The sequence below is a fragment of the Rhodococcus sp. HM1 genome, from assembly GCF_023218075.1.
In the GTDB taxonomy this organism is placed as follows: Bacteria; Actinomycetota; Actinomycetes; order Mycobacteriales; family Mycobacteriaceae; genus Rhodococcus.
The window spans coordinates 1-56,977 of sequence record NZ_JALPTB010000043.1 but is presented as its reverse complement, the minus strand read 5'-3'; the positions used below and the strand labels follow the sequence as shown (position 1 = coordinate 56,977).

General features: G+C 69.2%; 50 protein-coding genes and 2 pseudogenes. 30 read left to right on the top strand and 22 right to left on the bottom strand.

Translation table 11 applies throughout. The features are described from left to right. A partial coding sequence (locus tag M1M07_RS21045) for an Hsp70 family protein (protein WP_248675431.1) occupies nt 1-1,355 on the bottom strand: 1,355 nt, incomplete at its 3' end. A gap of 307 nt (nt 1,356-1,662) precedes the next feature. On the opposite strand from M1M07_RS21045, the gene groES reads away from it, so the two are divergent. Together groES and groL are read left to right on the top strand one after the other, a co-directional pair. After that, nucleotides 1,663-1,965, top strand: a complete 303-nt coding sequence (gene groES, locus M1M07_RS21040) for a co-chaperone GroES (RefSeq protein ID WP_068154369.1) — start codon at nt 1,663-1,665, stop codon at nt 1,963-1,965. A gap of 85 nt (nt 1,966-2,050) precedes the next feature. Next, on the top strand, nt 2,051-3,667 hold the full coding sequence (groL, locus tag M1M07_RS21035) for a chaperonin GroEL (protein WP_248675430.1): 1,617 nt from the start codon (nt 2,051-2,053) through the stop codon (nt 3,665-3,667). Between the two features lie 81 nt (nt 3,668-3,748). Here groL and M1M07_RS21030 read toward each other — a convergent pair whose 3' ends face one another. After that, on the bottom strand, nt 3,749-4,042 hold the full coding sequence (locus tag M1M07_RS21030) for a WhiB family transcriptional regulator (RefSeq protein ID WP_197250868.1): 294 nt from the start codon (nt 4,040-4,042) through the stop codon (nt 3,749-3,751). Nucleotides 4,043-4,627: 585 nt separating this feature from the next. Here M1M07_RS21030 and M1M07_RS21025 point away from each other — a divergent pair. The 3 genes from M1M07_RS21025 (at nt 4,628) to M1M07_RS21015 (ending at nt 7,234) form a co-directional block, all read left to right on the top strand. Next, nucleotides 4,628-5,446: a hypothetical protein gene (locus tag M1M07_RS21025; protein ID WP_197250873.1), complete on the top strand. Its 819-nt coding sequence runs from the start codon at nt 4,628-4,630 to the stop codon at nt 5,444-5,446. A 119-nt stretch (nt 5,447-5,565) separates the two neighbouring features. Beyond that, the gene (locus tag M1M07_RS21020) at nt 5,566-6,144 is read left to right on the top strand and encodes a sigma-70 family RNA polymerase sigma factor (RefSeq protein ID WP_197250872.1); all 579 of its coding nucleotides are present in this window, start codon (nt 5,566-5,568) and stop codon (nt 6,142-6,144) included. Continuing rightward, nucleotides 6,137-7,234 carry an anti-sigma-D factor RsdA gene (locus tag M1M07_RS21015; protein ID WP_197250867.1) on the top strand — a complete coding sequence of 366 codons (1,098 nt, stop codon included), beginning with the start codon at nt 6,137-6,139 and terminating at the stop codon, nt 7,232-7,234. Before M1M07_RS21020 ends, M1M07_RS21015 begins: the two co-directional genes overlap by 8 nt. A gap of 81 nt (nt 7,235-7,315) precedes the next feature. On the opposite strand, the gene M1M07_RS21010 is transcribed toward M1M07_RS21015, so the two are convergent. After that, nucleotides 7,316-7,726 carry a DUF5319 domain-containing protein gene (locus M1M07_RS21010; protein ID WP_197250866.1) on the bottom strand — a complete coding sequence of 137 codons (411 nt, stop codon included), beginning with the start codon at nt 7,724-7,726 and terminating at the stop codon, nt 7,316-7,318. A gap of 361 nt (nt 7,727-8,087) precedes the next feature. Between M1M07_RS21010 and guaB the strand changes: the two genes are divergently transcribed. The 4 genes from guaB (at nt 8,088) to guaA (ending at nt 14,415) form a co-directional block, all read left to right on the top strand. Then, nucleotides 8,088-9,611 (top strand): IMP dehydrogenase, encoded by a 1,524-nt coding sequence (gene guaB, locus M1M07_RS21005; protein ID WP_248675429.1) that lies wholly within the window; start codon nt 8,088-8,090, stop codon nt 9,609-9,611. Nucleotides 9,612-9,692: 81 nt separating this feature from the next. Beyond that, complete coding sequence (locus tag M1M07_RS21000) at nt 9,693-10,835, top strand: GuaB3 family IMP dehydrogenase-related protein (protein WP_197250864.1); 1,143 nt, start codon at nt 9,693-9,695, stop codon at nt 10,833-10,835. Nucleotides 10,836-11,068: 233 nt separating this feature from the next. Further along, the gene (locus tag M1M07_RS20995) at nt 11,069-12,802 is read left to right on the top strand and encodes an FAD-dependent oxidoreductase (RefSeq protein ID WP_248675428.1); all 1,734 of its coding nucleotides are present in this window, start codon (nt 11,069-11,071) and stop codon (nt 12,800-12,802) included. Between the two features lie 41 nt (nt 12,803-12,843). Then, nucleotides 12,844-14,415, top strand: coding sequence for a glutamine-hydrolyzing GMP synthase (gene guaA, locus M1M07_RS20990; RefSeq protein ID WP_197250863.1), 1,572 nt, complete (start codon nt 12,844-12,846; stop codon nt 14,413-14,415). Nucleotides 14,416-14,505: 90 nt separating this feature from the next. Here the strand turns inward: guaA and M1M07_RS20985 are convergent, their stop codons facing one another. Beyond that, the gene (locus M1M07_RS20985; RefSeq protein ID WP_248675427.1) at nt 14,506-14,766 is read right to left on the bottom strand and encodes a hypothetical protein; all 261 of its coding nucleotides are present in this window, start codon (nt 14,764-14,766) and stop codon (nt 14,506-14,508) included. Next, nucleotides 14,759-16,135 carry a PspC domain-containing protein gene (locus M1M07_RS20980; RefSeq protein WP_197250861.1) on the bottom strand — a complete coding sequence of 459 codons (1,377 nt, stop codon included), beginning with the start codon at nt 16,133-16,135 and terminating at the stop codon, nt 14,759-14,761. The genes M1M07_RS20985 and M1M07_RS20980 overlap by 8 nt, the downstream gene beginning before the upstream one ends. A 95-nt stretch (nt 16,136-16,230) precedes the next feature. On the opposite strand from M1M07_RS20980, the gene M1M07_RS20975 reads away from it, so the two are divergent. Together M1M07_RS20975 and M1M07_RS20970 are read left to right on the top strand one after the other, a co-directional pair. Next, nucleotides 16,231-17,538, top strand: a complete 1,308-nt coding sequence (locus tag M1M07_RS20975; RefSeq protein ID WP_248675426.1) for an ATP-binding protein — start codon at nt 16,231-16,233, stop codon at nt 17,536-17,538. Beyond that, the gene (locus M1M07_RS20970) at nt 17,535-18,203 is read left to right on the top strand and encodes a response regulator transcription factor (protein WP_197250859.1); all 669 of its coding nucleotides are present in this window, start codon (nt 17,535-17,537) and stop codon (nt 18,201-18,203) included. Before M1M07_RS20975 ends, M1M07_RS20970 begins: the two co-directional genes overlap by 4 nt. 7 nt (nt 18,204-18,210) lie before the next feature. On the opposite strand, the gene M1M07_RS20965 is transcribed toward M1M07_RS20970, so the two are convergent. Continuing rightward, the gene (locus M1M07_RS20965) at nt 18,211-19,401 is read right to left on the bottom strand and encodes a serine/threonine-protein kinase (protein WP_248675425.1); all 1,191 of its coding nucleotides are present in this window, start codon (nt 19,399-19,401) and stop codon (nt 18,211-18,213) included. A gap of 171 nt (nt 19,402-19,572) precedes the next feature. On the opposite strand from M1M07_RS20965, the gene M1M07_RS20960 reads away from it, so the two are divergent. From M1M07_RS20960 to M1M07_RS20920, 9 genes are all read left to right on the top strand, one after another. Further along, entirely contained in the window at nt 19,573-20,319 is a 747-nt protein-coding gene (locus M1M07_RS20960; protein ID WP_248675424.1) for a hypothetical protein, read from the top strand. Further along, complete coding sequence (locus M1M07_RS20955; protein ID WP_248675423.1) at nt 20,316-21,884, top strand: DNA polymerase Y family protein; 1,569 nt, start codon at nt 20,316-20,318, stop codon at nt 21,882-21,884. Before M1M07_RS20960 ends, M1M07_RS20955 begins: the two co-directional genes overlap by 4 nt. 9 nt (nt 21,885-21,893) lie before the next feature. Further along, the gene (locus M1M07_RS20950; protein ID WP_248675422.1) at nt 21,894-22,658 is read left to right on the top strand and encodes an alpha/beta fold hydrolase; all 765 of its coding nucleotides are present in this window, start codon (nt 21,894-21,896) and stop codon (nt 22,656-22,658) included. Nucleotides 22,659-22,660: 2 nt separating this feature from the next. Further along, nucleotides 22,661-23,575 (top strand): exodeoxyribonuclease III, encoded by a 915-nt coding sequence (locus M1M07_RS20945; protein ID WP_197252672.1) that lies wholly within the window; start codon nt 22,661-22,663, stop codon nt 23,573-23,575. Nucleotides 23,576-23,659: 84 nt separating this feature from the next. After that, a complete protein-coding gene (locus M1M07_RS20940) occupies nt 23,660-24,379 on the top strand; it encodes an alpha/beta fold hydrolase (protein ID WP_197252678.1) in 720 nt (239 codons plus the stop codon). A 405-nt stretch (nt 24,380-24,784) separates the two neighbouring features. After that, nucleotides 24,785-25,621, top strand: a complete 837-nt coding sequence (locus M1M07_RS20935; RefSeq protein WP_197252671.1) for an alpha/beta fold hydrolase — start codon at nt 24,785-24,787, stop codon at nt 25,619-25,621. A gap of 54 nt (nt 25,622-25,675) precedes the next feature. Beyond that, nucleotides 25,676-26,206, top strand: a complete 531-nt coding sequence (locus M1M07_RS20930; protein WP_197252670.1) for a hypothetical protein — start codon at nt 25,676-25,678, stop codon at nt 26,204-26,206. A 68-nt stretch (nt 26,207-26,274) separates the two neighbouring features. After that, nucleotides 26,275-27,165 (top strand): sucrase ferredoxin, encoded by an 891-nt coding sequence (locus M1M07_RS20925; RefSeq protein ID WP_248675421.1) that lies wholly within the window; start codon nt 26,275-26,277, stop codon nt 27,163-27,165. A 122-nt stretch (nt 27,166-27,287) separates the two neighbouring features. Next, nucleotides 27,288-28,796, top strand: coding sequence for an FUSC family protein (locus M1M07_RS20920; RefSeq protein ID WP_248675432.1), 1,509 nt, complete (start codon nt 27,288-27,290; stop codon nt 28,794-28,796). A 10-nt stretch (nt 28,797-28,806) separates the two neighbouring features. Here the strand turns inward: M1M07_RS20920 and M1M07_RS20915 are convergent, their stop codons facing one another. Together M1M07_RS20915 and M1M07_RS20910 are read right to left on the bottom strand one after the other, a co-directional pair. Next, on the bottom strand, nt 28,807-30,054 hold the full coding sequence (locus M1M07_RS20915; RefSeq protein WP_248675420.1) for a low temperature requirement protein A: 1,248 nt from the start codon (nt 30,052-30,054) through the stop codon (nt 28,807-28,809). A gap of 67 nt (nt 30,055-30,121) precedes the next feature. Continuing rightward, the gene (locus M1M07_RS20910) at nt 30,122-32,245 is read right to left on the bottom strand and encodes an MMPL family transporter (protein ID WP_248675419.1); all 2,124 of its coding nucleotides are present in this window, start codon (nt 32,243-32,245) and stop codon (nt 30,122-30,124) included. Nucleotides 32,246-32,537: 292 nt separating this feature from the next. Here M1M07_RS20910 and M1M07_RS20905 point away from each other — a divergent pair, with 292 nt between their 5' ends. Then, on the top strand, nt 32,538-33,458 hold the full coding sequence (locus tag M1M07_RS20905; RefSeq protein WP_248675418.1) for a D-isomer specific 2-hydroxyacid dehydrogenase family protein: 921 nt from the start codon (nt 32,538-32,540) through the stop codon (nt 33,456-33,458). A gap of 10 nt (nt 33,459-33,468) precedes the next feature. On the opposite strand, the gene M1M07_RS20900 is transcribed toward M1M07_RS20905, so the two are convergent. From M1M07_RS20900 to M1M07_RS20890, 3 genes are all read right to left on the bottom strand, one after another. Further along, nucleotides 33,469-34,980, bottom strand: a complete 1,512-nt coding sequence (locus tag M1M07_RS20900; RefSeq protein ID WP_248675417.1) for an HNH endonuclease signature motif containing protein — start codon at nt 34,978-34,980, stop codon at nt 33,469-33,471. Between the two features lie 36 nt (nt 34,981-35,016). Then, on the bottom strand, nt 35,017-35,316 hold the full coding sequence (locus M1M07_RS20895) for a DUF6191 domain-containing protein (protein ID WP_197252664.1): 300 nt from the start codon (nt 35,314-35,316) through the stop codon (nt 35,017-35,019). Between the two features lie 61 nt (nt 35,317-35,377). Next, nucleotides 35,378-37,444 carry a DNA/RNA helicase domain-containing protein gene (locus M1M07_RS20890; RefSeq protein WP_248675416.1) on the bottom strand — a complete coding sequence of 689 codons (2,067 nt, stop codon included), beginning with the start codon at nt 37,442-37,444 and terminating at the stop codon, nt 35,378-35,380. Between the two features lie 184 nt (nt 37,445-37,628). Here M1M07_RS20890 and M1M07_RS20885 point away from each other — a divergent pair. Then, a pseudogene (locus M1M07_RS20885) lies at nt 37,629-38,128 on the top strand (SAM-dependent methyltransferase). Between the two features lie 13 nt (nt 38,129-38,141). Here M1M07_RS20885 and M1M07_RS20880 read toward each other — a convergent pair. The 5 genes and pseudogenes from M1M07_RS20880 to M1M07_RS20860 form a co-directional block, all read right to left on the bottom strand. After that, a pseudogene (locus M1M07_RS20880) lies at nt 38,142-39,108 on the bottom strand (TIGR00341 family protein). Then, entirely contained in the window at nt 39,109-40,020 is a 912-nt protein-coding gene (locus tag M1M07_RS20875; protein ID WP_197252662.1) for a hypothetical protein, read from the bottom strand. It lies immediately after the preceding pseudogene. Between the two features lie 95 nt (nt 40,021-40,115). Then, nucleotides 40,116-41,690 (bottom strand): flotillin family protein, encoded by a 1,575-nt coding sequence (locus M1M07_RS20870; protein WP_197252661.1) that lies wholly within the window; start codon nt 41,688-41,690, stop codon nt 40,116-40,118. Nucleotides 41,691-41,700: 10 nt separating this feature from the next. Next, complete coding sequence (locus M1M07_RS20865; RefSeq protein ID WP_197252676.1) at nt 41,701-42,216, bottom strand: NfeD family protein; 516 nt, start codon at nt 42,214-42,216, stop codon at nt 41,701-41,703. A gap of 141 nt (nt 42,217-42,357) precedes the next feature. Beyond that, entirely contained in the window at nt 42,358-42,846 is a 489-nt protein-coding gene (locus M1M07_RS20860) for a GNAT family N-acetyltransferase (protein WP_197252660.1), read from the bottom strand. A gap of 121 nt (nt 42,847-42,967) precedes the next feature. On the opposite strand from M1M07_RS20860, the gene M1M07_RS20855 reads away from it, so the two are divergent. Beyond that, complete coding sequence (locus M1M07_RS20855) at nt 42,968-43,762, top strand: thioesterase family protein (RefSeq protein ID WP_197252659.1); 795 nt, start codon at nt 42,968-42,970, stop codon at nt 43,760-43,762. 6 nt (nt 43,763-43,768) lie between these two features. Here the strand turns inward: M1M07_RS20855 and M1M07_RS20850 are convergent, their stop codons facing one another. Genes M1M07_RS20850 through M1M07_RS20835 form a run of 4 tightly spaced genes read right to left on the bottom strand, consistent with a single transcriptional unit; the run spans nt 43,769 to nt 45,940 of the window. Continuing rightward, nucleotides 43,769-44,182, bottom strand: coding sequence for a DUF302 domain-containing protein (locus M1M07_RS20850; RefSeq protein ID WP_197252658.1), 414 nt, complete (start codon nt 44,180-44,182; stop codon nt 43,769-43,771). A 58-nt stretch (nt 44,183-44,240) separates the two neighbouring features. Beyond that, entirely contained in the window at nt 44,241-44,510 is a 270-nt protein-coding gene (locus M1M07_RS20845; RefSeq protein WP_197252657.1) for a metal-sensitive transcriptional regulator, read from the bottom strand. A 58-nt stretch (nt 44,511-44,568) separates the two neighbouring features. Continuing rightward, nucleotides 44,569-45,342, bottom strand: coding sequence for a sulfite exporter TauE/SafE family protein (locus M1M07_RS20840; RefSeq protein WP_197252656.1), 774 nt, complete (start codon nt 45,340-45,342; stop codon nt 44,569-44,571). A gap of 1 nt (nt 45,343) precedes the next feature. Then, nucleotides 45,344-45,940, bottom strand: coding sequence for a rhodanese-like domain-containing protein (locus M1M07_RS20835; RefSeq protein ID WP_248675414.1), 597 nt, complete (start codon nt 45,938-45,940; stop codon nt 45,344-45,346). A 133-nt stretch (nt 45,941-46,073) separates the two neighbouring features. Here M1M07_RS20835 and M1M07_RS20830 point away from each other — a divergent pair, with 133 nt between their 5' ends. The 5 genes from M1M07_RS20830 (at nt 46,074) to M1M07_RS20810 (ending at nt 54,184) form a co-directional block, all read left to right on the top strand. After that, nucleotides 46,074-47,453 carry a rhodanese-like domain-containing protein gene (locus M1M07_RS20830; protein ID WP_197252655.1) on the top strand — a complete coding sequence of 460 codons (1,380 nt, stop codon included), beginning with the start codon at nt 46,074-46,076 and terminating at the stop codon, nt 47,451-47,453. 255 nt (nt 47,454-47,708) lie between these two features. Continuing rightward, nucleotides 47,709-49,136, top strand: coding sequence for a proline--tRNA ligase (gene proS, locus M1M07_RS20825; RefSeq protein ID WP_248675413.1), 1,428 nt, complete (start codon nt 47,709-47,711; stop codon nt 49,134-49,136). Nucleotides 49,137-49,211: 75 nt separating this feature from the next. Then, nucleotides 49,212-52,457 carry an error-prone DNA polymerase gene (locus M1M07_RS20820; RefSeq protein WP_248675412.1) on the top strand — a complete coding sequence of 1,082 codons (3,246 nt, stop codon included), beginning with the start codon at nt 49,212-49,214 and terminating at the stop codon, nt 52,455-52,457. Between the two features lie 10 nt (nt 52,458-52,467). Then, nucleotides 52,468-53,352 carry a DUF4349 domain-containing protein gene (locus M1M07_RS20815; protein WP_248675411.1) on the top strand — a complete coding sequence of 295 codons (885 nt, stop codon included), beginning with the start codon at nt 52,468-52,470 and terminating at the stop codon, nt 53,350-53,352. Then, the gene (locus tag M1M07_RS20810; protein ID WP_231611504.1) at nt 53,345-54,184 is read left to right on the top strand and encodes an RsiV family protein; all 840 of its coding nucleotides are present in this window, start codon (nt 53,345-53,347) and stop codon (nt 54,182-54,184) included. Before M1M07_RS20815 ends, M1M07_RS20810 begins: the two co-directional genes overlap by 8 nt. 69 nt (nt 54,185-54,253) lie before the next feature. Here the strand turns inward: M1M07_RS20810 and M1M07_RS20805 are convergent, their stop codons facing one another. Further along, complete coding sequence (locus M1M07_RS20805) at nt 54,254-54,718, bottom strand: tRNA (cytidine(34)-2'-O)-methyltransferase (RefSeq protein ID WP_197256275.1); 465 nt, start codon at nt 54,716-54,718, stop codon at nt 54,254-54,256. A gap of 279 nt (nt 54,719-54,997) precedes the next feature. Between M1M07_RS20805 and M1M07_RS20800 the strand changes: the two genes are divergently transcribed. Next, on the top strand, nt 54,998-55,633 hold the full coding sequence (locus M1M07_RS20800) for an excalibur calcium-binding domain-containing protein (protein WP_248675410.1): 636 nt from the start codon (nt 54,998-55,000) through the stop codon (nt 55,631-55,633). A 199-nt stretch (nt 55,634-55,832) separates the two neighbouring features. Here M1M07_RS20800 and M1M07_RS20795 read toward each other — a convergent pair whose 3' ends face one another. Then, nucleotides 55,833-56,474: an MSMEG_1061 family FMN-dependent PPOX-type flavoprotein gene (locus M1M07_RS20795; RefSeq protein WP_197256279.1), complete on the bottom strand. Its 642-nt coding sequence runs from the start codon at nt 56,472-56,474 to the stop codon at nt 55,833-55,835. Between the two features lie 49 nt (nt 56,475-56,523). Between M1M07_RS20795 and M1M07_RS20790 the strand changes: the two genes are divergently transcribed. After that, nucleotides 56,524-56,977, top strand: a 454-nt coding sequence (locus M1M07_RS20790; protein WP_248675409.1) for a crosslink repair DNA glycosylase YcaQ family protein, incomplete at its 3' end; no start/stop codon positions are given.

Here is a 56,977-nt window from a genome sequence, read left to right as displayed (position 1 = left end):
GTCGTGGTCACCGGCGGGGTGGAGGTCGGCGGGGTCGGCTGCGGGGGCGTGGTTCCCGACGTGGTCGAGCCCGGACGCTCGTCGTCGTCATCGGGGCTCTGCGTGGTCGGCGATATCGGCGGGAGCAGCGACGTCGTGGTTTCCGGCACCGTCGTGGTCGGCATCGTCGTCCGGTCCTCGTCGTTGTCGGTGGTGACCCCGCCCGAGGGGAGCCGGGTGGGAACCGGATCGTAGGACGGGATGCGTGTCTCGGTCGGGGCGGTCGCGTCGGGCTCGACCGTGTCGGAGGTGATCGGCGGGACCGAGTCGCTGGATCCGGCGGGGGAGACGGGCCGGTCGGTGGTCGCCGGCTCGGCGATCTGATCGGTCGCGTAACCGGCGACGAGTGCCCCGGCGACCAGCGCGCCGACGAGCACCCCGGCGGTGCGGCCCGAGGAGCGGGACGCACCGGACTCGGTGCTCCCGGCGAGCGGGTAGCGGTCGAGGTGGGGGTGATCGTCCAGGTACGCGGCGCCGTGTGCGGGAACGGTCGCGGGTTCGTCGACGGTGACCGCGGGACCGTCGAACGCGGCGGTGACCGCTGCGGCCAGCGCCGGAAGGGACGATGCGCCGCCGACGAGTACGAGCGCCTGCGGGGTGGCCGGGGCCGCGGCGCAGGTCCGGGCGGTGAACTCCGCGGCCTCACCGACCAGATCCGCGACCAGCTCGTCGAGTTCGGTGCGGGTGACCGTGACGGACACGCCCGGTCCGGCCTCGCCGATCTCGATGTGGGCGGTATCGCCGGCGGTGAGGGCTTCGAGGGCACCCAAGCAGCGCGCGGAAAGCAGTTCGTTGTCGACCGGCATGCGGGTGCGGACACCGTCCGTGGATCGGTGGACGTGGTCGAGGAGCCGTCCGGTGATCGTCTCGCCGCCGACTGCGTCGATGCGGTCGGTGTGCAGGATCCTGCCGTCGACCCGGTCGACGACCGACACACTCATCCCGGACGCGCCGACGTCGGCGATCGCGATCGCGCCGTCGGAGTCGGCGAGTCCGGTGGTGTGCAGGTAGGTGACGACCGCGGTCGTCTCCGGGATCAACCGGACGAGGCGGCCCTCCCGGTTCGCGGCGGCGCGGACGGAGTCGGCCTGTTCGGTGGTGCGGTAGGCGACCGTGACGACTTCGGGCGCCGGGATGTCGGCGATCTGCGTCGTCATCAGCGTGACCGCGTCGAAGACGAGGGCACCGAGGTCGCGATGATCGTGCGTGTCGGCTGTGAGTTCGCGGTATTCGGTGGTCCGGCCTTGCGGCGCGTCGATCACCAGCGCGGAACCCACCCCGGATGCTCCGGTGGAGATTCCCAGCGACGTGCGCATTGTTTACCTTCCGAGCGTGACCGGAGGCCAAGGAGCTCGTGTGCACCTCGATCGGTCACCGTATGGTCACGCTTCGTGTCTCTGTTATCCGAACGTAACAGAAGGACGGTACGACGCGCCGAGTACGAGTAAGCGCCCGGAAGCCTTGAGTGCTGGCACTCGCATGTATAGAGTGCTAGTGACACCGAGCGTCGGCCCGGCACCCGCGACGACGGGACCTCGCGCGGAGTCTGTGGTGACTGAACGAATCCGAGTCCGGGAGCACAAGTTTCCGGACCCAAGTACCCCTGAAAGTGGAGGGCTCATCGTGGCGAGCGTGAACATCAAGCCGCTCGAGGACAAGATCCTCGTCCAGGCCAACGAGGCCGAGACGACGACTGCCTCCGGCCTCGTCATTCCGGACACGGCGAAGGAGAAGCCCCAGGAGGGCACCGTCGTCGCCGTCGGCCCCGGCCGCTGGGACGAGGATGGCGACAAGCGCATCCCCCTGGATGTCAAGGAAGGCGACGTCGTCATCTACAGCAAGTACGGCGGAACCGAGATCAAGTACGCAGGCCAGGAGTACCTGATCCTGTCGGCTCGCGACGTGCTGGCCGTCGTCGCCAAGTAAGCCGCGTGCATTCCGCCCCGGAGTTCCTCAACGGACCCGGGGCGGAGTCCGTTCCGGAGAAATTCGACAGGAGTAGTCGGAGAACATGTCCAAGCAAATCGAGTTCAACGAGACCGCGCGGCGCGCGCTCGAGCGTGGCGTCGACCGCCTCGCCGACGCCGTCAAGGTCACGCTCGGCCCGCGCGGGCGGCACGTCGTGCTCGCCAAGGCGTTCGGCGGTCCGACCGTCACCAACGACGGTGTGAGCATCGCCCGCGAGATCGAGCTGGAGGATCCGTTCGAGAACCTCGGTGCCCAGCTCGTCAAGAGCGTCGCCACGAAGACCAACGACGTCGCCGGTGACGGCACCACCACCGCGACCGTCCTCGCCCAGGCCCTGGTCAAGGCCGGCCTGAGGAACGTCGCCGCGGGTGCCAACCCGATCGCGCTCGGCGCGGGTATCGCGAAGGGCGCCGACAAGGTCACGGAGGCGCTGCTCGCGCTCGCGACCCCGGTGCAGGGCAAGGAGGCCATTGCGCAGGTCGCGACGGTTTCGTCCCGCGACGAGGAGATCGGTGCGCTGGTCGGCGAGGCCCTCAGCACCGTCGGCGAGAACGGTGTCGTCACGGTCGAGGAATCCTCGACCCTGCACACCGAACTGGTCGTCACCGAGGGCGTTCAGTTCGACAAGGGCTACCTGTCGCCGTACTTCATCACCGACGTCGACGCTCAGCAGGCGGTTCTCGAGGACGCGCTGGTGCTGCTCTACCGCGAGAAGATCAGCTCGCTGCCGGACTTCCTGCCGCTGCTCGAGAAGATCGCCGAGTCCGGCAAGCCGGTCCTGATCATCGCCGAGGACATCGAGGGCGAGGCACTGTCGACGCTGGTCGTCAACGCGATCCGCAAGACCCTCAAGGCCGTTGCCGTCAAGGCGCCGTACTTCGGCGACCGCCGCAAGGCGTTCCTGGAGGACCTCGCCGTCGTCACCGCGGGCACCGTCATCAATTCCGATCTCGGCCTGACTCTCAAGGAAGCCGGGCTCGAGCTGCTCGGTTCCGCCCGCCGTGTCGTGGTGAGCAAGGACAACACCACGATCGTCGACGGTGCCGGCACCCCCGAGGCCATCGAGGAGCGCGCCGCCCAGCTGCGCCGTGAAATCGAGGCAACGGACTCGGACTGGGATCGGGAGAAGCTCGAAGAGCGCCTGGCCAAGCTCGCCGGCGGCGTTGCCGTCATCAAGGTCGGGGCGGCCACCGAGACCGACCTCAAGGAGCGCAAGTTCCGGGTCGAGGACGCGGTGAACGCCGCCAAGGCCGCCGTCGAGGAGGGCATCGTCCCCGGTGGCGGTTCGGCACTGGTGCAGGCGTCGCTCGAGCTCGCCGAGCTCGAGGAGTCTCTGTCGGGTGACGAGGCCACCGGTGTCGCCGTTCTGCGGACGGCGCTGTCGGCACCGCTGTTCTGGATCGCGGCCAATGCGGGGCTCGACGGCTCCGTCGTGATCTCCAAGGTCGCCGAGAGCCCGAAGGGTCACGGGTTCAACGCCGCGACGCTCACCTACGGCGACCTGCTCGCCGACGGTGTCGTCGACCCGGTCAAGGTGACGCGTTCGGCGGTCGTCAACGCCTCGTCCGTCGCCCGCATGGTGCTCACCACCGAGAGCGCGGTCGTCGACAAGCCCGAGGAGGCTGCCGACGCCGGCCACGGTCACGGTCACGCCCACTAGGCGACCGACACAGGTCACGCGATAGACACGAAGCCCCGCCCGGGACTCCCGGGCGGGGCTTCGTCGTCTGGTTCGAAACAGTCAAACAGCGATCTTGCGGCGCCTGTGTCGTGCGTACATCTCGCGCTCGGTCTCGGACATTCCTCCCCAGATGCCGTATGGCTCGGCGACATTGAGAGCATGCTCCCGGCACTGGGCGATCACCGGGCAGGCTCGGCACATCTCCTTGGCGCGGCTCTCCCGCTGGGCGCGAGCGCGTCCGCGCTCACCGTCCGGGTGGAAGAACATCGAGGAGTCCACGCCGCGACACAGGCCGTGCATCTGCCAATCCCAGATGTCCGCGTTGGGTCCGGGGAGGTGATGTGGTGCAGGCATGGTGGCACTCCTTTGCAGCATGCTCGCGTTGGTGCGAGCGGACCGTGGCCGGGAACCGCGTCCCGGCCGAGCATTCTTTCGAACACGGCCACCGTAAAAGCGCGGTGCAAATCACGTCAATACTTCCGTGACGTGGGAAATTCCATATCGCTCATCGCGAGAATTAACCTGCGAAATGTTTACTTCGGGGTCGATTCATGATTGGCTGTCGTTCGGCTCTGGCCTGCTGCGATGTCCTGGATGACACCGGCAATTCCTCCGATGTGCCGTTCACCTGCTGTTTTGTAGGCCGTCCCGTTCTTCCAGCCGCCGCTTCGGCCGCATCTTCCGTGAAATCCCGAGTCCGGCAGCGTACATGCACCCTGTTTGAAATTAACGGACTGTAAACGGCCGACGAATGGCGCACGAAGACCGGAATTCGCAGTCGATATATTTGCGCTCCCGGTGCTTGTTTCTCGCCGGTAGGGGACCGGGGATGTCCGGTCGCGACGATGATGCAATGATTTCGGCGTGTCCGCGACCGTTGCATCTGCGCGCCCGTCCGCTGTCCCCGCCGAGGACGCACTCTCCGCCGAGGATGCGGTCCTGACGGCTGCGGCGTTCGGGGACAGGCCGGGCACGAGTCCGCTGCCTGCCGCGACCGATCCTTACCGGCGATGGCTCCGCGCGGTCGCTCTGGGCGGCCAGGGCTTCTACAGCGGTGCCCGGGCGGAACTGGCGCGATTGCAGCGCGAGGTCACGGAAGGCCCCCTGGCGTCCCTCGCGGCGAGCACCGAGGCCTCGCTGTTACGTCAGCTCGGATGGCACCGGCAGGCCGCGACGCACGACGGTCGCGCGTTCGCTCTGGCCCGCGCGGCCGTTCCGCGGCTTCCGGAGGACACGACCCGCATCGTCGAAGCGCAGTGCGATGCCCTGACCGGCCTGGCCGCCGATGCGCTCGGGTGCGGCCGCCTCGACCTGTCGCGGCGGCTGCTCGCACAGTGCGCGGACCTGCTGAGGGCCGCCGGGGACGACGCCGCTGCCGGGACCTTCTGGCGGCAGCGGATCAGGCTGCACTGGGTGACGGCGGAAACCGCGCTGGCCTCCGGCGATTTCGGGACCGCGAAGCAGCACGCCGCGCAGGCCTCCGCCCTGGCCGACCGGAGCCCGTCCGTGCGGCACCGGGTGAAATCCGACCTCCTGCGCGCGGCGTCGGCGACCGGCGACCCCGACCTCGGGCCGGCGCGTGTGCTCGCCGCCGGCGTGTCCGAGCGTTGCGCGGAACACGGCCTGGTGCCGCTGCGCTGGGCGGCGGCGATGCTGGCACACGGAATCGGTGCCGTGCCCGGCGCAGATCACGTGCGGGACGAATGTGCCCAGGTCGTGACCTGTCGCGGAGGCCGGTTCGCGACGATCCGAAACTAGTTCTGCCAGGGCGAATCGGAGTTGTCCGGGCATGTCGTTAGGCTGGTGGCGTTCCACCGTCAGTGGAAGCACTCCCGGGCGGGGACGTGCCACTTGTAACACCAGGACATACGCAATCGATGACTGTTATGGGTGAGGAGTTGGACTCGGCAGTCGCTGCGGCTTCGCAAGGCGATCGGGCTGCCCTCGCCCAGGTTCTCGCAAGCATCCGACCCCTGGTCGTGCGGTACTGCCGGGCAAGGGTCGGGTCTGCGGAGCGCGGCCAGCACTCCGCGGACGACGTGGCGCAGGAGGTATGCCTGGCTGTGATGACGGCGCTGCCGCGATACCAGGACCAAGGACGGCCCTTCATGGCGTTCGTCTACGGGATCGCAGCGCACAAGGTCGCCGACGCGCATCGGAGTACCGCCCGTAATCGGTCGGACCCGGTCGCTGACGTTCCCGAAGTGATGTCGCTGGAAGACAGCCCGGAAGAACATGCGCTCAACGCGGAGATGAGCCGGCAGATGAAAGACCTGCTCGGAACGCTCCCGGAGAAGCAACGCGAGATCCTGATCATGCGGTTGGTGGTGGGGTTGTCGGCGGAGGAGACGGCAGCCGCAGTTGGAAGTACGGCGGGGGCCGTTCGAGTGGCTCAACACCGAGCCATCGCCCGACTCAAGAAGGAAGTGACGAGAGCAGGTGAGAGGAATGGGTAGGAAGCGCGGTGACGACGACTTCCACGCTGATCTCGCCGACGACGGCACCCCGGTGGACATCGCGGCCGTGCGTCGTGATGATGCCCTCATCGACGCGATCTCCGGTGACGGTCCGGTAACGACGGAATCGGCCGAAGAGTACGAACTTGCCACGCTGCTGGCGGGATGGCGCGCGGAGATCCTCTCCGAGCCGTTACCGGCCGGCCCCGATCTCGACGAGATCGTCGCCGCGGTCCATCGTGAAATCGATGCCCGCGATGCCGAGACGGCCGGTCGAGCGCGCTCCCGCACCCAGCTTCGCCTGCTGCGCCCTATCGCCGGAGCCGCTGCCCTCGTCGCGATAGCTGTCGGCGGTGCGGCGGCCGTGTCCTACGGCGCCGAACCGGGTGACCCGCTCTGGGGCGTCAAGGAAGTCGTTTTCAGCGAGCAGGCGCAGAGCACCGTCGCGCGGATCGATACGACGTCGAGTCTCGAGCAGGCCGAGCGTGCACTCGCCGCCGGCGACACCGAGGTCGCCAAGCAACTGCTCGAATCGGCGCAGGTCCGATCCAGCGATGTCGTCGACGCCGGTCAACGGGACGAACTGGGCGACTGGCTGCAGCGACTGTCGGACGAACTGAGCAAGCTCGTGCCGGTCCCGCTGCCGGGTCTGCCGGTACCGGCACCGGCACCGGCCCCGGTCCCCGCGCCGGTGCCACCGGCGACGGTCCCACAGTCCGACGCCGCGGTGCCTCCGCAGACACCCGGCACGACAGGGCAGGGAACCCCGTCGGGCACCCCCTCGGACGCCGCGACGCAACCGTCCCCATCCCCGTCCTCGTCGCCCGACCCGACGATCCTGAACCAGCCGACGACGCAGCCGTCGGTGCCGACGGTCGAGCCGAGCACTCGCCCGACGACCACGCAGCCGCAGACGCAGCCGCCGCCGAGCACCCAGCCGAGCACGCAGCCGCAGACGCCGTCCACCACGAATCCGCCCACCACGACCGCGTCGGCCTCGGCATCGACGACGTCTCTCGAGCAGCAGTCGATCAGCGCGCCGGTGGGTACACCGGGTACGCGCTCGGAAGAGACCACGGAAGTGCCCTGACGGTCACCTCGACGTGAAACGCGGCGCCGGCACACTCTCGGGTGTGCCGGCGCCGCGTTTCGTCGTGTTCGGGTGACGTGCTCAGGAATCGAAGCCGTACGGGTCCGCGGGAAGTGCCTCGTTCATCGACGCATCCGCATACCCGCGGCAGTAGTCCCACGTCACGTACGCCTCGGGCGAGGGATCGTATGCGGGCTCGTGCGGCCGGACCGTCCCGTCCACGAGGAGCTGCAGCAGGTTCGCGCGCAGCATGTCCCAGTCGTGGTAGTGGTCCTGGTGGCAGTCCTCACAGCAGACGACGAGACCGCGGACCCCACGCGGGGCCAGCAGTGCCTCGTAGACGGCGAGGTCCGCAAGGTCCTCTTCGACCGCCAACCGCTCCGAGGGGTCCAGCGGCTGACCCGGCTCGATCGCGTCCAGCGCGGCCGACGGGTCGTCGGGATCTCCGGCGAAGGGGTCCGGTGGAAGACCCGGAGGTAACTGATCACGCACGACACCCACGGTACGCAGTGCGGTGGGGTCTGCGCCAGCCGTAGCGGTGGACACGCCGACGAACAGGGCCCTGTGGTCCTTGTGGAGCGGGGCCGCCGGCCCCGGGCAAGGGTGCGGGCTGCGGCAGTGCGGATTGCGGCAAACGATACGATGGGGAGGTGAGCGTACCGGCTGCCTCGGACCGCCCGGGGAATATTCGTACCGCTCACGACATTGTTGGTCACGGCATTGCTGCTCACGACGCCGGCGCCTCGTCGCCGCTCCGTCGTCCGCGACAGCGTCGTTTCACGCTCAGAAACCTGTCGGGCCGGAAATCGTCCGGACCCGCATCGTATCGACTGGCATGGAGGGTCCGAACCGCATGAGTAGTACCGGAGGGCACGTGCACACCGGCGGCGACGACCCGAACAAGGTCGCGATGCTGGGCCTGACCTTCGACGACGTGCTGCTGCTCCCCGCGGCGTCCGATGTCGTCCCGAGCCAGGTGGACACGTCGAGCCAGTTGACGCGCGAGATCCGCCTGCGCATCCCGCTGGTCAGTTCCGCGATGGACACCGTCACAGAGTCGCGCATGGCGATCGCCATGGCCCGTGCCGGCGGCATGGGTGTGCTGCACCGCAACATGTCCGCAGAGGTCCAGGCCGCGCAGGTCGAGACCGTCAAGCGTTCCGAGGCCGGCATGGTCACCGACCCGGTCACCTGCAAGCCGACCGACACCCTCGCCGAGGTGGACGCCATGTGCGCCCGCTTCCGGATCTCGGGTCTGCCGGTCACCGACGACGACGGCCTGCTCGTCGGCATCATCACCAACCGCGACATGCGGTTCGAGGTCGACCAGAACCGGCCGGTCGCCGAGGTCATGACCAAGGCACCGCTCGTCACCGCACGCGAAGGGGTCAGTGCCGAGGCCGCGCTGGGGCTGCTGCGCCGTCACAAGATCGAGAAGCTCCCGATCGTCGACGGACAGGGCAAGCTCACCGGTCTCATCACCGTCAAGGACTTCGTCAAGACCGAGCAGCACCCGAACGCCACCAAGGACCGCGACGGCCGCCTGCTGGTCGGCGCGGCCGTCGGTGTCGGCGACGACTCGTGGACCCGCGCGATGCTGCTGACGGACGCCGGCGTCGACGTTCTCGTCGTCGACAGTGCCCACGGTCACTCGGCCGGCGTGCTGTCGATGATCTCCAAGCTCAAGGCGGAGGTCGGCGACCGCGTCCAGATCATCGGCGGCAACGTCGCGACCCGCGCCGGGGCGGCTGCCCTCATCGAGGCGGGCGTCGACGCGGTCAAGGTCGGTGTCGGACCCGGCTCGATCTGCACCACCCGTGTCATCGCCGGTGTCGGCGCACCCCAGATCACCGCGATCCTCGAGGCCACCGCTGCGGCCGCACTGCACGGCATCCCCGTGATCGCCGACGGTGGCCTGCAGTTCTCCGGCGACGTCGCGAAGGCCCTCGCGGCCGGTGCGTCGACGGCGATGCTCGGTTCGCTGCTCGCCGGCACGGCCGAGTCCCCCGGTGAGCTGATCCTCGTCAACGGCAAGCAGTTCAAGAGCTACCGCGGAATGGGTTCGCTGGGCGCGATGCAGTCGCGTGGCGAGGCCAAGTCGTATTCGAAGGACCGGTACTTCCAGGACGACGTCCTCTCCGAGGACAAGCTGGTCCCCGAGGGTATCGAGGGCCGGGTCCCGTTCCGTGGCCCGCTGCAGCAGGTCACCCACCAGCTCATCGGCGGCCTGCGGGCGGCGATGGGATACACCGGGGCGGCCACGATCGAGCAACTGCAGTCGGCGCAGTTCGTGCAGATCACCGCTGCAGGGCTCAAGGAGAGCCACCCGCACGACATCACGATCACCGCGGAGGCACCGAACTACGCGGCCCGGTAGCCGCACGTTCGAATCACGCCGGTCGGTTCTCCCGTCTCGTCCGCGAGGGGAGAACCGGCCTCACACGAGAAAGGGGCGCGCGTGCGCGACCTCGTTGAAATCGGCATGGGCCGCACCGCCCGGCGCACCTACGAGCTGGACGACATCGACATCGTGCCGTCCCGCCGGACGCGGTCTTCCAAGGAGGTGTCGACGGCCTGGCAGATCGATGCCTACCGATTCGACATCCCGGTGCTCGCGCATCCCACCGACGCGCTGGTCTCGCCGAAGTTCGCCGTCGAGCTCGGCAAGGCCGGCGGTCTGGGCGTCATCAACGGTGAAGGTCTGTGGGGCCGGCACGAGGACGTCGAGTCGGAGATCACCAAGCTCGTCGAGCTCGCCGAGACGAACCCGGATCCCAGCGCCGCGGTGGCCTACCTGCAGAAGCTGCACGCGGCTCCGCTGCGCCCCGAGCTGCTCGCCGCGGCGGTCGGTGAGGTGCGGGACGCGGGCGTGACGACGGCGGTGCGGGTCAGCCCCCAGAATGCGCGTGCGCTGACCCCCGACCTGATCAAGGCGGGCATCGACCTGCTGGTCATCCAGGGAACGATCATCTCCGCCGAGCACGTCGCGCACGGCGAGGACGAGCCGCTCAACCTCAAGACGTTCATCTCCGAGCTGGACGTGCCGGTCGTGGCCGGCGGTGTGAGCGATCACCGCACGGCTCTGCACCTGATGCGTACCGGCGCGGCCGGTGTCATCGTCGGCTACGGCTCGACGGCCGGTGCCACGACCACCAGCAGCGCTCTCGGCATCGGGATCCCGATGGCCACCGCGATCGCGGACGCCGCCGCGGCCCGTCGCGACTACCTGGACGAAACCGGTGGCCGCTACGTGCACGTCATCGCGGACGGTGACATCGAGACCGCCGGTGACCTGGCGAAGGCCATCGCGTGCGGTGCCGACGCGGCCGTGCTCGGTGCGCCGCTGGCGGTGTCCGCCGAGGCGCCCGGTCGCGGCTGGTACTGGCCGTCCGTCGCGGCGCACCCGTCCATGCCGCGTGGGTCCGTGTTGCAGGTCGAGGTCGACGACGAGCGTCCCGGCCTGGACCGGGTGCTGGGCGGGCCGTCGGACGACCCGTACGGTTCGCTGAACCTCGTCGGCGGGCTGCGCCGGGCGATGGCGAAGTCCGGTTACTCGGACCTCAAGGAATTCCAGAAGGTGGGTCTGTCGGTTCGCGCCTGACAGGTTTCTCCGCTTCCGGTGGCCGGATGTCGGATCGGTTCGTGTGTCACGGGCCGACTCGGCGTCCGGCCGTCGTCGTTCACGGGAACTGCTGTGGTCCACCGGGCAGCGTGGCCGCCGACCTGCGGTTTCCGCTACGCGCGGTAACAGTTAGGTAATCCTTGTGGCAGCTGTCACAGACCCGGGGTGCATACTGGCGAGTAACAACCAGTTTCACGGGTGGAGGTACTCCGATGGGTAGGCAGCGCGCGACGGACTACGACGTCCTCATCGTCGGCTCGGGCTTCGGTGGCAGCGTCACGGCGCTGCGGCTCGTGGAGAAGGGCTACCGGGTCGGTGTTCTCGAAGCGGGCCGGCGGTACGCGGACGCGGACTTCGCCGAGACCAGCTGGGACCTCAAGCGCTTCCTGTGGGCCCCGAAGTTCGGATGCTTCGGCATCCAGCGCGTGCACCTGCTGCGTGACTGCCTCATCCTCGCCGGCGCCGGCGTGGGCGGCGGATCCCTCAATTACGCGAACACCCTCTACAAGCCGCCCGCCTCGTTCTTCGAGGACAGGCAGTGGGCGCACATCACCGACTGGCACGACGAACTCTCGCCCTACTACGACCAGGCCCGCCGGATCCTCGGCGTCGTCACGAACCCGCACATGACACCCGCCGACGAGGTGATCAAATCCGTCGCCGAGGACATGGGCGTCGGCGACACGTTCATCCAGACGCCGGTCGGCGTCTACTTCGGCGAACCCGGCCGCACCGTCGCCGATCCCTATTTCGGTGGCGTCGGACCCGACCGCACCGGCTGCATCGAATGCGGCGAGTGCATGACCGGCTGCCGGCACGGCGCGAAGAACACCCTCGTGAAGAACTACCTGGGCCTCGCCGAGAAGGCCGGCGCCGAGATCGTCCCGATGACCACGGTCACCGACCTGCGGGAAACCCCGGACGGCAGCTGGGAGGTCGTCACCGAACGCACCGGAGCGTGGCGACGCAAGAACCGGCGCACCTACACCGCCGGGCACGTCGTGCTCGCCGCCGGCACCTGGGGCACGCAACACCTGCTGCACCATCTCAAGGACACCGGCGCGCTGCCGAAACTGTCGGACCGGCTCGGCGAACTGACCCGCACCAACTCCGAGTCGATCGTCGGCGCCGGGAAGATGAAGGTCGACCCGAACATGGACCTGACCCGCGGTGTCGCGATCACCTCGTCCTTCCACCCGACCGCCGACACCCACATCGAACCGGTCCGCTACGGCAAGGGCTCGAACGCGATGGGTCTGCTGCAGACCCTCATGACCGACGGTGGGGGCCGCACCCCGCGGTGGATGAAGTTCCTCCTCCAGGTCGCGAAGAACCCGGTGCAGATGGCGCGGATGCTGTCGGTCAAGGACTGGAGCGAGCGGACCATCATCGCGCTGGTCATGCAGAACCTCGACAACTCCATCACGACCTACACCAAGAAGGGCCTCTTCGGCCGCCGCAAGGTCACCAGCAAGCAGGGCCACGGCGAGCCGAATCCCACCTGGATTCCCGCGGGTAACGAGGCCACCCGACGCATCGCCGAGAAGATCGACGGCATCGCCGGCGGCACCTGGGGCGAGATCTTCAACATCCCGCTCACCGCGCACTTCCTCGGCGGCGCGGTCATCGGCAGCGACCCCGACCACGGCGTCATCGACCCCTACCACCGCGTCTACGGCTACCCGACGCTCAGCGTCGTCGACGGGGCGGCCGTCTCCGCGAACCTCGGGGTGAACCCGTCGCTGACGATCGCCGCGCAGGCCGAACGGTCCGCGGCACTGTGGCCGAACAAGGGCGAGGACGACGTGCGTCCCGCGCAGGGCGAGCCCTACCGTCGGCTGAACCCGATCGTCCCGAAGAACCCGGTGGTGCCGGCGGGTGCCCCCGGCGCGCTGTCGCTGCCGATCGTCGAGATCCGCAGCGGTTCGGATGCCGGCGTGGCCTGACCGGCGTTCGTGTGACGTGGACCGCCGCTTAGACTGTTCGGGTGTCGCAAACCCAGCAGTCCAAGCCGGTCCTCGTCATCGACTTCGGAGCCCAGTACGCGCAGCTGATCGCTCGCCGCGTCCGGGAAGCGAAGGTGTACTCGGAGGTCGTGCCGCACACGGCGACCGTCGAGGAGATCGCGGCCAAGGAGCCGCTCGCGGTCGTGCTGTCCGGCGGCCCGTCCAGCGTGTACGAGGAGGGTGCTCCCCAGCTCGACCCGAAGCTGTTCGACCTGGGCGTGCCGGTCTTCGGTATCTGCTACGGCTTCCAGGCGATGGCCCAGGCCCTCGGCGGCACGGTCGCACACACCGGCAGCCGTGAGTACGGCCGCACCGAGATGTCGGTGAGCGGCGGCGTCCTGCACGAAGGTCTGCCCGCGACGCAGCCCGTGTGGATGAGCCACGGCGACGGCGTGACAGCCGCACCCGAGGGCTTCGAGGTCACCGCGTCCAGCGCGGGCGCACCGGTCGCGGCCTTCGAGGACCGGGCCCGCCGGCTCGCCGGCGTCCAGTACCACCCGGAGGTTCTGCACTCGCCGCACGGCCAGCAGGTGCTCAGCCGCTTCCTGCACGAGATCGCCGGCATCCCCGGCGCGTGGACGGCCGCGAACATCGCCGAGTCGCTCATCGCCCAGGTCCGCGAGCAGGTCGGCGACGGCAAGGCCATCTGCGGTCTGTCCGGCGGTGTCGATTCCGCTGTCGCCGCCGCGCTCGTGCAGCGCGCGATCGGTGACCGCCTCACCTGCGTGTTCGTCGATCACGGCCTGATGCGCGCCGGTGAGCGTGAGCAGGTCGAGAAGGACTTCGTCGCGGCGACCGGAGCCCGGCTGGTGACGGTCGACGCCTCCGAGACGTTCCTGCGCGAACTGGCCGGAGTGTCCGACCCGGAAACCAAGCGCAAGATCATCGGCCGCGAGTTCATTCGCAGCTTCGAGGGTGCGGTCTCCGAGGTGCTCGGTGAGAGCGCCGCACACGGCGAGACCATCGACTTCCTCGTGCAGGGCACGTTGTACCCGGACGTCGTCGAATCCGGTGGCGGCGCCGGCACCGCGAACATCAAGAGCCACCACAACGTCGGCGGTCTGCCGGAGGACCTGCAGTTCGAGCTCGTCGAGCCGCTGCGCCTGCTGTTCAAGGACGAGGTCCGCGCGGTCGGCCGCGAACTGGGTCTGCCCGAGGAGATCGTCGGACGCCAGCCGTTCCCCGGCCCGGGCCTGGGCATCCGCATCATCGGTGAGGTCACCCAGGAACGCCTCGAAATCCTGCGTCACGCGGATTCCATTGCGCGCGAAGAGCTCACGGCCGCGGGTCTCGACGGTCAGATCTGGCAGTGCCCGGTCGTGCTCCTCGCCGACGTGCGCAGCGTCGGTGTGCAGGGCGACGGACGCACCTACGGTCATCCGATCGTGTTGCGCCCGGTCTCGAGCGAGGACGCAATGACCGCGGACTGGACCCGCCTGCCGTACGAGACGCTCGAGCGCATCTCCACCCGCATCACCAACGAGGTCGCCGAGGTCAACCGCGTCGTCCTCGACGTGACCAGCAAGCCGCCGGGAACGATCGAGTGGGAGTGATCCTCCCGTAGCAGCGACTGTGCCCCTCGGATCGAAGGATCTCTCCTTCGGAATCCGAGGGGCACAGTGCTTTTCGGAGGTGCGGTGGATTCAGTTCTTCCGGCGGGACCGTTTGCCGGGGGCGAACAGGAGGGCCGCGCCCACCGCCACGGCGACGGCCACGAACACCCAGCGGAACTCGACATTCGCGATCGGGTCCAGGGAGAACGGGCCGATCAGCGCCCACCCGCTGACCGCCAGAGTGGCGATCGCGGCCAGGAGCAGCAGGATCGACGGGCCCCGCCGACGCGAGCAGGTCGCCTCGGTGTCGTCGGAGCCGGATCCGGTGTAGTCGGTGTCGAAGTCAGCCACGGTGCACCTCCGAGTTTCCGAAAGCGGTATCGATATCGAGGGTCAGGACGGGTCCCTTGCGGCCGTCGGCGCCGGCGTCGAAGCCCTGCGTGGGGCACGGCGAGGACGCGCGTTCGGTGCACGTGATGTCGACGTCCAGGTTCGGCGGCAGGAGGATCCGGGAGTTGCCGAACCGGGTCTCCACCGCGACGGTGCGGTCCTCGGTGAGCGTGAGATTGCGCAGATCGAGCTCGAGCTCGCCCATCTGGACCGCGTACTCCGGCTGCAGCTCGGCGGCCGTGCGGGGGGCGTACTGTTGCGGACCCCACCGCGAGGTGTCGATCGGGCCGACCAGCGACGCGAGCACCACGAATCCGATGAGCGGACCGGTCACCACCAGCAGGCCGTGGCCGCGGTGCAGAAACGCGCCGAGCAGCAGTCCCAGCCCGATGACGGCGAGAGCGATCGCCCCGATCCGGGCCGGCGTCAACCATTCCATGCCGGTAGCGGCGGCGACCGCTGCGGCCGCGGCGGCGGCCAGCACCGCCAGGCCAAGTATCGTCGTCGTCAACCGCGACCGCGGCTGCTTCCGATCCGGCACGGGTGTCCGGATCGGTGCCGGTTCGGGAAGATCCCACGCGAACGGGGCGACGCCGAGCGGATCCCAGGACGGAGGCGTCGCCGTCGCGCCGAACGGATCCGGGGCGGGCTGTGCGGGATCGGCGGGCGGTGCCGACTCGTTCGCGCTGCCGGTCGTCTCGGACGTCGCGGCGTCCTTCTTGATCCAGAAGTTCGGGTCCGCCGGTGCCGGTCCGGGAGTGGGAGCCGCCCCTGCGGCGAACGGTTGCTGCGCGAACGGGGCTTGTGTGAACTGGGACGGGGCATACGGCGCCTGCGGGACCGAGAAGTCCGGGAACGGATTCTGCTGGAAGGCCACCGATCCCGGCGGGGGCGGCAGGACCGGAGGTTCCGGCTTGCGCAGGTAGAGCAACCACAGACCCCCGAGCATCAGCATCAAGCTGAGGAATCCGGAACCGCCCAGGCCGGCGCCCACCGGGCCGAGCGCACTCGCGGCCACCGCAAGTGCCACCAGCAGGACGATCACCTTGGTGTTCGAGTCGGCGCTGTGGCCCCGCCCGACGAGAGACTCGACGGGGGAGACGGGATCGCCGTAGCGATTGAGCAGGACCCAGCACGCCAGGTACAGGACGATGCCCGCGCCACCGAAGATGGTGGAGACCACGAACGCGACCCGGATCAGTACCGGATCGACGCCGTACCGAACTCCGATGCCGGCGCACACGCCGGCGACGTGGCCCTGATCGGGCAAGCGCACCGGACGGGTGCGCCACATGTCCGAAAGCTGCTCGGGGAAGCTGCGCGAGTTCATGGACTCATCCTGTCGCCCGCGCGGCGCCCGCACATCAGGGGCGAACCCTGATCTTCGAGCCCCGCAGCAGCCTCCGGGATCAGGGTCGGTCCCCGATGCCGGGGTGCCGAGCGCGTGCCAGTATCGAATATGTGCAACCGGTAGCCAACTTTCCCGTGCCCGTCCCCCGACTCGAACGCCGCGTCGCCGGCCGCGTCGTGGGCGGCGTGGCCGGTGGTCTCGCCGACCATCTCGGCGTGGACGTGATGAAAGTCCGGGTCGCGTTCGCGGTACTCGCAGCGCTCGGGGTCGGCATCGTCGCGTACGGCCTGCTGTGGGCGTTCGTGCCGCAGGGTTCCGACACCGAGCCGCCATCGCCCACCGAGCGTCGCCGCGCGCTGGGTCTGGCGGTCATCGGGCTGGCCCTGGGCGCCGGGCTGTCGTGGCTGCTGAACGGGGGCGCGGCGTCGGTGATCGCGCCGATCGTCGTGGTCGCGGTGGGTGCCGCCCTGGTGTGGCGGGAGTTCGACGTCGACGGGCCGCGGTCGGTCCTCGGGCTGCCGGCCAAACCCACCGTCCTGACATGGGCGCGGGTTCTCGGCGGCCTGACCCTGATCGTCACCGGACTCGGCGTCGTGTTTCTCGCCCAGGTCGACGTCGCTGCATTGCGGTCGTCCCTGCTCGCGGTGGTGGTGACCCTCGTCGGCGCCGGGCTGCTGTCGGTGCCGCTGTGGGTTCGCATGTGGCGAGCGCTCGAGCAGGAACGCGCAGCCCGCGTCCGCAACGAGGAACGCGAGGAGATCGCCTCGCACCTGCACGATTCGGTGCTGCAGACCTTGGCGCTCATCCAGAAGCAGGCCGGTGACGCGCAGGAAGTGGTGCGGCTGGCCCGCAGCCAGGAACGGGAACTGCGGCGCTGGCTGTTCGGCGGCGGGGAGAGTCCCCGCACCAGCCTCGCCGAGGCACTGCGCACCATCGCCGGTGAGGTGGAGGATCAGCACGGGGTGTCCGTCACGCCGGTGATCGTCGGGGACGTCGCACCCGGCGACGACGACGACCTGACCGCCGAATCGTTCACCGCGGTGCTGGGGGCGACCCGCGAAGCACTCGTCAACGCCGCCAAGCACGCCGGAGTGGACAGCGTCGATCTGTTCGCCGAGGCCGAGCCGAACGAGGTGAGCGTGTTCGTCCGCGACCGCGGGACGGGCTTCGACCCGGATCTGGTCCCGGAGGACCGGCAGGGGCTGGCCAAGTCGATCCGGGCGCGGATCGAGCGGCGCGGCGGCCGGGTGGTGGTGAAGTCGGAGCTCGGCAAGGGCACCGAGATCCGGATCCACATGCCCCGCGGCGGTGCGGTGCCGGGGACGGGCTCGCCCCTAGAGTGGCAGGAGGCCGAACCCCAACCCGAGGAGCACACGCAGTGACGTCGAACGGCGCCCCAACTTCACAGTCCTTCCGTGTCTTTCTGGTCGACGACCACGCCGTGTTCCGTTCCGGGGTGCGTACCGAGCTGGGGCGCGAGGCGGACATGGAGATCGTGGGTGAGGCCGGCGGTGTCGCCGAGGCGGTCGCCGGGATCGACGCGACCCGCCCCGATGTCGTGCTGCTCGACGTGCACATGCCCGACGGGGGAGGCGTCGCGGTGCTCAGCCGCATCGCACCCGGGCCCGTGTGCCTGGCGTTGAGCGTGTCCGACGCGGCCGAGGACGTGATCGCGGTGATCCGGGCCGGCGCCCGCGGATACGTCACCAAGACGATCTCGGGCACCGAACTGGCGGATGCGGTGCGGCGGGTGGCCGGCGGCGACGCGGTGTTCAGCCCGCGCCTGGCGGGATTCGTGCTGGATTCGTTCACCGGACGGTCCAACGTCCCGGAGCCGCCGCTGGACCCTGAACTCGACTCGCTGACCCCGCGCGAGCTCGAGGTGCTGCGGCTGCTCGCGCGCGGTTACACCTATCGGGAGATCGCCGAGGAACTGGTGATCTCGGTCAAGACCGTCGAGACCCACGCGTCGAACGTGCTGCGCAAGACCCAGCAGTCGAACCGGAACGCGCTGACCCGCTGGGCGCACCATCGCCGGATCGACTGAAAGCTGTTCAGCCCACCGCCACGGCGATGATCACCGCGACCACGAGTGCGAACACGATCAGCGCGACCATCGCCGCCATCGCCAGCGGCGCGTATGCGACGAGCCGTTCCTTCGGGTCTTGCGGCACAGGCTCTTTCGGGAGCAGCCGGTCCCACAGTTCGGCGGGCCGGGGAATCCCACGCGAGGGCCCGCGCGAAGGCGACACCGGCGGAGGTGCCGGCCGGTCCACGAACGAGCTGCGGGACCGGGTTCCGGCGATCGGTGTGGACCGCTGGGCCCACACGGGAATCGAGCCGTCCTCGGCCAGGATCGGACGTCCGCGCAGCAGTGCGGGATTCGTGCCCGGACCGAGGACGACGGCGGCGAGCCGGTCGCGGGCCTGCGCCATCGTCGGACGGCGGGCGGGGTCGGGTTCGAGCATGGAGAGCAGGACGTCGGTGAGGGGGCCGGTCCGGGTCGGCGGGATGATCTCGGCGCGGGCTACGCGGTGCAGCAATGCGATCGAGTCGGCTTCGAAACCGAACGGGGGCTGGCCCTCGAGGATCGTGTAGAGGGTCGCGCCGAGGGAGAACACGTCGCTGGCTTCGGTGGGATCGTTGCCGCGCGCCACCTCGGGCGCGAAGTAGGCGGGGGTACCGGCGATCACACCGGACTGATCGGAATCGCCGCTCGCCAGGGCGATGCCGAAGTCGCTGATCTTCACGATGCCGAGTTCGTGGCCGCGTTCGGCGACGAGGATGTTGCCGGGTTTGATGTCGCGGTGGATGATGCCCGCCGCGTGTGCGGCGGCCAGGGCGTCGGCCACGTCCGCCCCGATCTGCGCGACCTCGTACGGGGGCAGGGTCTCGACGGTGTTCAGCACCTGGGCGATGCTGCGGGAGGGCAGGTATTCCATGACCAGCCACGGTTCGCCGGCGTCGAGGGCCACGTCGTACATCCCGATGGCGTGCTCGTGCGCGAGCTGCGCGGCGATCCGCCCCTCGCGCAGTGTGCGACGGCGTACCTCGTCGGCGGCCTCCGGCTGCAGGTCCACGGTGGAGACGACCTGTTTGACGGCGACGTCGCGCCCGAGGCGCGTGTCGTGGGCGAGCCACACGGCGCCCATCCCGCCGCCGCCGAGCTTGGAATCGAGCCGGTAGCGACCGGCCACCAGGTGGTCCGGGCCGACAACCCTACCTACTCGTTCCTGTTTCGACACCTTCACGAGAGTAGTGGATGCGAGGGGTCTTTCTGCGCTTGACGGGCCGCCCCAAGATCATGTGTACTGGAAAGGTTCGAAAGTATGTTCGATAGTTGTGACTGAACCACGTCTTCCCCGTGGTGTCGGTGGGCCGTGTTCCCGCGGCCGGCAGATGACGAAGGGGTACATGTGGGTGAGCTCGCCGAGTTTCCGCTCGACGGTGTGGAAAGACCGTCCCGGCAGGAGCGGATCCAGTCGCTGCGCCGGCGGATGGCCGCGATACCCGCGCGCGGGGAGGTGGAACGGGCCGCCCCCGCCGACGCACCCGCCGACCGGTTGCTCCCGGTCCCGGAACCGCTCGCCGATGTGCTGCCCCAGGGTGGTCTGGTCCGTGGCTCCGTCGTATCCGTCTCCGGCGCCACGTCGTTGCTGATCGGTGTTCTCGCCTCGGTGACCGCTGCGGGAGGGCACGCCGCCGTGATCGGCCACCGCCGGCTGAGTCTGCTCGCCGCCGCGGAAATGGGAGCGCAGTTGCAGCGGGTGGCGGTGATTCCCGATCCCGGACCCGATCCGGTGGAGATCGCGGCCGTCCTGCTCGACGGCATGGACCTGGTGATCCTCGGTCTCGGCGGAATCGCGGTGCCGTCGTCGCGAACCCGGGCCGTGACCGCCCGCGCCCGCAGCAAGGGGGCGGTGCTGGTCGTCGTCGACGGCCGGTGGGAGGGGGCGCAGGTTCGGCTCGACGCGCAGGTCAGCGGCTACGAGGGACTCGGGGTGGGACGCGGCCGGTTGCGCGGCACCCGGCTGTCGGTGCGGGCCCAGGGCCGGGCCTTCCCGGCGCGGACCACCCGGATGGACGTGTGTGCCACCCGCACCCGGACCGAATGGAAGCACGCGGACCGCGTCGATTCGCCGCGCCGACCGGTCGCGCTGTGAGCGCCCGCGAACCGGCGCGGGTGCTGGCCCTGTGGTGCCCGGACTGGCCCGCCGTCGCTGCGGCCGCCGCGGCGGACCTGCCCGCGTCGGAACCGGTCGCGGTGGTCGCGGCGAACCGGGTGCTTGCGTGCTCGGCGACCGCCCGCGCCGCCGGGGTACGTCGCGGTCTGCGGCGTCGCGAGGCGCAGGCGAGATGCCCGGAACTGCATGTGCTGCAGGCTGATCCGAATCGTGATGCGCGGCTGTTCGAACCGGTGGTGGAGGCGGTCGACGCGACCGCGCCCGGTGTCGAGGTGCTCCGCCCCGGCCTGGTGGTGCTCGCCGCCCGCGGTGTCGTCCGCTGGTTCGGTTCGGAGGAGGCCGTCGCGGAACGATTGGTCGACGAGGTCGCCGCTCTCGGCGTCGAATGCCAGGTGGGGATCGCCGACGAACTGTCCACCGCGGTGCTCGCGGCGCGCCGCGGAACGCTGGTACCTCCGGGAAAGGGATCGGAATTCCTTGCACCGCTGCCGATTTCCGATCTGGCTGTCGAGCCGTCCCTGGCGGCACCGGAACGTGAGGAACTGGTCGATCTGTTGCGTCGCCTCGGATTGCGCACGATCGGGGCCTTCGCCGCGCTGTCGGCCGGGGACGTCGCCTCGCGTTTCGGGACCGACGCGGTCAGGGCGCACCGCACCGCATGCGGACACCCGGAGCGGCCCCCGTCCGGTCGGACGCCGCCCCCGGACCTGACCGTCGAGCAGCGCTGCGACCCGCCGCTCGAACGGGTGGACGCGGCCGCGTTCGCCGGCCGTGCCCTCGCCGAACTGCTGCACGTGCGGCTCGCGGCGGCCGGGGTCGCGTGCACCCGGTTGCTGGTGGCGGCACGCACCGAGGGCGGCGAGGAACTGGCCCGTACCTGGCGCTGCGCCGAACCGCTGACCCCCGACGGCACCGCCGACCGGGTGCGCTGGCAACTCGACGGCTGGCTCACCGGACGCAGCCGAGACCGGCCGACTGCCGGCATCGAGGTGCTGCGGCTCGAACCGGTGGAGGTGGTATCGGCCGGTGCCCTGCAACCGGGACTGTGGGGCGGCGTCGGCGACGAGGACGAACGAGCCCGCCGCGCGCTGGTGCGGGTGCAGGGCCTGCTCGGCGGTGAGGCCGTCCTCGTGGGGGTGCTCAGCGGCGGCCGGGGCCCGGCCGAACGCATCACCCTGGTGCCGGTCGGGGACGAGCGGGTCCCCGCGTCGGACCCGGAGGCGCCGTGGCCGGGGCGGCTCCCGCCACCCGCCCCGGCCATGGTGCTGACCGTTCCGCCGTCGATCGCGCTGCTCGACGACGCGGGCGCGGAGGTCGCGGTGACCGAGCGCGGGTTGCTGAGCGCGGCACCGGCACATCTGCGGTGGGGAAGCCGTGGATGGCAGGTGGTGGGCTGGGCCGGACCCTGGCCGGTCGACGAGTACTGGTGGGATCCGGCCGAGGCCCGGGCGGTGGCGCGGCTGCAGGTGCTGCTCGACGGGTCGCGGGCGCTGCTGGTGATCCACACCTCGGGCGGCTGGAAAGTGGAGGGGGTCTACGACTGAGTAGGCTCGATGTCCGTGGAAACCGTGTTGACAGCCGAGCCGAACGGTGTGGCGATCGCCTACCGCGACTCGGCGCCGAGCGCTCGCGCCCACCCCGTTCCGGTGGTGCTGGTGCACGGCATGGGCGGTGACAGCCGCACCTGGGACCGCTTCGCCCGCACTCTCGTCACCGCCGGACGCCGGGTCGTCGCGATCGACCTGCGCGGGCACGGACGTAGCGCCCGAGCCGGGTCGTACCTGTTCGGCGAGTTCGCCGCCGACATCACCGGTTTGTGCGACCACCTGAACCTCGACACCGTCGACCTGGTCGGTCATTCGCTCGGAGGCCGCACCGGGTCGCTGATCGCCCAGGATCGCCCGGACCTGGTGCACCGTCTCGTACTCGAGGAATCACCGCTGCCGCTGCGCGCCGGCGATCCCGTCCCGGAGATCCCGTCCCGCCGTCCGACGGTCGCGGAACTGTGGCACGCCACGAGCAGTCTGGTGCGCAACCCGCGCGCGACCATCGCGTTCGACCGGAGCATGACCGCCTCGGCCATCGAACAGTTCCGCACCCCGGACCCGCGGTGGTGGCAGAGGCTGCCGGACCTCGCCGCGCCGACCCTGTTCCTGCGGGGCGCGCGGCCCGGCAGCATGGTCGATCCACACCTGCTCGCCGAGGCTGCCGCGGCACTGCCGAATTGCACCCTCCGCGACATCGCGTGCGGGCACAGCATCCACCGGGACCGTTTCCGCGACTTCGAAGCGGCCGTGCTGCCGTTTCTCATGGACTGACCGTGCGGATCGCGACCTTCAACATCAACGGCATCCGCGCGGCGCAGCGGCGCGGGTTCGAGGACTGGCTGCGCGAACGCGACCCCGACGTGGTCGCGTTGCAGGAGGTCCGTGCCCCGGCCGCTGCGATTCCGCCCGGCGTCTTCGGCAAGTACCACTTCGCCTACGACGAGGGCACTCTCGCCGGCCGCAACGGCGTCGGCATCCTGACCGCGCAGCCACCGGCCGCGGTGCGCACCTGGAGCGGGACCGCGTTGCTGCGTGCGCCCGGCGAGGAACACCTCGATCGGGTCGATCTCGAACGGGTGCCGTTGGCGCGCGGGCTGGGGGAGTTCGCCGGCCAGGGCCGGTATATCGAGGTCGATCTGGCCGACGCCCCGCTCACCGTCGCGTCGCTGTATCTGCCGAAGGGTGGTCTTCCGGCGCACCTGCAGAAGCCGGGGCGGATGCGGGAGGCGCCGGACGGCGGCGCCCGATACGAGCGCAAGATGCGGTTTCTCGCCGCCTTCGCGCGGCAGCTGACGCGGTCGCGCCGCGCGGCGAAGGCGCAGGGCCGGGAACTGTTGCTGATGGGCGATCTCAACATCGCGCACACCCGGCACGACGTGCGGAACTGGCGGCGCAGTAATCAAGCCGAGGGGTTCCTTCCGGAGGAACGCGCGTGGCTCGATTCGCTGCTCTCGCCCCGCACCCTCGTCGACGTCGTCCGCAGCCGGTATCCGGGAGTCGACGGCCCGTATTCGTGGTGGTCGTGGATGGGGGAGTCGTTCACCAACGACGTCGGGTGGCGGATCGACTACCACCTCGCGACTCCGGGTCTGGCGCGCACCGCGACCGTGGGGGGTACGGACCGGGAACCGTCGGCGGATCGCCGGATGAGCGATCACGCGCCGGTCGTCGTCGATTACGACATTTGACGCGAACCACCCATTTCCCGTCTGCCGGAGAACGTGGTATTCATCTTTTGGAGTGGGATTCTGCCAGGGGGAAGCGGGTACGTGGTGGCGACATTTGTTCTGGTACACGGCGGTGGGCACGGCGGGTGGTGCTGGGGGCGCTTGGCGCCGCTGCTGCGCGCCGCGGGCCACGACGTCCACACCCCGACGCTGACCGGTCTCGGTGACCGTGCCCATCTGGTGCGTCCGGGTATCGATCTCGATCACCACATCTCCGACATCCTCGCGGTTCTCGAATTCGAGGGTTTGAGCGACGTCATCCTCGTCGGTCACAGCTACGGCGGCATGGTGATCACCGGAGTCGCGGACCGGGCGCCGGGAAGGATCCGTCACCTCGTCTATCTCGACGCCGCGAGCCCCGCCGACGGGCAGTCCCTCACCGACATCGCCCCGGCCCTCATGGAATTCGCGCGCAGCACCATCCGTGAGGTCGACGGTGCCGAACTCGTGTTGTGGCCGGTACCCGAGATGGGGCGGCTGTACGGGGTCACCGACCCCGACGATCTCGAGTGGATGCAGAATCGGCTCACGCCGCATCCGCTCGAGACCTTCGTCCAACCGCTGTTGTTGATCAACGAGGCCGCGATGCGGAAGATCCCACGAACCGACGTCGTCTGCATCTCCGAGCTGAGTGCGATCGAGGGCGCGAAAGAGGGCAGATCCGATGGTGCGCAACGGGTCTGGGAGATCGAGACCGGTCACGATCTGATGATCACGGAGCCGGAGGCCGTCGCCGAGATGCTGCTGAAGGTCGCTGCGCTCTGAGGGGGTCGCCCGCCGCCCGCAGCCGCCGATGAGGCGGACAGCCGCGCGCTGCCGGTCGTCGGCGTCTGTCATCCGGGCGCGCCGATCTCGGTCGGCCATCCGGGGACCGGTGCTTCGACGATGGGCGCCGTCGTGAGAACGTCGGGGAAAGGCTGTTGTGCGAGAGGATATTCCGCGCCGGAAGAGATCCGGGATGCCCGGGTGTGTCGCCTGCTCTCCCACATCTGTCGTCGATGGTCGAGGACGGCGAGCACCACGTCGTTCTTGTACGGAAAGGTTGCGTAGAGGCGTTCGAGGGAGTGGAGACTGAGTATTCTCTACGCAAGGGGCACCGTGAGGAATGAGCATTCTCCGACGGGGTGGGCCGAATGGTCTGCTCACTTCGCGTTCTGGAAAGGCGAACTCATGCCGTACATCACCGTGGGAACCGAAAACACCACCGACATCGACCTCTACTACGAGGACCACGGCACCGGGCAGCCGGTCGTCCTGATCCACGGCTATCCCCTCGACGGGCACTCCTGGGAGAAGCAGAGCGCCGCACTGCTCGCCGCCGGCTACCGCGTCGTCACCTACGACCGCCGGGGCTTCGGGCAGTCCAGTCAGCCGACCGTCGGCTACGACTACGACACTTTCGCCGCCGACCTGAACGTCGTCCTGGAAACCCTCGACCTGCACGAGGTCGTCCTGGTCGGATTCTCGATGGGCACCGGCGAGGTCGCTCGCTACATCGGCCGGTACGGCTCGGCACGTGTGGCCAAGGCCGCTTTCCTCGGGTCGCTCGAGCCGTATCTGCTGCAAACCGACGACAACCCGGACGGTGCGGCTCCACGCGAGTTCTTCGACGGCATCGTCGCGAAGGTCGAGAAGGACCGCTACGCCTACTTCACCGAGTTCTTCGCCGGCTTCTACAACACCGACGAGAACCTCGGTACCCGGCTGAGCGAGGAAGCGCTGCGCAACAGCTGGAACGTGGCGGCCGGATCCGGGTCGTACGCCGCGGCCGCCGCGCCGCTGACATGGTTCACCGACTTCCGCGACGACATCCCGAAGATCGACGTGCCGGCCCTGATCGTGCACGGCACCGCGGACAACATCCTGCCGATCGATGCCACCGGACGCGCATTCTCACGGCGGCTGCCGACGGCAGAGTACGTCGAGATCGAGGGTGCTCCGCACGGTCTGCTGTGGACCCACGCGGACGAGGTCAACGCGGCGTTGCTGTCCTTCCTGGCCGGCTGACCGACGTCCGACCACGAGCCCCGGTAGGTCGTGGTGGGCACTAGCATCGTGCGCATGGCTCTCACCGCATCGGATCGTCGGCTCCTCGGCTCGGCCGCGGTGTTCGTGGCGTCCCAGGCCAACATGGCCCGCGTCCTCGGATCCACGGCCCCGACCGTGGGCGCGATCCAGACCACCTTCTCGGCGGACAAGTACCGGAAGATCCTCGACAATCTCCAGCCCGAGGACCTGCAGCGCTACCGGCAGCACTACTACTGGGACATGTTGCATCCTTTGACCTTTGCGGTCGCATTGCGGGCAGGAGTGCGGTCGCTGGCCGAGCATCATCCGGTGTCGCCGGGCACCCGCCGTACCCTCGCCGTGGCGTCGGTGGCCGCGGCGGCGAGCGACTACGTCGAGAACATCGCCGGGCTGTATCTGCTCGACCACCGCGACCGCATCGACGACACCACGGTTCGTGCCGTATCGACGATCAGCGTCACCAAGTGGACGCTGGCGTTCGGCTGCTTCGCCTATCTGTCCCAAGGATTCCTGCGCGTGTGGACCCGCGCCGGGTTGCGACGTCTGCGCGGTGAGAAGGGCTGAGAAGTTCGTCCGGCAACTCGCCGAGGGCCGACGCTGCCACGGATGACCGCACCGGCGACAATGGCCGGGTGACCATCGCCGCCCCGATCTGCTCCGCGCTGTCCGTCCCCGAGGAGCCGCTGCCCGGCACCGCCGCCACGGCAGCGGGATATGTGTGCCTCGAGGTTCCCTCCGGGTGGGGTCGCGACGTGCTCGACGGCACCGCCCTCGGAACCGAGCTCGCCACCGAGCTGTCCGCCCGCGCCGACGCGGCGGGGGTGCGCATCCAGTTCATCCGCCGTCCCGGCCGCGACGTGGAGCGTCCGACCCGCACCGTGCTGATCGCCCGCACCGAACCCGGCAACACGTGGTGCGAACGCCTCGAGGTCACCGAGCCGGCCGAGCTGCTCGACATCGTGCCCCGGGTCGTCACCGGACCGGCGCCTCTTCTCGGCGCCGCGGTGACCGACCCGATCGTGCTGGTGTGCGCGCACGGCAAACGCGACCAGTGCTGCGCGGTGCGGGGCCGCCCGATCGCGGCCGCCCTCGCGCAACAGTTCGGCGACACCGTGTGGGAGTGCTCGCACACGGGTGGGCACCGCTTCGCACCGTCGATGATCCTGCTGCCCACCGGCTACACCTACGGTCGGCTCGACGCCGCGCACAGCGCCGACGCGGTGCGTGCCGCGGCCGCCGGCGAGGTGTACCTGCCGGGGCTGCGGGGACGCAGCACGTGGGCCGCGGCCGGTCAGGTCGCGGAGATCGCGGTGCGCGAACTCGACGCCGCTGCCGGTATCGCCGCTGCCGGTATCGATGCCCTCACCGTCGACGAAGCACCCTCACCGATCGTGCGTCACCGCGACGGCCGCGCCTGGCGCGTCGACGTCGAGCTGCACGAACTGCCGGCGCGACCGGCGAGCTGCGGTGCCGCGCCGAAGCCGGTGCGCCCGACCGTCGCGTCGAAGATCACCGCGCTGTAGCGGGTGAGATGCGCCTCACCCGAGGCTTCGGATTCGGGAGCGCGACCGCGATCCTCCTAATCTGAATGGTCGTGCCACGAGTAGACCTGCCGATTCCTGCCCCTGCTGCCCCGTGGCCGGCGATGGTGGGAGTACCGAGGCTGGGACGCAAGTGGCCCGGGGTCGCCCGCGCGGCCGTGACCGTCGCGGTGCCAGGACTTGCCGGTGTCCTCGCCGGCGCCGGACCGGTGTCCGCGATCGCGACGCTCGGCGCGTTCGCCGTCGTGTACGGCGAGACCCGTCCGTATCGGGTGCGGTGGCGGGCCGTGGGGATCGTCGGATGCGTGCTCGTCGCTCTGGCCGGTCTCGGAGCCGCCGTCGGGTCGGTGGTGCACAGCGCCGTCGCGGCCGGCGGATCCGCATGGTGGCCGATGCTCGTGGTGCTCACCATGACGGTGGTGGTGGCGTCGTGTGCGTTCGTCGTCGACGCCCTGCGGCTCGGTGCGCCCGGAGCGTTCCTGATGTTGTTGACCCTCGAGATCGCGTCGTCGCTGCCCGTGGCCGGGGTACCCGTGGCGACGATCGTGGGATGGACGGCGATCGGGGCGGTCGCCGCGCTGGCGGTCGCGATGTCGGGTGCGATCGTCCGGCCGCGCACCGCCGAGCGGACCGCGGTCGCCGCCGCGGTCGCCGCGGTCGAGGCCGTGTGCGAGGAGAACTCGGCGGCGCACCGTCGCGCTGCGGTGCACGATCTGCACGCGGCGTGGCAGTGCCTGCACGACGCCGGGCTCGTCGGATCGGAGCATCCGCTGGTCCGGGCGCTGCAGAGCGCGCACGCACGGTGCGCGACCGTGCTGCACGGCGTCGATCACCACGAAGCCGACCCCGAGGACGACCTCCGTCCGCAGGTTCCACTGCACCGGCCGTCGGTCCGCTACCGACTCGCGCGTGCGGCGCATCCGGACGGTCGATCCGTGACGGTGGTGCTGCGGCTGCTCGTCGCAGGCCCCGTGGCCGGGGGAGTCGCGGTCGCGGCGGGACTGGGGCGGCCGGACTGGGCGGTCATCACCGCGGCGATGATCCTGCACCAGGGACCGGACCGCATCCTCGGCAGCTACCGTGCGGCGCACCGATTCGTGGGGACCGTGCTCGGGCTGGCGCTGCTCGCGGGACTGTCGCTGTTCGACGTGCGCGGGGCCGCGCTCGTACTGGTCTGCGCCGCGATGATGGCCGGCATCGAGGCGTATCTGGTGCGCAACTACGGGCTCGCGATGGTGTTCATCACCCCGCTCGCGCTGATCCTCGGAGCACTCGGCACACCCGCGGATCTGGTCCTGGTCTCACGGGAACGTCTCGTCGAAACCGTCATCGGTGTGGTCGTCGCATTCGCCGTGATGTGGGGTGTGCTGCCGCGGGCGCACCGCCGGATCCTCGTCGACGCGGACGACCAGGTCGCCGGAACGATCGACCGGATCGTCGCAGCCGACGCCCGCGAGCTTGCCGAACTGCGCCGCGACCTCGAATTCGACCTGCACGCCTCGACCGCCGCGGCGATCACTGCTGCCCACACCGAGCCTGCCTGGACCGCGCGGCGATGGGCGGAACACCGTCGCCTGCACGAGCGCGGCTACCGGATCCTGGCCGGCCGTTGATCACCGCAGCTCAGGACGCGCGCAGACGGGCCAGTGCCGCCTCACGCCGCTTCCACAGCACGGTCTCGTCCGCCACGACGATCACCACCGGCGCCGCTGCCATGATCAGCAGGCAGACGGGGACCGGAACACCCAGTGCACCCGCCGTGACGGCCGCGCCGAGGACCACCAGCGCGGCGACGGTCGTCCCGGCGACTCCGAGGTCGACGCCGACGAGCCGGCTGTACAGGGCGGCAAGCGCCACCAGGTACACCGCGACGGGAATTGCGACGGTCGCGAGCACCGTCATCGTCGAGACGTGCGACTCGTGTTCGAGGTGATAGCCGGCCACGTGCAGTCCCGCGCCGACCGCGGCCAGCGCCGCGAACACCACGATGTGCCCGTATCCCCAGCCGAACGAGCGCGACCTGTGATGGTGTAGCGCGTCGCCGAACGGGTACTGGAAGTACACCCACCACAGCCCGAACGTCAGCCCCACCCCGGCCAGACCTGTGACGGCGGCCGTGACGTCCCATCCCTGCAGGTCGACGACCGCCCCGAGCGACGCGACGGTTCCGACGATCACCTCACCGAGCGCGATGATCGTGAGCAGGCTGTACCGCTCCGCGATGTGGTGCGGATGCCACGGTGTCCGTGCGGTGCGCTCACCGAGAACCGGCCCGAGCAACTCGAGCACGATCAGCGGAACGGTCAGCAGGAACGTCTCCCACACCGGGACGTCGACGAAGATCAGCGTGATCCAGCCGAGCTGCGCGATCGACACGAACCCCGCATAGGTCAGCGCCGTGCGGCGCAGCGTCTCGTTCTGCTTCGCCACGCGCAGCCACTGACCCACCAGTCCGACGCGCATCACGACGTACCCCAACACCACGATCCGGTTGTCCAGATAGTCGCCCTCGTCGATCGACGCGAACATCGCCGGCAAGCCCAACGCCAGGATGAGCACGCCGAGCATCTGCAGCATCGTCGCGATGCGATACAACCAGTCGTCCGTGTCGAACGCGGAGGCGAACCAGGCGAAGTTCACCCACGCCCAGCACACCGCCCACATCGCGAAGCCGAACGCGGCGATTCCCGAAGCCATATGGCCCTCGGCGATCAGGTGGGCAGCCTGATTCCCGGCGACACCGAACGCGATGACGAACGTCAGGTCGAGCAGCAACTCGAGCGGGCTGGCGACGCGGAACGACTCGCCGGGATCACGACCACCCATCCGCCGGATGCCGTGCGGGGAACGGGGAGAGGGCGGCGTGTCCAAGAGATCTCCCGGGTGAGGGGGAAGGGGCGTGCCGATGATAAGCGTCGGCAACGCTCCCTTCGCCGGATCAGTGCCCGATGCCGACCTTCTCGTGCACCCGCTTCATCCACGCCGGCGCCCACCAGTTGGCGTCGCCCATCAGCTTCACGAGCGACGGCACCAGCAGCATCCGCACCACCGTCGCGTCGATGATCAGCGCGAGGATCATGCCGACACCGAGGAACCGCATGATCGACAGCCCGGAGATGGTGAACGCCCCGGTGACCACGATCAGCAGCAGTGCCGCCGCCGTCACGACGCGGCCGGTGCGTTCGGTCCCGAACTTCACCGCCTCCTCGGTGGTCGCCCCGGCGGCGCGGGCCTCGACCATCCGGGACATGAGGAACACCTCGTAGTCGGTGGACAGACCGAACACCACCGCCAGGATCAACACCACGAACGACGGTTCGAGCGGGCTCGCGGTCACCCCGAGCAGTGCCGCACCGTGACCGAGCTGGAACACCCAGGTCAGAACACCGAACGTTGCGGCCAGGCTCAGCGCCGCCATCGCGACGGCCTTCAGCGGCAGCACCACCGACCCGAACGCCAGGAACAACAGCACCAGCGTCGAGACCACCATGATCGCGAGCATCACCGGCAGCCACCGCGAGATGGCGGCGTTGCCGTCGTCGACCATCGCCCGGCCGCCACCGACGAGCAGTTCGGTGCCGGCCGGCGCATCGACCGCCCGCAACTCGTGGACGATGTCGCCGGCCCGGGCGGTGCCGTCGACACCCTGCGCATACAGGGCCTGCACCACCGTCACGTCGCCGTTCGAGGCGACCGTCAACGCCTGGGCGATGCCGTCCACCCGGGCCGCCGCGCGGGACACCTCGCCGACCGCGGTCGTGGACGGCGGGCCACCGTCGCTCCCTCGCACCAGGAGCGTGGCGCCGTTACCGGTAGACGGGAAGTCGTCGAGCAACGCCTGGGTCGCCACGCGCGCCGGGGCGTTCTCCGGAAGAGCCGTGTACTCGACCTCCCCGAACGAGGCGCGCAGCACCGGGAACGCCAGCACGAGCAGACCCGCGACGATCGCGACGGCGATGACCGCGGGCCTCCGCATCACCCCGACGACCACCGAACCCCAGAAACGCCGGGCCCGCGCCTCACCGCGATGAGCGGCGTTCTTGCTCCACGTCAGCGAGTTGATCCGTGGCCCGAGGATGGCGAGCAGCGCGGGGATCGCGGTCAGCGCGAGCACAGCCGCACTCAGGACCGCTGCGATCGCGCCGAGACCGAGGGATCGCAGCACCGCCTGCGGGAACACGAGCATCCCGGCGAACGCGCAGATCAGCAGCAGCCCGGAGAACATGACCGTTCGGCCCGCGGTGAGGACGGTGCGTCGGGTCGCCGCCGCCGTGTCGGCGCCGCCCTCGAGTTCCTCGCGGAATCGGCTGACGATGAACAGTCCGTAGTCGATGGCCAGGCCGAGACCGATCAGAGAGGTGACGTTCAGGGCGAACGAGCTCACATCGGTGACCATCGTGAGCAGGCGCAGCGTCGCGAGCGCGCTGAGCACGGCGAGGACACCGACGAACACCGGGACGGCGGCGGCGGTGAGGCCACCGAAGATGATCACCAGCAGGACGAGGGTGATCGGGATCGCGATCGCTTCGGCGCGCAGCAGGTCGTGCTCGAGCGTCGACGTGAAGGCCACGGCGACGACCGAGTTCCCCGCGAACTGCGACTCGACGCCGGGAACCTCGAGCTTCGGCAGCAACGAATCGAACGTGGCGACGGAGACACCCGAGTCGGGGGACAGGGTGATCGACGCGGCGACGCTGCGACCGTCCTTGGACAGCAGGAGCTGGTTCGCCGGGGGCGCCGTGGACCAATAGGTGTTGATCGCGTGAGTGGGCACCTCCGCGGCGAACCGGTCCAGCACCGCGGTGACGTCCGGTTCGATGTCGTCGACGGTCCGGCCCTCGGGGGCCGTGTACATCGCGATGATGTCGGCGGTCTGCGGACCGAAGTTCTCCTCGACGATCTCCGCGACCTTGTAGGACTCGCTGTTCGGGTCGTAGAACCCGGCCGACGACAGATTTCCGAACACGCCGGTGCCCCACGCTCCGGCCACCACCACGATCAGGACGGCGAGTCCGAGAACCCACCATCGCCGGGCGACCACGGTCGTGGCCCAGCGGTTCATGCGCGCTCCATTCGGTCGAGGTGCCGACACCCCGGCCGGGCGTCGTGCCTCCGCGACTGTAGTAGGCCGCACGGATTCGCCGTCGTGGCGGTGGAACGCGGTCGAAACGACCGTGAAGTAGGGGACCGGCACGCCCGATCGCCTCTCGGCGAAAGGCGCAACGCGGCTCCAGCCGAACGGTATTCCACGAGGGCAAATTGTTTTGAGCCCGGGGGATACGTGACGTGCCGATCCGAACGGGGTCAACGCATCGGACCGCGCAGGTATTCCCGGCGGTCGATAGGGTGCGCGTATGCGCGTTCATCTCGGACCGGACCACGACGAACACCTCGCCGCCGCCATCGTCGAGGGCGGCGGCACACTCGTCCCGCTCCACGAGGCCGAGGCGCTGGTGTGGCACGGCGACGTCGACGGTTTCCCCGAGCTCCCGGCGGGGGTGCGCTGGGTGCAGCTCGCGTTCGCGGGCATCGAGCCGTTCTTCCGGGCCGGGATCATCGACCCCGACCGGATATGGACCAACGCGTCCGGGGTGTACGCCGACAACGTCGCCGAATATGCCGTCGGGGCGCTGCTCGTCGGACTGCGGCAGTTCCACGGTTCGATCGCGGCCGCAGCCCGGCCGGTGCAGCGGTGGCAGAAGCCGGTGCTGGACCCGCAGGTGCGGATGCTGCACGGTTCGACCGTCGCGATCGTCGGATGCGGCGGTATCGGCCGCGCGATGATCCCGCGACTGCGTGCGCTCGGCGTCGACGTGGTCGCCGTGAACTATTCCGGTCGCCCCGTGGAGGGAGCATCGGTGACGTTTCCGGCGAGCCGCACCGCCGAGGTGTGGACGATGGCCGATCACTTCGTGGTCGCGGCACCGGCGACCGCGGACACCGACCGGCTCGTGAACGCCGAGGCGCTCGACGCGATGCCCGACACCGCGTGGCTCGTCAATGTCGCGCGCGGCAACCTCGTCGACTCCGACGCGCTCGTCGATGCGCTGCGTGGCGGGAAGATCGCCGGTGCCGTCCTCGACGTCACCGACCCCGAGCCACTGCCCGACGACCATCCGCTGTGGACGTTCGACAACGTCGTGATCACCCCGCACATCGCGAACACCCGCACCGGGCTGAACGCGACGCTCGCGCCGACGGTGCGTGAGAACGTCGCCCGGTTCATCGCGGGGGAGCAGCTGATCGCACTCGTCGATCCCGCGGCGGGCTACTGACGCTCCGGGGTTACGGACCGTCACCGTCACCCGTATCTCCGGTCGGCTCCCGCAGCCACCGACGCCGGTGCTCGCGCAGCTCGTCTTCGCGGCGGGCGCGGTAGTGCGCCAACGCCGCCGACAACAGATCACCGAGATGATGACGGTGATTGACCCGAGGCTTCTGCTCGGGGTCGATGTGCGGTGGCGGGATCCACTCCGTGCGACCCGGGTGCTCGGAGTTGGCCGACGCGACGCGCGTTTGCCAGCCGCCGGGCCCGTCGTGCACCAGTGCGTGGCAGGCATCGCAGGCGAGGTCCTCGTTGGTGATGTCGGTGGGTCCGCCGTCCTGCCATTCGGTGATGTGGTGGACCGCGGTGAGTGTTGCCGGAGCATCGCAGCCCGGGCGGGTGCAGCCGCCGGAGGCGGCGATCAACGCCAGCCGCTGATCGGCCGAGGCGAGTCGTTTCGCGCGGCCGAGATGCAGGGGCCGGCCGTGGTGATCGAAAATCGCCAGCACCGGATGCGCGGTCTCGGCCATGCGCAGCGCGTCGCGGATCGGCACCAGCCCGCCGGAGGCGGTGGTGACGACGCCGGACTCCTCTTCGAGCTGTTTGACGGTCATGGTCAGGATCGCGGTCACCGGCAGCCCGCGGTGGCTGCCGAGCACACCCGACGACAAGATCTGCCACAGGGCGACTTTCAGTCCGTCGTGGTTGCGCTGCACCGCGGTGCGGGTGTCGCGGGCCGCGGCCTTGGCGAGCGCGTCGCGGTCGAGGGTCTCGGATTCGACATCACCGGAAGGTGATTCGGGGTCGTCCGGATTGTTCATGCCGGGGCGGGCGAGTTTCGCCAGGACCGGTTCGAGCAGCGCCCGGGTCTCGGGATCGATGAGCCCGGAGATCGGGGTCATGAGATCGACGCCCTGCTTGCCGATCCGCAGACCACGCCGACGCTTGCGTTCCTTCTCGTCCGGCACGTCCCCGTCCGGATTCAGGTACGCGAGCAGATGCGCGCCGAGTTTCACGAGATCGTCGGGCGTGACCGAGCAGGCCGCGTCCGCCAGGATCTGCTCGGCGACGGTGATCTCGTCGAATCCGACCCCGTGCGGCACCTTCCGCATCACCTTCGCGACCGCGGCGACATGGTCGGATCCGATGGTCCCGGTCTTCACAGCGGCCGCGGTGGCCGGCAGTTCCGGTTCGATGTCCTCGCCGTCGAGGGAATGCCAGGTGCCGACCTTCTTCGCGCCCTTGACCCGCCGGGCCGCGTCGGCGCCGGAGATCCGCAGCGTGCCGACCAGGAAGTCGTTGACCGAGCGGCACCCGAGGTCTTCCGGGACCCGCCGTTCGACGGCCTCGACGATCGCCCGATGGCCGACGGCAGTGGCCCTGCGCAGGACGGTTTCGAAGCGCTGGAAGAACTCGACCAGGTCGTCGTTCGGCAGGCCGGTCAGATCGTCCTCGAGCAGGCCGTCCACCGCGGCGTCGAGGGCGGCCAGCCGCGTCCCGACGACCTCCCCTTCGACGCTGTTCGAAATCATGTTCGAACTATAGCGAGACCCACCGACATCTCGGGATCAGTCGTCCGGGCTGTGCAGTCGCACCGTTCCGCCGTCGAGGTCGACGCCCAGCGGATCGGCACCGGTGCCCTGGTTGTGCCGCGAGGTGCGCTGCCGCTGCTGTTCCTCGGCGACGTGGCGGTACGACGGTGACAACAGAGTCTGAATCTCGCCGAACGCTCCCATGACCGCCCCGCCGTTCACCGGCGGCTTGCGTTTGCGCCAGTAGATCCAGCCGCGACGCTCGGCGAACAGGGCGGCGCGGTCCAGAATCACGCCGGCCAGGACGACGATTGCGAGCCAGACAACTGCGGACATGCGGCCTCCGGATGCCGTTCTCCGTTCGGGGCGATCGGGGTATGAGATCGGAGAGTACCGCTCAGGGGCGCATACCCGCTGCGACGTCGTGCTCGGAGCCCGACGACGAAGAGATATCGACGAGACCGGACAGCGCCGGCGGCAGCGGCGTCCGGTGGAGGACGCCGAGCCGCTGTGTGGCGCGGGTGAGCGCGACGTACAGCTCGGCCGCGCCGCGCGGACCGTCGGCGAGAATCCGGTCCGGATCGACCACCAGCACGGTGTCGAACTCGAGGCCCTTCGTTTCGGCCGCCGCGACCGCACCGGGTACATCGGGCGGACCGATCACGACGCTGGTGCCCTCGCGTCCGGACTCGTCGCGGACGAATTCTTCGATCGCCGAGGCGATGTCGTCGTCGCCGACGTGCCGGGACCACGGGGCGACTCCACATGCGCGCACCGACTCCGGTGGCGTTGTGTCGGGCGAGAACTCGGCGAGCAACGCGGCTGCGACGGTCATGATCTCCGTGGGGGTGCGCCAGTCCATTTCGGACAATTCCTGCGCCTCGTCGACCACGACGTGCCCGTATGTCCAATCCCGATCCGCGGCGGCACGTTCGGCGAGGTCTCGGGTGTCGCGTTCGACGAAGCGGTCCGCGAGCTCCTCGGCGTAGAGCAGGTCGGTGGCGAACAGGTGGTCCTCGTCGTCCATGTGATCCTCACGGTTCGTCATGAGGTCGAGAACCCCGGCAGCGTAGGCGGTTTCCCTCTTTCGCTCGGACTCGGCCGCGTCGACGGTGTCGACCGTGCCGAGGAGGTCGACGAGTTCGTCGAGCAGTGGCACGTCGGACACGGTCCACGCGTCGCCGTGCTCGCGCAGGAGCGCGTCGTCACCGCCGGCCGCCCGCAGCCGGGCGGGTGACGAGAACAGCTCCGACAACAGTGTTTCCGGTGTCAGAACCGGCCACAGGTCGTCGAGAACCCGGGTGAAGACATCGTTCTCGGCGAGTTCGCCGCGCAGGTCCTCGCGCAGGTTCTCCCACGCCGCGCGGTCGTCGCGGGACAGCCAGCCCCGGCCGATACGAGCGATCGCCCGTTCCGTCAGCGCCCATGTCACGACGTCGGTGAACACGGCCCGGGCCTGGTTGTGCGGAAGACCGCTCGCGCGGGCCTCGTCCCGTGCCCACCGAGCGATCTCGGCGTCGAGTCGCACGGTGACGTCCGTGAGTTCGACGAGCACCGGGTCCTGCGGCAGGCGCTGACGGTCCGCGATCGCGGCGGTCAGCACATTCAGGATGGCCACCGAACCCTTCGATCGCGCGGCCTCGGCGGTGTCCTCGGCGGTGACGTGAAGGCCGGGCACGAGATCGCCGGTGGTCGCGAACACCACGTTCGTCTCGCCGAGCGACGGCAGGACGTGGGCGATGTGGTCCAGGAGCGTCGGGTTCGGTCCGACGACGAGCACCCCGTGACGCTGCATCCGTTCGCGCTGCGTGTAGAGCAGGTATGCGACGCGATGCAGGGCGACGGCGGTCTTGCCGGTGCCGGGTCCGCCCTCGATGACCAGCACGCCCGGATGGTCGAGGCGGATGATCGCGTCCTGTTCGGCCTGGATGGTCGCGACGATGTCGCGCATGCCCTGCTCTCGCGGCGCGTTCACCGCCGCGAGCAGCGCGGCATCACCCCGGCCGCCGCGGTCACGACCGTCGGGGCGGCCGAGGACTTCGTCGGTGAACTCGACGACCTCGCGTCCACGGGTGTGGAACTGTCGGCGCCGCCGCATGCCTTCCGGGTGGGAGCCGGTCGCGACGTAGAACGGGCGTGCCGCCGGGGCGCGCCAGTCGAGCAGCAGTGGTTCGTATTCGTTCGTCCGGTCGAACATGCCGATCCGGCCGATGTAGGAGACTTCGCCGGTCGGCGTGTCGAGCCGGCCGAAGCACAGCCCGCCTTCCGCGACGTTCAGCCGCTGCACCTCCCGGGCCAGCGTGCGCACCTCGACCTCGCGATCCACGAGCGTCCCGCCGCTGCCCCGCAACGCGGCCGCATACCGCGCCTTCGCCTCCGCCCGCTCGGCATCGAGCCGCGCGTACAGGCCGGCTACACAACTGCGCTCGGACCGGAGCTCGTCCTCATACCCTCGGATCGACATGTGCGCCTCACTTCCCTCACCGCTGCGATCATGGGTTTCCGCTACGGCCAGCGATTGTGCGGCACGAGCGGGGCCTTGCCGCAAGACCCCGGGTGCGCTATACGTTGAAAGTGAGAGAGGCGCAGCGCCTCTCTTCTTCGTATTCGCGGGTTCGCGTCCGAGAGTCTTCCGGGACGATCCGGTGATGGATCAGCCCGGATACGACGCGGTTGCCGACCTCTACGCCGATACCTTTCCCGCCACGTACACGACTCCCCTCGAGCGTGCGGTGGTCGCAGCCGGGAGATGCTCCGGATCGCGCGGGATCTGTACCCGGGCCTCCGTTTCGAACGGGACGACGCGCACCTCGCCTCCACCGATCTCGGCGGCCGCGGTATCGCGGCGATCATCGCCCGGTTCAGCCTGATCCACGTGCCACCCAGCGGAATTCCCGACGTGCTCGCCGGCTGGGCATCCAGGACTTCCCCCGGTGTAGTGGTCGCGGTTGCGGCACAATCCACCGACGAAGCGGGAGAGGTCGTCGAGTTCGATCACGCCGTCGCACCGGCCTGGCGGTGGCACCCGGACCGGCTCGCCGAGTCGCTCGCCGCCGCCGGTTTCGACGAGATGTGGCGGACGGTCAGCCGTCCCGACACCGGGTACCACCGGTTTCCCGAGGTGCATCTCGTTTCTCGTCGCCGCTGACCGGGACCGTCCACTACTCCGGCTCGACGCGGGACCCGACGGTGTGGACGACCTGGAGTTCGGGATCCCACGGGAAGAGCCCGTCGACGGCATCTTCCAACTCGCTCAACGGGGGTAGTTCGGCGGGACCGAGTACGGACACGGTGACGGTGTCGCCCTGCCACGCCACATCCGTGACCTCGGCTCCGGGCGTCGAGCCGAGCCACTGCTGCGTCACGTTGGAAACCTGCCGTGCCCACAGCGATGCGAGGGAGTTGACGACCATCGGCACCGCGACGACGACCAGCGCGATCGTGAGGATCACGTACGCACGGCGCCGCCCGGTCCGGAGACTGTCCTCCGCGGAGTAACCGGCGGCGACGAGCACGACGCGCGGTGATGATCATCGCGATCACGTTGGAGGCGAACAGGATGAACGCCCCTGCTGCCAGTGCCCCGGCTCCCGAGCCCAGGCAGACTCCGACCACGGCAAGTGGCGGAACGAGGGAGATCGCGATCGCAACGCCCGGCAGGACGTCGCCGACGTCGCGGCGTGTAATCGCGACCGCCCCGACGAGGCCGGTCGCGAGAGCGGCGGTCAGATCCATCAGGGTGGGGGACGTACGCCCGAGAACCTGCGAGTTGCTCAGCACGGAAGCCGGATTCGCCAGTACCTGAGCGAATACGACGCCGAGCAGGACGACCAGCACGATGCCGGCGACGATGTACAGCAGGCTGCGAACGATCAGGGATCCGCGCCCGACGGTGATGCCCAGTCCCACACCGAGTATCGGCGTGGACAGCGGCGCCACGATCATCGCGCCGATCACGGTTGCGTTCGAGTCGCTCACCACGCCCGCCACCGCGATCACGGCGGACAGTGTGAGCATCGCCCAGAATGCCGAACGTTTCGCCCCCGCATCACCGACGGACAGGTCCAGGCGGTCTTCGAGTTCGCCGAGGTCACGACGCTGGCTCGAGGGAATCACCAGGTGCAGCATTCACGACCTCCCGTCGGAGCCATCGCTTTCGGTTCCTGCCGAGTCGTTCGCCCCGGGAGGACGGTCGGACGACCGAGAATCCGACGTGGCGGTGGGCACAGAGTACGCCGGAACGCGGTCCGTCATCGAAGCTTCGGCAATCACCGGTGCGGCCACGAGCACCACCGCGAAGACGAACAGCCAGCCGATCCCGCTGAACACGATTCCGAGTACGCCGAAGTGCGCATACGAGTCTGCGATCACCCGCGGCATCACGATGCGGCTCGCTGCATCGAGCCCGGTGAGCAACGTCGCTGTGATCATCCCGGTGATCCACAGGACCCGGCCGGAGACGAACCCCACCGTCAGCAGGTAGGGGCATCCCGCCCACACGCACGTCCACAGGCACCACTGGCCGACCAGGATCAGGATCGGAATCTCCGACAGCTGGATCAGCGCGACGAGCGGAATCGAGCCGGCCACGACGAACAGGACAGCGAACCACCGCCAGGCATCGGGCAACCCGAGGCTCGGTGTGTGCCATACCTTTCCGTACATGCGGCCGAGAGCGCGCGCGAACGACGTCCCGCCGATCACGACCATGATCACGCCCACCACCCCGAACGCGGCGGTCTGCGGGATCATCGGCAGGGCGTCGCCGGGGTAAAGGAGCGAGGTGTCGATGCGGTAGCGGTCCTGCACGGTGCGTCGCACCACGGTCGTGTCGGCGACGATCGACGCGGCCATGAGCACCGGCAGTACGGACGTGAACAGCTGAGCGGCCAGTGTCATCGCCCGGTCCACCAGCTCGATCTGTGCCAGTCCCACCAGGGTCCGCTCGACGACGCGACCGACGGGATTCGACGACAGACGAGCCTCGAGAGCGAGGATCGCGGCGTTCTTCGGCCGAGGTTGCTCTGTGGGTCGAGCCATGCCGGAATCCTTCCGTCATCCCACGGGCCGAAGCCGAGGGCACGCCGCGCAGCGCGTCTTTCGGGCCGCTCGCGCAGTCCGAAAGACGCACCTACCTAACTGCTGCCATTGTGCGCGGCATCGACCTTCGCGATCGGTGCAGCGGAGACGGGGGCGGTGGCCGCAGCCGTTGCGGGGCGTTTTCCGACGGACCCGAGCATGCCGCTGATGTCGATACCGGAGGCTTCGAGTGTCTCGATCACGCCGGCGATGGTCGACGGGCTGATCCCGAGGATCGAACCCACCGACCCGGACACGCCGTCGGCGCCCCCGACGATCGAGATGCGGTCGATCTCGCCGACCGGCTTCGCGGCCGCGGCCGTCGCTTCAACCAGGGCCGCGAGGACGTCCGGCAGCATGAGCAGTTGCGCAGCGGCCGGGCTGTACGCGTTGAGTGCCGCCGCGATCTCCTGCTTACCGCTCGCTTCGGCCTCGAGCCGGGCGCGCAGACCGTCGGCTTCGGCCTGCTGCTCGGCACGCAGCGCGTCGGCGGCGGCCTTGCGACCCTCGGCCTCGGCTTCGAGGCGGGCCTTGATGCCCTCGGCTTCGGCCAGCTGCTCGGTACGCACCGCGGCGGCGGCGAGCTTGCGGGCATCGGCGTCTGCTGCACCCGACCGGCGGGCGGCCTCGGCCGCGGCATCGGCACGCAGGATCGTCGCCTGCTTCTCACCTTCGGCACGCGCGACCGCGGCCTGACGTTCCGCTTCCGCGGGGGCGATCACGTCGGCTTCGAGGGCCGCCTTCGCTTGTTCGGCGCGACGCTTCTCGACCTCGATGCGGGCCTCGACCTGCGCGGCTTCGGCCTGCTCCTGGGCGATCCGGACCGCCTTCTCCGCGGTGGCCCGTGCCAGGGGACCGGCCTGATCGGCTTCGGCGTTCTCCGCCTCGGTTCGGGCACGCAGCTTCGCCAGCTCGACGTCGCGGGCCTGGTTCGCGGCGGCGATGGCGGTGTCGGCCTGGGCCTGCGCGACCGCGCCTTCCTGCCTCGCCTTCGCGGACTGGATCTGGGCGTCGCGTTCGGCGTTCGCGGTGCCGACCGCGGCGTCCCGCTTGACCTCGGCGATCCGACGCTGACCCAGGGATTCGAGATAGCCGTTGTTGTCGCTGATCCCGGCGATCTTGAGGACGTCGACTTCCATGCCGATGCGGGCGAGGTCGCCGCCGGCCTCGTCGACGACGCTGCGCGCGAGCGTCTCACGGTTCGAGTTCAGATCCTCGACGGTCATCGTGGCGGTGATGCCGCGCAGCGAACCGGCGAGGATCTCGTTGATCTGCCGGCGCAGTTCGTCGAGGTCGGAGGTGAGGAATCGCTGGACCGCGGTCTGGACGGCCTCGTCGGCGGATCCGATGCGCACCAGGCCGACCGCTTCGACGTTCACCGGCACACCGTCGTTCGACAGGGCGTTCTGGAGGTTGATGCTCACGTTGAACGGTTCGAGCGACATGATGTCCACCCGCTCGATACCGGGGATCTTGAAACGGGCCCCGCCCCGCACGACCTTCGGCTTTCCGCGACCGGTGAAGACCGCAACCTCGTTCGGGGGGACCTTGATGTAGTTCCGGACATAGACGAGTGGCACTCCGACGAACACCACCAGAGCCACCACGACGGCGACCGCGACAACGATCATGTAGTCATCCTCAGTTCGATTCGGGCATGTGCAGACCGGCGTGGGGATCGTCCGGGATCGACACGACGTGCACGACCTGATCGTCGACGTCTCCGATATAGACGTGGGAATTCGCAGGCAGCGCAATCTCTTCCGCGGTGACGGCTCGGGACCGTACCCGGTTGCCCTCGGTGTCGGTGAACGCGACCTCGCCCCAGCCGCCGGGTTCGATCGACAGCGTGACGACGCCGGTCAGTCCGATGTACGAGAGGCGTCCGGTGTGGGAGTTGTCCTGCTGCCGTAGCAGATACGGCAGAAGAACACCTCGGGTCACGACGACCAGGACGAGCGCTGTGCACGCTGCGGCGACCGCAGCGGCAACGGATCCGAATCCGAGAAGTGCTGCGGTACCGCCTCCCACGCCGATTCCGAGAAGCGCTGTGGCGACGGTGGTGAGATTCAGGAACGGAAGACCGTTACCGGCGTCTCCGAGTTCCGATCCGGTTTCCCCGACCACGAGGGTCCCCACGACCCCCACCAGACCCATTGCGAGACACGCAATGTAGAAGATGTCCACCCGCCCCCCATTTCGCCGGTTCGCCGTCGACCTTACCGCAAATCGGACACCGACAGCTCTGCGGGCGGTCCGTCCGCCGGGCTGCCGGAATGACCCGCGGGCGCACGATCGCTAGTCACGTACCCAGCGAACCAAGGTCCCGACGGGTTCCCGTCGGATGTGCCCGTCACCGCCGAATCCTGCGTGCGCGTAGAACCGTTGCGCGCGGATGTTCGTCTCGAGCACCCACAGGTGGGCCGGTTGCGCTCCCAGTGCCGCGTCGAGGAGCCGCCGGCCGTAGCCGAGTCCCCAGTGGGAGCCCCGCACGTACAGCGCGTACAGCTGCAGGGGAGTCGGCGCGTCGGGTTCGTCGGGTGGGCCGCTCGTGGCGAAGCCCGCCAGGCTTCCGTCGGGCAGTTCGACGACGAGAGCGTTCGGTGCCCGGGTCCGCCAGGTTTCGATGCGTCGGGCGCGTTCGTCGGGATCACGGAGACCGGCCAGGATCGCGGGGTCGATCAGTCCCGTGTAGGCGTCGTCCCAGCAAGCGGCCTGCAGGTCGGCGAGAGCCTCTGCTTCGGCCGGAACCGCGCGGCGGATCACCTCGTCCGAAGCTCCGGGCATCGCGACCACCTCGATTCCGTGCGTGCGATCGCAGCGCTGCGCGTTCCTGCCGCGCGGCGGTACTCCCGAATGCTAGGAGTAGAGGAACGTCCGGGGAAGGTCTCCGGTGGAGCGGGTGGGGGTGAACCGGGTGGACGGCTTCTACGAACGCCGCGACGAAACGACCTTCGAGAGCACGCCGGCGACGGCGGGGCCGTGGGGGCCGCAGGCCCAGCACGCCGGTCCGCCCTCGGCGCTGCTGACCGGGGAGATCGAACGGCACCACGTCGCCGACGGTCAGCGGCTCGGAGGCGTGTCGGTGGACATTCTCGCGCCGATCCCGGTCGCGCCCATCACCGTGACCACCTCGGTGGTCCGTCCGGGCAGACGCACCGCCCTGATTCAAGCGACCGGTGTGGTGGGCGAGCGGCCGGTGCTGTCCGTCCGGGCGTGGCGCCTCGCCCGCGTCGACGACGACTACCCGGCCGTCGACCCCACGCCGCCGGTGCTGGACACCGATCCGGATCACGCGCAGGACGGAGGTGTCATTCCCGGGGCGAACACGGACGGGTATCTCGCTGCGACGCAGTTCCGTTTCACCACAGGAAGTTTTGCCGAGTTCGGGCCTGCCGCGGCCTGGGGACGATCCCTGTGCGCTCTCGTGGCCGGGGAAGAGCCGAGTCCCTGGCAGCGGGTGCTGATCCTGGCCGACTCGTCGAGTGGAATGAGCCTCGCGGCGCATCCGGGGCGGTTTCCCGCGATCAACGCGGATCTGCATGTCGTCCTGCACCGTGATCCGGTCGGTGACTGGATCGGCATCGATGCGGTCACCCACAGCATGCCCGGGCACGGCGCGGCGGCGTACGCGCGTCTGAGCGATACGACCGGGTTGATCGGCACGTGCGCCCAGACGCTGTATGCGAGCACCGTGCGGTGACGGGAGTCAGTTCGTCGCGGTCGCGGCCAGGGAGTCGATGGCTGCCTGCAGAGCGACCGTGGCGTCGTCGGCGACCTCACCGAGTCCCGGCTGGTCGGCGACCTGGACCATCAGCCGGGGGTTCATCGCGTCGATCAGTACCGTGCCCGGGTCGGCGGGATCGGCGCGAACCACGACGTTGCAGGGCAACAACAGCCCGATCTGCCGGTCGACGTTCACCGCGCGATGCGCCAGCGGTGGGTTGCAGGCACCGAGGATCAGGTAGTCCTCCATGTCCTCGCCGAGTTTCGCCTTCAGCGTGGCTTTCATGTCGATCTCGGTGAGGATGCCGAAACCCTGGTCTGCCAGTGCTTTCCGGGTTCGCTCGACCGCGTCGGCGAAGGAGGTGTGCAGAGTCGTCGACAATGCCAGTGCCGTCATGTGTCTGCCTTTCACTCGGTGTGCTCAGGCCAGTGCAGTGCTCGAGCGAGAGCGATGCTCAGGCCAGAGCGAGGAAGAGTTTTTCGAGCTCGGCCTCGGTCATCGGTTCCTTGCCTTCCCGGTCCGTGTCGGTCAGGCATTCCCGGAGGCCGGTCGCGACGATCTTGAATCCGGCGCGGTCCAGTGCCCGGGAAACGGCGGCGAGTTGGGTGACGACGTCCTTGCAGTCGCGACCCTGCTCGATCATCGAGATCACTCCCGCGAGCTGGCCTTGCGCGCGGCGGAGCCTGTTGAGTACGAGAGCGATGCTGTCTTCGTCGCCGACCATAGAAGTGTCCTTTCCTGGAACTGACGTCAGTGTACCCCCGGGGGTATCGATGGCGGGGTCAGCGTAGCGCGACGACGTCGACCAGTACATATGCCGCCACGGCGAAGACCAGGTAGGCGAACCAGTGGCGCAGCCGGTCGGTGTCCAGCCGTGTTCCCACCCGCCCGGCGATCAGTGACCCGGCGATCGCGGTACCCGCGAACGCGGCCGTGACGGCCCAGTCGATGCTCGTGCCGCTCAGGTGCGAGACCAGTCCGGCTGCGGAATTGGCGACGATGATCACCAGCGAGGTGCCGACCGCGACGGGCATTTCGACGCCGAGCATGAGCACGAGGGCGGGAACGATGAGGAAACCGCCTCCGACGCCGAACAATCCGGTGAGAAAACCCACCGCGATACCCGCCGGGATCGAGCGCGAAGCGCACCTGCGCCAGTTGATCCCGGATCCCTGGATGGAGCACGCGGTTCCGGTGTTGCCGTTGTCGACGAGCATGCGCGCCCCCGCGACGACCATCACCAGTGCGAACCCGATCAGCAGCGCCGGCTCGGGCAGCAGTCGCCCGACGGCGCTGCCGGCGAAGGTGGCCGGGATGCCGGTGGCCGCGAAGATTGCCGCAAGCCGCCATTGCACCTGGCGGGCACGCATTTTCGGCAGGGCACCCATTGCCGACGCGGCGCCGACGACGATCAGCGAAATGGGGATCGCCTGCTCGATCCCCATTCCGAGGCCGAAGACCAGTGCGGGGACCGCGAGGATGGATCCGCCACCGCCGAGCAGCCCCAGCAGTACGCCGATCGCGGCACCGAATCCGAGCGCGAGCACCCACGTCATCTCATGCCTCCCGGTCGCCCGTGTCCGTCGATTCGGTCAAGCGGGCGACGATCGTCCGGGCGTCACATGATGCGCTGTGGTTGTAGGGCAGCTTCGCCAACGCGGCGCCCATCGCGCAGGTGTTCGTCACCGCGGCGAACGCGAGGCCACCGCCGATGCCGGCGGCGAGCCACTTGAGCTTGGGGACGGCGACGCTGGCCAGAACCGAGCTCAGCACGAGGGAGCCGGCGACGAGCCGGACCTGCCGTTCGAGGTCCCAGCGCTGGACGCCGCGTTGCACGGGCAGGCCGGCGGCTTCCCATCCGAGCATGCCGCCGTCGAGGATGTGGACGTTGCACAGTCCTGCGACGCGCAGGGTCTCCTCGGCCTGGGCGGCGCGCTGCCCGGAGCGGCACACCAGCACGATGTTCTCGTCGAAGTGGGCGAGAAACTCGTCGCGGTGTTCCCGCAGCAGATCGAGGGGGACGTTGTAGGCGCCGGGAATGTGCACGGTCTCGAATTCGCTCGGTGTCCGGACGTCGACGATGCGCACGTTCTTGCCGGATTCGGTCAGCTCGCGCAGGGCGATCGGATCGACGGTGGCGGGGAAGTCGGTCATGCCGGCCTTTCGTGGGGTGAGGCGGGGGATACCCCCGGGGGTACTTGACATACCCTAGGGGGTATATGCCAGGCTGTCCACATCGACCCGGTGATCCCCCGGGAACCCGCAGGCACCAGCCACGGAGGAGTCCATGATTCTCGAGCAGTACTACATCGAGTGCCTCTCTCACGCGTCGTACCTGATCGGCGACGAGAGCACCGGCCGGGCCGTCGTGGTGGATCCGCGCCGCGACATCGCCGAATACCTCGACGACGCAACAAAATACGGATTGACCATCGAAGGGGTTGTCAACACGCACTTCCACGCCGACTTCGTCTCCGGACATCTCGAACTGGTCGAGGCCACCGGCGCATGGATCGGTTTCGGGGAAGCCGCCGAGACCGACTACCCGATCCGCCGCCTGCGCGACGGTGAGCGCCTGTCCCTCGGCGAGGTCGAACTCGAGATCCTGTCCACGCCGGGACACACCTGGGAATCGATCTCGGTGCTGGTGCGGGAGCATCCCGGCGCCACACCGATCGCGGTGCTCACCGGTGATTCGCTGTTCATCGGCGACGTCGGCCGCCCGGACCTGGTCAACCTCGGCGACGGATCCACCACCGATCTGGCCCGGGCCATGTACCGCACCGTGCACGAGAAGTTGCTGACCCTTCCCGACGAGGTCACCGTCATGCCCGCCCACGGCGCCGGCTCGTCGTGCGGCAAGAACCTGTCGACGGAACTGACCTCCACCATCGGCGAACAGCGGGCCACGAACCCGTCGGTGCAACCGATGAGCGAGGGCGACTTCGTCGCACTCGTCACCGAGGGCCAGCCGGCTGCCCCGTCGTACTTCGCGGTCGACGCCGCGATGAACAAGCGGGTCCACCCGCTCCTCGCGCAGGACCGCACCATCCCCGAACTGACTCCGACACAGGTGAAGGCCGAACTCGCCGCCGGCACCCGCGTGCTCGATGCGCGCAGCGTCGACGACTTCGCCGCCGGGCACCTGCGTGGTTCGGTCAACGTCGGATTCGACGGTCGCTTCGCCGAAACCGGCGGCATGGTCGCCGAGGTCGGCGAGAAGATCGTGCTGATCACCTATCCCGGCGAGGAGCAGGATGCCGCCATGCGCCTGGCCCGGATCGGATCGGACGGCGCGGCCGGCTATCTCGCCGTCGACCGCGACGGGGTGTTCCCCGCGGAACTGGCCGAGCTGGTCCGGTCCGCTCCGCGTCTCACTGTCGCGGAACTCGATCGGTTGCTCGCCGCCGATGCGGTGACACTGCTCGACATCCGCAACCCCGGTGAGCGCGCAGGCGGCACCATTCCGGGCGCAATCCCGATCCCGTTGGCGCAGTTGCGAACCCGGATGGATCAGGTGCCCGCCGGCAAGCCGGTCGTGGTCCACTGCGCGGGTGGATGGCGTTCGAGCGTAGCGGCCTCGCTGCTGCGGGCCGAGGGCTTCGACGACGTTTCGGACCTGCTCGGCGGCTACAACGCCTGGGTCGAATCCCGCGTCCCCGCCTGATCACCGGGAGCGGCAGTCGCTCTCGATTCCACGAACTTTCGATCCCAGGAGGATGTCATGTGCTACCCCGTCACCTGTCCCCGCTGCGGCAAGACCGGCTGGGGAGGCTGTGGACAGCACGTCGACGCTGTCATGCGCTCCGTGCCCGCCGCCGATCGCTGCACGTGCGATCGGGACACCGCACCGGCTCGGGACCGGCGCTCGGGCCTGCGTTCACTGTTCCGCCGCTGACCCAAGGGTCGGTAGTATCGCTGGATGGCCGGATCCTCACGGAAGCCCGGAGTGCTGACCTCGCAGGTGGAGGACTTCCCCCGCTGGTATCAGGACGTTCTGAACAAGGCGGAGCTGGCCGACAACGGACCGGTTCGCGGAACGATGGTGATCCGGCCGTACGCGTATGCGCTGTGGGAACACATGCAGGCGGCGGTGGATGCGCGGATCAAGGCGGCCGGTGTCGAAAATGTCTACCTGCCCTTGCTCATTCCGCAGTCCTACCTCGAGCGCGAAGCCGAACACGTCGAGGGATTCAGCCCGGAGCTGGCGGTGGTCACCCACGCCGGCGGCAAGGATCTCACCGAACCTGCCGTCGTGCGCCCGACGAGCGAGACGGTGTTCGGTGAACTGATGGCCAAATGGGTTCAGTCGCATCGTGATCTGCCGATGCGGCTGAATCAGTGGGCCAACGTGGTGCGTTGGGAGATGCGCCCGCGGATCTTCCTGCGTACGACGGAGTTCCTGTGGCAGGAGGGGCACACCGCCCACGCCACCGAGGGGGAGGCCGCCGCGTTCGCCCGGCGTATCCATCTCGACGTCTATCGGGACTTCCTGCAGAACATGCTCGCGATCCCGGTTCTGGTCGGGGTGAAGACGGACCGGGAGAGGTTCGCCGGCGCGGTGACCACCATGACGTGCGAAGCGATGATGGGCGACGGCAAGGCGTTGCAGATGGCCACCAGCCACGAGCTGGGCCGGAACTTCGCGAGCGCGTTCGGCATTACCTACACCGACACGTCGGGCAGGTCCCGGACCTGCTGGACCACCTCGTGGGGATCGAGCACGCGGATGATCGGCGGCCTGATCATGGCGCACGGCGACGACCAGGGGCTTCGCCTCCCGCCGCGGATCGCTCCGGTGCAGGCCGTGGTGATCGGCGTCAAGGACGACGATCCCACCGTGACCGCGGCCTCGACACTCGCCGACTCCCTCGTCTCCGCGGGTGTGCGGGCGCGGCTGGATGCTCGCACCGACCAGGGATTCGGACGCCGCACGACCGAATGGGAACTCAAGGGCGTGCCGCTGCGGATCGAGATCGGTCCCCGGGACCTCGAGCGCGGCGAGTACACCCTGGTCAGGCGCGACACGAAGCAGAAGCTCACCCTCGCTGCCGAATCCGCGGTCGCGGCGGTCCGGGAACTATTCGACGTGATCCACACCGAGATGTTCGCCGCGGCGCGGGACCGGCTCGATCGGTACACGGCCGACGCTGCCACCGTGGCCGAGGCGCTCGATGCGAGCGCCACCGGTTTCGCTCGGATTCCCTGGAACGCTCTCGGCGAGCACGGCGAGCGCGAACTCAACGCGCAGGCCGTGACCGTCCGATGCCTTCAGGCGGCCGACGGCGGCATCCCGGATGCCGGAACCCCGGCCGAGGAACTGACGGCGATCGTCGGCCGCAGCTACTGACCGCACCGTCTACCGACCACACCTCCGCACCGACGGGTATCATCGAACACATGTTCGATACGGTGGTGTGGTCGCGTGGGGTGGAGTAACGGCCCGCCCACGTGGGCAGAGCTGGAACGGGTCCTGTCCGGACGTCCCCGCCGCGACCCGGAGTTCCCCGGCGACGGCAGCGACAGCCCGGCCTGGTCGCGTACCCGTCCGGAATACGAGGCCCGGGTGCGTCGACCCGACGGACCGGTCGTGCCCTATGCCGAACTGCATGCGCATTCGGCGTTCAGTTTCCTCGACGGTGCTTCCACGCCCGAGGAGCTCGTCGAGGAGGCCGCGCGGCTCGGCCTCGAGGCGCTGGCGCTCACCGACCACGACGGGTTGTACGGCGTCGTCCGGTTCGCGGAGGCCGCTCGGGAACTGAAGGTGCCCACCGTGTTCGGCGCCGAACTCGGCCTGGACGACGCGCACCTGCTCGTCCTCGCCCGCGGTCGGGAAGGTTACCGGCGGCTGTCCCGGCAGATCGCCGCCGCGCACCTCGCCGGCGGCACCAAAGGCGCCCCGTGGTACGACCTCGACGCACTCTCCGACGCCGCCGGCGGCCACTGGCAGATCCTCACCGGCTGCCGCCGGGGCCACGTCCGGCAAGCCCTGGAGACCGGCGGACCCGACGCGGCCACGGCCGCCCTGCGCGAGCTGATCGACCGGTTCGGCGCCGACCGCGTCACCGTCGAACTGACCCGGCACGGACTGCCCGACGACGACGAACGCAATGCGGCCCTGGCTGCGCTCGCCGAGGCGCACGGACTGACCTGCATCGCGAGCACCGCGGCGCACTTCGCGGACCCGTCCCGCAGGCGTCTCGCCATGGCGATGGCCGCCGTCCACGATCGGCAGAGCCTCGACGACGCCGCGGGCAGGCTCGCCCCCACCGGCGGCGGTCATCTGCGTTCCGGTGCCGAGATGGCGCAGCTGTTCGCCGCCCATCCCCACGCGGTGCACCACGCCGCGGAACTCGGCCGCGAATGTGCATTCGATCTGCGGCTCATCGCACCGAATCTGCCGCCGTTCGACGTACCCGCCGGTCACACCGAATTCACCTGGCTGCGCAAACTCACCTTCGACGGCGCGCACCGCCGCTACGGGCCACCGGAACGCAATCCGGCCGCCTACCGGCAGCTCGAACACGAACTCGACGTCATCGGCCGGCTCGACTTCCCCGGCTACTTCCTCGTCGTGCACGACATCGTCACCTTCTGCAAGAACAACGACATCCTGTGCCAGGGAAGAGGTTCGGCAGCCAACTCCGCCGTCTGCTACGCCATCGGCATCACGAACGTCGACCCGGTGCGCAACGAACTGCTCTTCGAACGCTTTCTGTCCCCGGAACGCGACGGCCCCCCGGACATCGACATCGACATCGAATCCGACCGCCGCGAGGAAGCCATCCAGCACGTCTACAGCAAGTACGGGCGCGAGTACGCCGCGCAGGTCGCCAACGTCATCACCTACCGCGGCAAGTCCGCCGTCCGCGACATGGCCCGCGCGCTCGGGCACTCGCAGGGCCAGCAGGACGCGTGGAGCCGTCAGGTGAGCCGCTGGCACGGCGTCACCACCGAGACCGACACAGACATCCCGCGTCCGGTGCTCGAACTCGCCGCGCAGATCGAAGGACTCCCGCGGCACCTGGGCATCCACTCCGGCGGCATGGTCATCTGCGACCGACCCATCGCCGACGTGTGCCCCGTCGAATGGGCGCGGATGCCCGGGCGCAGCGTGCTGCAGTGGGACAAGGACGACTGCGCCGCAGCCGGACTCGTCAAGTTCGACCTGCTCGGCCTCGGCATGCTCTCCGCGCTGCATTACATGATCGACCTGGTCGCCGAGAACGAAGGCGTCACCGTCGATCTCGCACAGCTCGACCTCACCGAACGTGGCGTCTACGAAATGCTGTGCCGCGCAGACTCCGTGGGGGTCTTCCAGGTGGAGTCGCGCGCCCAGATGGCGACACTGCCCCGGCTGAAGCCGCGCAACTTCTACGACCTGGTGGTCGAGGTCGCGCTGATCCGTCCCGGTCCGATCCAGGGCGGATCCGTGCACCCCTACATTCGGCGCCGCAACGGACTCGAACCCGTCACCTACGACCATCCGTGCCTGGAGAAGTCGCTGAAACGGACCCTCGGTGTGCCGTTGTTCCAGGAACAACTCATGCAGATGGCCGTCGACGCGGCCGGCTTCACCGCCGCCGAAGCCGACCAGTTGCGCCGCGCGATGGGTGCGAAACGCTCGACGGAGAAGATGGAACGGTTGCGCGGCAGACTCTACGACGGTATGCGCGAGCGACACGGCATCACCGGCGCCGTCGCCGACCGCATCTACGAGAAATTGCATGCGTTCGCGAATTTCGGTTTCCCGGAAAGCCATTCGCAGAGTTTCGCGTCGCTCGTGTTCTACTCCGCCTGGTTCAAGCTGCATCACCCGGCGGCATTCTGCGCGGGCCTGCTGCGCGCTCAGCCGATGGGGTTCTACTCCCCGCAGTCCCTCGTCGCCGACGCCCGCCGGCACGGGGTGGTCGTGCACGGACCGGACATCAACGCGAGCCTCACCCACGCCACCACCGAGAACCGGGGCCGGGAGGTGCGGCTCGGCCTCGGCGCGGTCCGGCATATCGGCGACGCTCTGGCCGCACGCATCGTCGCCGAACGCGACGAGCACGGGCCGTACACGTCGTTCCCGGACCTGACGACCCGGGTGGAACTGACCACCGCTCAGGCCGAATCGCTCGCCACCGGGGGAGCACTCACCTGTTTCGGGATCACCCGCCGCGAAGCGCTGTGGGCGGCGGGAGCAGCGGCCGGGCAACGCCCCGACCGGCTCCCCGGCATCGGGGCATCCACGCAGGCGCCGGCACTGCCCGGCATGAGCGACGTCGAACTCGCCGCGGCGGACGTGTGGGCTACGGGTGTGTCGCCGGACAGCTATCCGACGCAGTTCCTGCGCCCGCAACTCGACGCGCTCGGTGTCGTGCCCGCCGGACGGTTGCTGCAGATCCCCGATGGGAAACGGGTACTGGTCGGGGGCGCGGTCACCCACCGGCAGCGACCCGCGACCGCCGCGGGCGTGACCTTCCTCAATCTCGAGGACGAGACCGGCATGGTGAACGTCGTCTGCTCGGTGGGGCTGTGGGCGAAATACCGCACGCTCGCGCACACCGCCCCGGCGCTGCTGGTGCGCGGACGGGTGCAGAACGCGGAGGGCGCGGTCACCGTCGTCGCGGACCGGCTGCAGCGGATGGATCTGCGAACGGCGGGGAAGTCCCGCGACTTTCGTTAGGATCGCCGCCATGAACCGGCTGCTGGTGGTCCTGCTCACCGCGATAGCCCTGCTCGCCACCGGCTGCGGCGGAACCGGCTCCGACTCCGGAAGCGCCCCGTCCGCGTCGATGCCGCCGTCGCCGTCCCTGGCCGACGGCACCCGCGAATCCGCCCCCGCCGACACGCAGGCGACCGAACGCAAGGAAATCGTCACCGGACACCTGATGATCACCGCCGACGATCCGATCGCGGTCGGACGGCAGGTGGTGACGATCGTCGAGGACTCGGGCGGTCGCGTCGACTCCGTCACCGAACAGCCCGGGATCAGCAGCGTGCTCACGGTGCGGGTTCCGGCGGACCGGCTCGAAGGCACCATCGACGAACTCCGCGGTCTCGGTGAGGTGACCAGCCTGACCACCACGCGCGACGACGTCACCCTGCAGTACACGGACCTCGAGGCGCGGATCTCCGCCCTGCAGGCATCCGTGGACCGACTGCGGGCGCTGATGGAGTCCGCCGCGAACACCGCCGATCTCATCGAGGCGGAGAACGCGCTGGCGGATCGTCAGGCGGAGCTGGACAGTCTCACCGCGCAGCAGCGGTACCTGTCGGATCAGATCGACCTGTCCACCTTGACCGTCGACATCAGCGCCGAACCACGCCGCCCCGACGACCGCGACAGCTTCTGGGACGGAGTGCTCGCGGGCTGGGACAACCTGCGGTCCGCGATCGGCGATTCGATCGTCGCGCTCGGGGTGGCACTGCCGTGGATCGTGTTCTTCCTCCTGGGTGCCGGCATCGTCTACCTGATCGTCCGGCTGCTCGCCCGCATCGGACGCCGCCGGCCCGGAACCCCCGGAACTCCGGCGGAAACCCCCGACGAGAACCCGAAGGTGGAGGCGGACGATGACTAGGCGGATGAACGGCCGATGGACCCGAATGCTCGCTGCCGGTGCCTGCACGACCGCGGCCGTGCTGCTGGCCGCGTGTGGTGGCGAAACGGAATCCGGCACGCCGGTACCCGAATCAGCCACGGCCGCAACGCAGATGGATGCAGCCGAAACGGACGCCCCCGGCTCGAAGCAGACGCATTCGCAGCCGTCTGCCGGTGTCTCCGAGAAACCCGAGGTGTCCGCACCCTATCGGGCCGAGGAGATCCTGGTGTCGGGCTCGACCGACACGGTCGACTACGACGTGGTGATCCCGCAGATCAGTGGCGGGGACCCGGCCGTCGTCACCGAGTTCAACGAGTCGATGCGGGCAGCGCTCGAGGACTGGATCCAACGCTCCGACGACATGAGCTACACGCTCTCGACACAGGAACACGAGGTGACGCGCATCGGGGAGCACGTCGTCGCAGGTCTGCTCGTCGCTTCCTACAACGCGAATCCGCCGGGCGCGCACCCGACACCGCTGGTCGCCACGGTCGTGGTGAACACGGACACCGCAGCCCCGATCACGCTGCAGGACCTGTTCCCGGACCTGCAGGCCGGGCTGAACCAGCTGTCCGAGCAGGCGGCTCTGCTGTTGCCCGGTACCGCGGCCGGTCCGGAATATTTCGCCGATGGCATCGCCCCCGAGACGGCGAACTTCGCGAACTGGCTGCCGACCCCCGCGGGCATGGAGATCCACTTCGACGACTACCAGGTCGGGCCGCACGCGGTCGGGCTCGTCACGATCACCGTACCGTGGGAGAACCTGACCGACGTCATGGATCCCTACATGGCAACCGTAGTCGCGAGCTGAGCAGCCGCCAATCCAGCGGATATCCGCGCGCTGCCGGTCGCGCGCGGATGTCTCGCGGGCGGGCGAACGTCAGACGGCCCCGGCGAATCCGTGCTGTCGCCATGCCTCGTAGGTGACGACGGCAGCGGCGTTCGACAGATTCAGCGACCGGCGGCCGGGCAGCATCGGGATACGGACCTGCGCAGTGATGTGCGGATCGGCGAGGACCTCGTCGGACAGGCCCGTCGGTTCCGGCCCGAACAGCAGCACGTCTCCCGGCTGGTATTCGATCGACGCGTACGACACCTCGCCGTGCGCGGTGAACGCGTACACCCGCTCCGGCTGCAGCGCATCCCAGGCCTCCTGCAGCCCTGCGTGCACCGTCACCGACGCCAGGTCGTGGTAGTCCAGTCCCGCACGCCGCAATTTCGGTTCCGACAGGTCGAACCCAAGCGGTTCCACCAGGTGCAGTTCGCAGCCGGTACCGGCGACCATGCGGATCGCGTTACCGGTGTTGGGGGGTATGCGGGGTTCGTGGAACATCACTCGGAACACCCGACCACCTTGCCAGAATCGGGGCGGCAACTTGAACTCAGCACACCCTGACGCAAGTCCCAGAACACGCTGATGGATTGTGCTGCCCGGGGGTCTCCCGGGCGACCTAATCGATTGTGTGAATGCCTACAGCTGGCTCCGGATCAGGCCGGGGCAGCGGATAGGGGCTTGTCGCAGCGGAGCGGATGACCGGCTCCGGCAATCATTCTTTGTGTGATGTAACAAACCATTCGGCCCCGGCGACGTTCTGCGGAACGTACCTCTCAGAACGGACCTCTGATGAACCCACCTGCTGGTTGGCACCCAGACCCCTACGATCCGTCGATCGATCGCTACTGGGACGGTCAACAGTGGACTGGCCACACCAGGCCCAAGGGGGCCTACGCCCCTACTCAGGCGTTCGGTGCTGCCGAAGCTGGTGATCCCGCCAACAACGGGAAGAAGCGCAAGACCTGGCCGTGGGTCCTCGGCGCTGGCGTCCTCGGGTTCGCTGTCCTCGGCTCGGTTGTCGATACCGAGGACAAGAAGGACGCTCCGGCCGCCGTAGTCGCTACAACGACCAGTTCGGCGGCTCCGACAACCACAACGGCTCCTCGGACTACAACAACGACGGTCCCGCCCACCACCACAGCCACAACGGCACCTGCTGTCGTGCCGCTGGTGCCCCAGGTCGAGACGACGACCACGGTGTACACACCGCCGCCTGCCCCGGCGTACACCCCACCTCCGACGACTCAGTACACGCCTCCGCCCACGACGGAGTACACGCCGCCTCCGGCTCCGCGGCAACCGACCGTGTCGTACAGGAACTGTGATGAGGCGAAGGCTGCCGGGGCTGCTCCAATCCTTAAGGGCGAGCCGGGTTATGGAACTCATCTCGACCGGGACAAGGACGGCATTGCCTGCGACAAGTAGTGTCGATCGACCGGATGGTTGCGGCTAAACCCACATGCCAGCCGGGGCTCTTCGCGCTCGGCGTCCGGCAGGACGTCGAACGACGGCGAGCTGCTCACTGTGTCCAGAGCGGGGCGAGTCTCCGAGTGCGGATGGTAGCGCATCCGCAACCGCAGGTGCCCCGCTCAATCCCGTTGGCGCGGGTCTCACGCGGCGTGAGTCACCGCGGCTGCTTCGGGCGGTACAGCTGCTGCGCGTAGGACGGTCCGTAATACCGCTCGAGTTCCTCGAGCGTCTCGGGTGCGTCGGGGACGGTCGCCTTCGCCAGCGCCGCGACCGACGGCAGAACCGTGGGATTCCACGTGTCCGGATCCCACAGCTTCGACCGCATGAACGCCTTGGCGCAGTGGTGGAAGACCTCCTCGATCTCGACGACCAGGCACAGGTTCGGGCGATGGTTGGCGACGCGGAGATCGTGGAAGAACGGCGCCTCCGTCACCAGCCGGGCGCGGCCGTTGATCCGGAGCGTGTCCCCGCGGCCGGGGACGAAGAAGTTCAAGCCCACGAACGGATTCCGGAGAATGTTGCGGTAGCCGTCCATGCGCTTGTTGCCCGGCCGTTCGGCCAGCGCGATGGTGGTGTCGTCGAGAACGTGCACGAGCCGGCCGGGAGGGTCGCCCTTGGGGGAGACGTCGCAGCGGCCCGTCTCGTCGGACGTGCCCACCAGGCAGAACGGCGACGCCGCGAGCCACTCGATGTCGAGTAGGTGCAGCCGTGCCCGAACCTTGTTCGCCGCCCGGAACGTCGGGACGCCGAACAACGCCGTCAATTCGTCGGGATCGCGGATCTCGGTCCAGGTCACCGCCCGACGCTACCAACGGATGTCGGTGGCCGCACCTACAGTTGCCGGCATGACGGTGCGCACGGTCGGGGTGGGCGAACGCAGGGCACGGCTAACACGCAGGCACCGCTTGTCTCCGGGGCATCGCGCCGCGGACGCGGTGGACGCGGCGACGAGCATGGTGTGCCTGCACGGGACCGACGCGCCGACCGTGTATCTCTCGGCGTGGGCACGCGTCGCCGATGTCACCGTCGCCGATCTCGACGAGGCGCTCTACACCGACCGTTCGCTGGTCAAGCACCTGTCGATGCGGCGCACCATCTTCGTCTTCCCCCGGCATGTCCTGCCGTTCGCGCAGGCCGGCGCGAGCAATCGGGTGGCACTGGCGGAACGACGGAGGCTCACAACAGTCGACGAGAAATCCGATACTCCGTCATACTCTCCGATTCTTCCTGTTGCCTTGCTGCGTGTCCCGGAGGAGCGGGATCGGCACGCACCGCAGGGCCGGTCACCGCATCGGCACC

Excerpts from the sequence above, each read along its gene's own strand:
- M1M07_RS21015 (WP_197250867.1), top strand. The coding sequence starts at position 6,137 with ATGGGTAGGAAGCGCGGTGACGACGACTTCCACGCTGATCTCGCCGAC.
- M1M07_RS20900 (WP_248675417.1), bottom strand. The coding sequence starts at position 34,980 with ATGATTTCGAACAGCGTCGAAGGGGAGGTCGTCGGGACGCGGCTGGCC.
- M1M07_RS20975 (WP_248675426.1), top strand. The coding sequence starts at position 16,231 with ATGCCGGGGTGCCGAGCGCGTGCCAGTATCGAATATGTGCAACCGGTA.
- M1M07_RS20905 (WP_248675418.1), top strand. The coding sequence starts at position 32,538 with ATGCGCGTTCATCTCGGACCGGACCACGACGAACACCTCGCCGCCGCC.
- M1M07_RS20850 (WP_197252658.1), bottom strand. The coding sequence starts at position 44,182 with ATGACGGCACTGGCATTGTCGACGACTCTGCACACCTCCTTCGCCGAC.
- M1M07_RS20930 (WP_197252670.1), top strand. The coding sequence starts at position 25,676 with ATGGCTCTCACCGCATCGGATCGTCGGCTCCTCGGCTCGGCCGCGGTG.
- M1M07_RS20890 (WP_248675416.1), bottom strand. The coding sequence starts at position 37,444 with ATGTCGATCCGAGGGTATGAGGACGAGCTCCGGTCCGAGCGCAGTTGT.
- M1M07_RS20830 (WP_197252655.1), top strand. The coding sequence starts at position 46,074 with ATGATTCTCGAGCAGTACTACATCGAGTGCCTCTCTCACGCGTCGTAC.
- M1M07_RS20845 (WP_197252657.1), bottom strand. The coding sequence starts at position 44,510 with ATGGTCGGCGACGAAGACAGCATCGCTCTCGTACTCAACAGGCTCCGC.
- M1M07_RS20870 (WP_197252661.1), bottom strand. The coding sequence starts at position 41,690 with ATGATCGTTGTCGCGGTCGCCGTCGTGGTGGCTCTGGTGGTGTTCGTC.
- M1M07_RS20840 (WP_197252656.1), bottom strand. The coding sequence starts at position 45,342 with ATGACGTGGGTGCTCGCGCTCGGATTCGGTGCCGCGATCGGCGTACTG.
- M1M07_RS20815 (WP_248675411.1), top strand. The coding sequence starts at position 52,468 with ATGAACCGGCTGCTGGTGGTCCTGCTCACCGCGATAGCCCTGCTCGCC.
- M1M07_RS20910 (WP_248675419.1), bottom strand. The coding sequence starts at position 32,245 with ATGAACCGCTGGGCCACGACCGTGGTCGCCCGGCGATGGTGGGTTCTC.
- M1M07_RS21020 (WP_197250872.1), top strand. The coding sequence starts at position 5,566 with ATGACTGTTATGGGTGAGGAGTTGGACTCGGCAGTCGCTGCGGCTTCG.
- proS (WP_248675413.1), top strand. The coding sequence starts at position 47,709 with ATGGCCGGATCCTCACGGAAGCCCGGAGTGCTGACCTCGCAGGTGGAG.
- M1M07_RS20865 (WP_197252676.1), bottom strand. The coding sequence starts at position 42,216 with ATGGGTCTGGTGGGGGTCGTGGGGACCCTCGTGGTCGGGGAAACCGGA.
- M1M07_RS20800 (WP_248675410.1), top strand. The coding sequence starts at position 54,998 with ATGAACCCACCTGCTGGTTGGCACCCAGACCCCTACGATCCGTCGATC.
- M1M07_RS20935 (WP_197252671.1), top strand. The coding sequence starts at position 24,785 with ATGCCGTACATCACCGTGGGAACCGAAAACACCACCGACATCGACCTC.
- M1M07_RS20995 (WP_248675428.1), top strand. The coding sequence starts at position 11,069 with ATGGGTAGGCAGCGCGCGACGGACTACGACGTCCTCATCGTCGGCTCG.
- M1M07_RS20895 (WP_197252664.1), bottom strand. The coding sequence starts at position 35,316 with ATGTCCGCAGTTGTCTGGCTCGCAATCGTCGTCCTGGCCGGCGTGATT.
- groL (WP_248675430.1), top strand. The coding sequence starts at position 2,051 with ATGTCCAAGCAAATCGAGTTCAACGAGACCGCGCGGCGCGCGCTCGAG.
- M1M07_RS20920 (WP_248675432.1), top strand. The coding sequence starts at position 27,288 with ATGGTGGGAGTACCGAGGCTGGGACGCAAGTGGCCCGGGGTCGCCCGC.
- M1M07_RS20980 (WP_197250861.1), bottom strand. The coding sequence starts at position 16,135 with ATGAACTCGCGCAGCTTCCCCGAGCAGCTTTCGGACATGTGGCGCACC.
- M1M07_RS21030 (WP_197250868.1), bottom strand. The coding sequence starts at position 4,042 with ATGCCTGCACCACATCACCTCCCCGGACCCAACGCGGACATCTGGGAT.
- M1M07_RS20875 (WP_197252662.1), bottom strand. The coding sequence starts at position 40,020 with ATGGCTCGACCCACAGAGCAACCTCGGCCGAAGAACGCCGCGATCCTC.
- M1M07_RS20810 (WP_231611504.1), top strand. The coding sequence starts at position 53,345 with ATGACTAGGCGGATGAACGGCCGATGGACCCGAATGCTCGCTGCCGGT.
- M1M07_RS20950 (WP_248675422.1), top strand. The coding sequence starts at position 21,894 with ATGTCCGTGGAAACCGTGTTGACAGCCGAGCCGAACGGTGTGGCGATC.
- M1M07_RS20835 (WP_248675414.1), bottom strand. The coding sequence starts at position 45,940 with ATGACCGACTTCCCCGCCACCGTCGATCCGATCGCCCTGCGCGAGCTG.
- guaB (WP_248675429.1), top strand. The coding sequence starts at position 8,088 with ATGAGTAGTACCGGAGGGCACGTGCACACCGGCGGCGACGACCCGAAC.
- M1M07_RS20860 (WP_197252660.1), bottom strand. The coding sequence starts at position 42,846 with ATGCCCGGAGCTTCGGACGAGGTGATCCGCCGCGCGGTTCCGGCCGAA.